The sequence below is a fragment of the Pseudomonas sp. NPDC008258 genome (assembly GCF_042956345.1).
Lineage (GTDB): Bacteria > Pseudomonadota > Gammaproteobacteria > Pseudomonadales > Pseudomonadaceae > Aquipseudomonas.
Window position 1 is genome coordinate 1 of sequence record NZ_JBIBGE010000002.1, and the last position, 56360, is coordinate 56360.

General features: G+C 63.0%; 48 protein-coding genes and 4 tRNA genes. 23 read left to right on the plus strand and 29 right to left on the minus strand.

All coding sequences use genetic code 11. The features are described 5' to 3' along the window. Positions 1-165: 165 nt before the first annotated feature. Positions 166-426, minus strand: coding sequence for a DUF2798 domain-containing protein (locus ACFY9W_RS01530; RefSeq protein WP_391124822.1), 261 nt, complete (start codon positions 424-426; stop codon positions 166-168). A 115-nt stretch (positions 427-541) separates the two neighbouring features. Between ACFY9W_RS01530 and ACFY9W_RS01535 the strand changes: the two genes are divergently transcribed. Next, positions 542-1471, plus strand: a complete 930-nt coding sequence (locus ACFY9W_RS01535) for a LysR substrate-binding domain-containing protein (protein WP_391124825.1) — start codon at positions 542-544, stop codon at positions 1469-1471. A 42-nt stretch (positions 1472-1513) separates the two neighbouring features. Here the strand turns inward: ACFY9W_RS01535 and ACFY9W_RS01540 are convergent, their stop codons facing one another. From ACFY9W_RS01540 to ACFY9W_RS01550, 3 genes are all read right to left on the minus strand, one after another. After that, complete coding sequence (locus tag ACFY9W_RS01540) at positions 1514-2803, minus strand: outer membrane protein transport protein (RefSeq protein WP_391124827.1); 1290 nt, start codon at positions 2801-2803, stop codon at positions 1514-1516. Between the two features lie 147 nt (positions 2804-2950). Further along, entirely contained in the window at positions 2951-3433 is a 483-nt protein-coding gene (locus ACFY9W_RS01545; protein ID WP_391124830.1) for a hypothetical protein, read from the minus strand. Between the two features lie 249 nt (positions 3434-3682). Continuing rightward, positions 3683-3907: a hypothetical protein gene (locus ACFY9W_RS01550; protein WP_264309910.1), complete on the minus strand. Its 225-nt coding sequence runs from the start codon at positions 3905-3907 to the stop codon at positions 3683-3685. A 947-nt stretch (positions 3908-4854) separates the two neighbouring features. Between ACFY9W_RS01550 and ACFY9W_RS01555 the strand changes: the two genes are divergently transcribed. Both ACFY9W_RS01555 and rmuC read left to right on the plus strand, forming a co-directional pair. Next, entirely contained in the window at positions 4855-5268 is a 414-nt protein-coding gene (locus tag ACFY9W_RS01555; protein ID WP_391124834.1) for a tetratricopeptide repeat protein, read from the plus strand. A 259-nt stretch (positions 5269-5527) separates the two neighbouring features. Continuing rightward, a complete protein-coding gene (rmuC, locus tag ACFY9W_RS01560) occupies positions 5528-6898 on the plus strand; it encodes a DNA recombination protein RmuC (protein ID WP_391125454.1) in 1371 nt (456 codons plus the stop codon). Here rmuC and ACFY9W_RS01565 read toward each other — a convergent pair. Continuing rightward, on the minus strand, positions 6870-10343 hold the full coding sequence (locus ACFY9W_RS01565) for a NahK/ErcS family hybrid sensor histidine kinase/response regulator (protein ID WP_391124837.1): 3474 nt from the start codon (positions 10341-10343) through the stop codon (positions 6870-6872). The two genes, rmuC and ACFY9W_RS01565, sit on opposite strands and share 29 nt — an antisense overlap. A 233-nt stretch (positions 10344-10576) precedes the next feature. Next, positions 10577-11755 carry an MFS transporter gene (locus ACFY9W_RS01570; RefSeq protein WP_391124839.1) on the minus strand — a complete coding sequence of 393 codons (1179 nt, stop codon included), beginning with the start codon at positions 11753-11755 and terminating at the stop codon, positions 10577-10579. A 250-nt stretch (positions 11756-12005) separates the two neighbouring features. Between ACFY9W_RS01570 and ACFY9W_RS01575 the strand changes: the two genes are divergently transcribed. The 4 genes from ACFY9W_RS01575 to ACFY9W_RS01590 all read left to right on the plus strand — a co-directional run bounded on the left by ACFY9W_RS01575 (position 12006) and on the right by ACFY9W_RS01590 (position 17065). Further along, positions 12006-12737 carry a UTRA domain-containing protein gene (locus ACFY9W_RS01575; protein ID WP_391124841.1) on the plus strand — a complete coding sequence of 244 codons (732 nt, stop codon included), beginning with the start codon at positions 12006-12008 and terminating at the stop codon, positions 12735-12737. Positions 12738-12830: 93 nt separating this feature from the next. After that, on the plus strand, positions 12831-14105 hold the full coding sequence (locus ACFY9W_RS01580) for an MFS transporter (RefSeq protein WP_391124843.1): 1275 nt from the start codon (positions 12831-12833) through the stop codon (positions 14103-14105). Positions 14106-14129: 24 nt separating this feature from the next. Continuing rightward, on the plus strand, positions 14130-14963 hold the full coding sequence (locus ACFY9W_RS01585; protein ID WP_391124845.1) for an amidohydrolase family protein: 834 nt from the start codon (positions 14130-14132) through the stop codon (positions 14961-14963). A 224-nt stretch (positions 14964-15187) separates the two neighbouring features. Continuing rightward, positions 15188-17065, plus strand: coding sequence for a 1-acyl-sn-glycerol-3-phosphate acyltransferase (locus tag ACFY9W_RS01590; protein WP_391124847.1), 1878 nt, complete (start codon positions 15188-15190; stop codon positions 17063-17065). 9 nt (positions 17066-17074) lie between these two features. On the opposite strand, the gene sugE is transcribed toward ACFY9W_RS01590, so the two are convergent. From sugE to rdgC, 3 genes are all read right to left on the minus strand, one after another. Further along, entirely contained in the window at positions 17075-17392 is a 318-nt protein-coding gene (gene sugE, locus ACFY9W_RS01595; protein ID WP_391124850.1) for a quaternary ammonium compound efflux SMR transporter SugE, read from the minus strand. A gap of 229 nt (positions 17393-17621) precedes the next feature. Beyond that, positions 17622-18587, minus strand: coding sequence for a bile acid:sodium symporter (locus ACFY9W_RS01600; RefSeq protein ID WP_391124853.1), 966 nt, complete (start codon positions 18585-18587; stop codon positions 17622-17624). A gap of 185 nt (positions 18588-18772) precedes the next feature. Continuing rightward, positions 18773-19693: a recombination-associated protein RdgC gene (gene rdgC, locus ACFY9W_RS01605; protein WP_110745610.1), complete on the minus strand. Its 921-nt coding sequence runs from the start codon at positions 19691-19693 to the stop codon at positions 18773-18775. Between the two features lie 215 nt (positions 19694-19908). Here rdgC and ACFY9W_RS01610 point away from each other — a divergent pair. The 4 genes from ACFY9W_RS01610 to ACFY9W_RS01625 all read left to right on the plus strand — a co-directional run bounded on the left by ACFY9W_RS01610 (position 19909) and on the right by ACFY9W_RS01625 (position 20410). Continuing rightward, positions 19909-19984: transfer RNA gene (locus tag ACFY9W_RS01610), tRNA-Val, on the plus strand. Between the two features lie 13 nt (positions 19985-19997). Next, positions 19998-20074, plus strand: a tRNA-Asp gene (locus ACFY9W_RS01615). A 170-nt stretch (positions 20075-20244) separates the two neighbouring features. After that, positions 20245-20320 (plus strand) — tRNA-Val (locus ACFY9W_RS01620). Positions 20321-20333: 13 nt separating this feature from the next. Further along, positions 20334-20410 (plus strand) — tRNA-Asp (locus ACFY9W_RS01625). 87 nt (positions 20411-20497) lie between these two features. Here ACFY9W_RS01625 and map read toward each other — a convergent pair. Further along, the gene (map, locus tag ACFY9W_RS01630; protein ID WP_391124857.1) at positions 20498-21289 is read right to left on the minus strand and encodes a type I methionyl aminopeptidase; all 792 of its coding nucleotides are present in this window, start codon (positions 21287-21289) and stop codon (positions 20498-20500) included. A gap of 318 nt (positions 21290-21607) precedes the next feature. Here map and ACFY9W_RS01635 point away from each other — a divergent pair, with 318 nt between their 5' ends. The 3 genes from ACFY9W_RS01635 to nirD all read left to right on the plus strand — a co-directional run bounded on the left by ACFY9W_RS01635 (position 21608) and on the right by nirD (position 28852). Next, positions 21608-25633 (plus strand): molybdopterin-dependent oxidoreductase, encoded by a 4026-nt coding sequence (locus ACFY9W_RS01635; RefSeq protein WP_391124860.1) that lies wholly within the window; start codon positions 21608-21610, stop codon positions 25631-25633. Positions 25634-25937: 304 nt separating this feature from the next. After that, a complete protein-coding gene (gene nirB / locus ACFY9W_RS01640) occupies positions 25938-28490 on the plus strand; it encodes a nitrite reductase large subunit NirB (RefSeq protein ID WP_391124863.1) in 2553 nt (850 codons plus the stop codon). Beyond that, positions 28490-28852, plus strand: a complete 363-nt coding sequence (gene nirD / locus ACFY9W_RS01645) for a nitrite reductase small subunit NirD (RefSeq protein ID WP_391124866.1) — start codon at positions 28490-28492, stop codon at positions 28850-28852. The genes nirB and nirD overlap by 1 nt, the downstream gene beginning before the upstream one ends. Positions 28853-28979: 127 nt before the next feature. Here nirD and ACFY9W_RS01650 read toward each other — a convergent pair whose 3' ends face one another. The 4 genes from ACFY9W_RS01650 to ACFY9W_RS01665 form a co-directional block, all read right to left on the minus strand. Continuing rightward, positions 28980-29930, minus strand: a complete 951-nt coding sequence (locus tag ACFY9W_RS01650; protein ID WP_391124869.1) for an NAD(P)-dependent oxidoreductase — start codon at positions 29928-29930, stop codon at positions 28980-28982. Positions 29931-29952: 22 nt separating this feature from the next. Next, entirely contained in the window at positions 29953-30711 is a 759-nt protein-coding gene (locus ACFY9W_RS01655) for an SDR family NAD(P)-dependent oxidoreductase (RefSeq protein ID WP_391124872.1), read from the minus strand. A gap of 18 nt (positions 30712-30729) precedes the next feature. Beyond that, on the minus strand, positions 30730-31440 hold the full coding sequence (locus tag ACFY9W_RS01660; protein WP_391124874.1) for a fumarylacetoacetate hydrolase family protein: 711 nt from the start codon (positions 31438-31440) through the stop codon (positions 30730-30732). 219 nt (positions 31441-31659) lie between these two features. Then, entirely contained in the window at positions 31660-33000 is a 1341-nt protein-coding gene (locus ACFY9W_RS01665; RefSeq protein WP_119371020.1) for an MFS transporter, read from the minus strand. Between the two features lie 284 nt (positions 33001-33284). On the opposite strand from ACFY9W_RS01665, the gene ACFY9W_RS01670 reads away from it, so the two are divergent. The 6 genes from ACFY9W_RS01670 (at position 33285) to ACFY9W_RS01695 (ending at position 37692) form a co-directional block, all read left to right on the plus strand. After that, positions 33285-34214, plus strand: coding sequence for a helix-turn-helix domain-containing protein (locus ACFY9W_RS01670; RefSeq protein ID WP_391124878.1), 930 nt, complete (start codon positions 33285-33287; stop codon positions 34212-34214). Positions 34215-34223: 9 nt separating this feature from the next. After that, the gene (gene pcaQ / locus ACFY9W_RS01675) at positions 34224-35156 is read left to right on the plus strand and encodes a pca operon transcription factor PcaQ (RefSeq protein WP_391124881.1); all 933 of its coding nucleotides are present in this window, start codon (positions 34224-34226) and stop codon (positions 35154-35156) included. Positions 35157-35386: 230 nt separating this feature from the next. After that, positions 35387-36151, plus strand: a complete 765-nt coding sequence (locus ACFY9W_RS01680) for an FKBP-type peptidyl-prolyl cis-trans isomerase (protein ID WP_391124884.1) — start codon at positions 35387-35389, stop codon at positions 36149-36151. A 288-nt stretch (positions 36152-36439) separates the two neighbouring features. Further along, positions 36440-36880 carry a DUF1232 domain-containing protein gene (locus tag ACFY9W_RS01685; RefSeq protein ID WP_391124887.1) on the plus strand — a complete coding sequence of 147 codons (441 nt, stop codon included), beginning with the start codon at positions 36440-36442 and terminating at the stop codon, positions 36878-36880. Positions 36881-36991: 111 nt separating this feature from the next. Next, positions 36992-37327 (plus strand): helix-turn-helix domain-containing protein, encoded by a 336-nt coding sequence (locus tag ACFY9W_RS01690; RefSeq protein WP_391124889.1) that lies wholly within the window; start codon positions 36992-36994, stop codon positions 37325-37327. Continuing rightward, positions 37324-37692: a hypothetical protein gene (locus ACFY9W_RS01695; protein ID WP_016501064.1), complete on the plus strand. Its 369-nt coding sequence runs from the start codon at positions 37324-37326 to the stop codon at positions 37690-37692. Before ACFY9W_RS01690 ends, ACFY9W_RS01695 begins: the two co-directional genes overlap by 4 nt. A 60-nt stretch (positions 37693-37752) precedes the next feature. On the opposite strand, the gene ACFY9W_RS01700 is transcribed toward ACFY9W_RS01695, so the two are convergent. Both ACFY9W_RS01700 and ACFY9W_RS01705 read right to left on the minus strand, forming a co-directional pair. Continuing rightward, entirely contained in the window at positions 37753-38721 is a 969-nt protein-coding gene (locus ACFY9W_RS01700; protein ID WP_391124893.1) for an EAL domain-containing protein, read from the minus strand. Between the two features lie 118 nt (positions 38722-38839). Beyond that, positions 38840-40921 carry a carboxy terminal-processing peptidase gene (locus tag ACFY9W_RS01705; protein ID WP_391124897.1) on the minus strand — a complete coding sequence of 694 codons (2082 nt, stop codon included), beginning with the start codon at positions 40919-40921 and terminating at the stop codon, positions 38840-38842. Between the two features lie 139 nt (positions 40922-41060). On the opposite strand from ACFY9W_RS01705, the gene ACFY9W_RS01710 reads away from it, so the two are divergent. Next, positions 41061-42023 (plus strand): zinc-binding dehydrogenase, encoded by a 963-nt coding sequence (locus ACFY9W_RS01710; RefSeq protein WP_391124899.1) that lies wholly within the window; start codon positions 41061-41063, stop codon positions 42021-42023. Between the two features lie 94 nt (positions 42024-42117). Here the strand turns inward: ACFY9W_RS01710 and ACFY9W_RS01715 are convergent, their stop codons facing one another. From ACFY9W_RS01715 to ACFY9W_RS01740, 6 genes are all read right to left on the minus strand, one after another. Beyond that, the gene (locus tag ACFY9W_RS01715; protein WP_391124902.1) at positions 42118-42771 is read right to left on the minus strand and encodes an HAD-IB family hydrolase; all 654 of its coding nucleotides are present in this window, start codon (positions 42769-42771) and stop codon (positions 42118-42120) included. Between the two features lie 14 nt (positions 42772-42785). Next, a complete protein-coding gene (locus ACFY9W_RS01720) occupies positions 42786-43775 on the minus strand; it encodes an ATP-binding cassette domain-containing protein (protein WP_391124904.1) in 990 nt (329 codons plus the stop codon). Position 43776: 1 nt separating this feature from the next. Beyond that, the gene (locus ACFY9W_RS01725) at positions 43777-44571 is read right to left on the minus strand and encodes an ABC transporter permease subunit (RefSeq protein ID WP_391124908.1); all 795 of its coding nucleotides are present in this window, start codon (positions 44569-44571) and stop codon (positions 43777-43779) included. After that, positions 44561-45409: an ABC transporter permease subunit gene (locus ACFY9W_RS01730; protein ID WP_391124911.1), complete on the minus strand. Its 849-nt coding sequence runs from the start codon at positions 45407-45409 to the stop codon at positions 44561-44563. The genes ACFY9W_RS01725 and ACFY9W_RS01730 overlap by 11 nt, the downstream gene beginning before the upstream one ends. Beyond that, positions 45388-46194 carry an alkaline phosphatase family protein gene (locus ACFY9W_RS01735; RefSeq protein WP_201204784.1) on the minus strand — a complete coding sequence of 269 codons (807 nt, stop codon included), beginning with the start codon at positions 46192-46194 and terminating at the stop codon, positions 45388-45390. The genes ACFY9W_RS01730 and ACFY9W_RS01735 overlap by 22 nt, the downstream gene beginning before the upstream one ends. A 147-nt stretch (positions 46195-46341) precedes the next feature. Continuing rightward, positions 46342-47400 (minus strand): ABC transporter substrate-binding protein, encoded by a 1059-nt coding sequence (locus ACFY9W_RS01740; protein WP_391124914.1) that lies wholly within the window; start codon positions 47398-47400, stop codon positions 46342-46344. Between the two features lie 340 nt (positions 47401-47740). Between ACFY9W_RS01740 and ACFY9W_RS01745 the strand changes: the two genes are divergently transcribed. Next, positions 47741-48454 carry a UTRA domain-containing protein gene (locus tag ACFY9W_RS01745; RefSeq protein WP_391124917.1) on the plus strand — a complete coding sequence of 238 codons (714 nt, stop codon included), beginning with the start codon at positions 47741-47743 and terminating at the stop codon, positions 48452-48454. Between the two features lie 100 nt (positions 48455-48554). Here the strand turns inward: ACFY9W_RS01745 and ACFY9W_RS01750 are convergent, their stop codons facing one another. The 7 genes from ACFY9W_RS01750 to minC form a co-directional block, all read right to left on the minus strand. Then, positions 48555-50708, minus strand: a complete 2154-nt coding sequence (locus ACFY9W_RS01750) for a mechanosensitive ion channel domain-containing protein (protein ID WP_391124920.1) — start codon at positions 50706-50708, stop codon at positions 48555-48557. Between the two features lie 44 nt (positions 50709-50752). Continuing rightward, positions 50753-50920 carry a hypothetical protein gene (locus ACFY9W_RS01755; protein ID WP_016501052.1) on the minus strand — a complete coding sequence of 56 codons (168 nt, stop codon included), beginning with the start codon at positions 50918-50920 and terminating at the stop codon, positions 50753-50755. 203 nt (positions 50921-51123) lie between these two features. Continuing rightward, positions 51124-52413 (minus strand): M18 family aminopeptidase, encoded by a 1290-nt coding sequence (locus ACFY9W_RS01760; protein ID WP_391124923.1) that lies wholly within the window; start codon positions 52411-52413, stop codon positions 51124-51126. 169 nt (positions 52414-52582) lie between these two features. Continuing rightward, complete coding sequence (locus ACFY9W_RS01765; protein ID WP_284355179.1) at positions 52583-53218, minus strand: RluA family pseudouridine synthase; 636 nt, start codon at positions 53216-53218, stop codon at positions 52583-52585. A 137-nt stretch (positions 53219-53355) separates the two neighbouring features. After that, positions 53356-53610, minus strand: a complete 255-nt coding sequence (gene minE, locus ACFY9W_RS01770) for a cell division topological specificity factor MinE (RefSeq protein WP_003252572.1) — start codon at positions 53608-53610, stop codon at positions 53356-53358. A gap of 3 nt (positions 53611-53613) precedes the next feature. Next, on the minus strand, positions 53614-54426 hold the full coding sequence (gene minD, locus ACFY9W_RS01775; protein WP_054893840.1) for a septum site-determining protein MinD: 813 nt from the start codon (positions 54424-54426) through the stop codon (positions 53614-53616). A 109-nt stretch (positions 54427-54535) separates the two neighbouring features. After that, positions 54536-55297 (minus strand): septum site-determining protein MinC, encoded by a 762-nt coding sequence (minC, locus tag ACFY9W_RS01780; protein ID WP_391124929.1) that lies wholly within the window; start codon positions 55295-55297, stop codon positions 54536-54538. A 111-nt stretch (positions 55298-55408) separates the two neighbouring features. On the opposite strand from minC, the gene ACFY9W_RS01785 reads away from it, so the two are divergent. Continuing rightward, complete coding sequence (locus ACFY9W_RS01785) at positions 55409-56344, plus strand: lipid A biosynthesis lauroyl acyltransferase (protein WP_391124931.1); 936 nt, start codon at positions 55409-55411, stop codon at positions 56342-56344. Positions 56345-56360 lie beyond the last annotated feature (16 nt).

Genomic DNA, 56360 nt, shown 5'->3' on the forward strand with positions numbered 1-56360 from the left:
CGTTCTTCGGAATAGAAAGGCATGACCATACTCTTGCCGCCCCCGGAATGCTTTTCAAAAAGCGGGGGACACGACAACTACCCTGACACCGGGGGTCAAGATCAAAAGCCACATCAAGATCAAAAGCCACATCAAGATCAAGGGCGGGAGGGGGCTGTTGTTAATTCACTTTGCATGCACCGTAATCGCCACTAACCGCACCACCACCGGCCTGACCATCAGCACGCATACAAACGCCACCGGCATCGCCAACTGGTAAGCCTTCAGCACATTACTCAGGTACTCCGGGTTGACCCCGGCATTCGCCGCCGTGATCACGAAGCACATTAACAGCGCCATGATCGACGACATGTAGAACGCGAATACGTAGGGTGTGGCGCCAGGGTGCAGTTTGCGTCGGCTGCGCGACTGGGACAGGTTGCTCATGCGAACTCCTGAAAGGTAAGTGGAGGCGCAGGTTAGCAAGCCGTTCGGCCGTAACTGTAGACCAGCCGTATTGAGTTCTCTATAAACAGATTCTTACGAATGCATGGGCTCACACATGGACCTGCTCAACGCCATCCGCAGTTTCATCAAGGTTGTCGAAGCCGGCAGCATTGCCGCTGGCGCGCGCAATCTGGGCCTCAGCCCGGCAGCCGTCAGCCAGAACCTGGCAAGGCTGGAAGGCCATTTACAAGTGCGCCTGCTCAGTCGCACTACACGCAGCATGGCGCTCACACCCGCTGGCACGCAGTATTACGAGCGCGTAAAGCACATAGAGCGCGACCTGGCTTTGGCCGAGCAGGCAGTGACTACACCCGAAAGTGAACCCCAAGGCCGGCTGTGCATTGCCTCGACTTCCGCCTTTGGTCGCCACGTTCTGGCGCCGCTGATACCCGCGTTCAGTGCCCGCTATCCACTACTTTCGATAGAATTGGTAACGACTGATCGCCGCGTCAACCATGCCCGCGAAGACGTCGACGTCAGCCTGCGTATTGCCCCGCAACTGGAGGACCAGTTACTGGCCCGGCACATCGCCCGAATACCGTTCATTTGCTGCGCCTCACCCGGCTACCTGCAAAGCGCTGGCGTGCCGGCCACGCCCGAGGCCCTGCGGGAGCACCGCTGCCTGGTATTCCGCTACCCCGTGGACGGGCGTTTTCTGCGCTGGGGCTTCATGCGCGACGGGCTGCGTTTCGAGGCAGAGTTTGGCAGCGTATTGATCAGTGATGACATCGATGCGCTAACCCAAATGGCCCTGCACGATGGCGGCATCACACGCCTGGCCGAATTCATCGTACGGCCACACCTTGCATCTGGCGCGCTGGTGCCGTTGTTCGAATACAGCGACAGTGGCCAGGCCTACGCCCAGACCGAGCCCATGGATATCTACCTGTGCCTGGCAGACCGCTTTGCCATGACCGCCAAGGTACGCGTGTTCATGGACTACCTGCGCGAGTGCCTGGGCGACGGCTGGCAGGTACAGGCATGAAAAAACCGCCACAAGGGCGGTTTTTTGTGCAGTGCGTACGAATCAGAAACGGTAGGTGAGGGATGCACCGATACCGTGAGCGCTGTTCTCGTACTTGGCCTGGTAGCTGCCTTTGGTTGCGCTGACATGGTTGACCTTGACATCCTCTTCCCACAGGTAGGAGTAAGCGACGTCGATTGTCATGTCGTCGCTCGGGCTCCAGCCTGCACCCAGGCTGAAGATCTTGCGATCGCCAGTCGGGATGCGGGGCGAACGGTCCTTGTTGTTGGTCGGCGACTGGTCAACAGTGAAGCCGGTACGCAGTACCCACTCCTTGTTGACCTTGTAAGACGCGCCAATGGCGTGAGCCCAAGTGTCATGCCAGTTCTGCTCTTCGCTGATAGTGCCGAAGTTCGCGCCGATGAGAGGGTTGCCGGCAAGCTGAGCAGGCAGTTCATTGTTGACGGTGATGTCTTTGAGGCGGCTCCAGCGGGTCCAGGTGCTACCTGCGTAGAGGGTCCACTGATCATCCAGCTCGTGAGTCACCGACAGATCCACCGATTCTGGCGTCTTGATCTTCAGCGTCGCGTCAAATTTGGCATCATTCAGATTGATGCCTGCCGGTGGTACTGAGTAGTTGACCTTGGTTTTGCCTTCCAGCTTGTAATCGACCATTGAATGGTAGGTCAGGCCGATGCGAGTGCGGTCGGTAGCCTGAACCAGTATGCCGACGTTGTAGCCGATGGCGACATCGTCGCCCTTGATCTTCACTTCGCCGTCATTTCGACCGGGAGAGAGCGGGTTGACTAGGTTCGAGCCCAGTTCGCCCTCGATGCGGTTGATGGTAGGGCCAAAGCCAATCGAGACCTTGTCGTTGAAGGCATAGCTGACGGTTGGCTGGAAGGTGACCACCTCGACGTGGCTTTTCTTGCCCCAGTAACGTGCGGCGTCATCGCTGCCGTAGTCGGTTACCAGGCCGAACGGTACGTAGACACCGAAGCCTACGCTCCAGTGGTCGTCGATCGGCTTCACGTAGTAACCCATGGGCACGCCCACGAACGGCACCATGTCACCATCGGTTTCCCCCCCGAGGTTGCTGCCTGGGCCCGAGATATCGGACTTGGCGATGACGGCGGCGCCGCCCACGGTGAACTGTTCGCGTTTGAGGCGGGACATGCCGGCCGGGTTGCCAAACACGGTGCTGGCATCTTCGGCAGAAGAAGAACGTCCCGCGAAACCTGTCCCCATGCTGCTGATGCTCTGTTCGTTCAGCGCAAAGCCGCTGGCGAGCAGTTGGCTGGAAGCAAGAGCAACGGCTATGCCGAGGGAGGTTTTGAGCATTACTTTTTTCATTATTAGAAAACTCCTTGGGATCTCCGGGGCGAAAAGCTACCAACAAATCACGCGCCGCGCTATAGCCTCAATCGCAGGAGTTAGAGCGGTTTTGTAGGACAATCCGACCAAAATTCCCTTTTTTCCGGTTTTATTGTAGGACGCGTCTCAAGATGCCTGTGGCAATCTCTGATCTATGCAGGTATGCCAGGCGTGGGTGAAGTCGCGCAGGCGACCCTGGGGGTTGAAAATCTGTCGCCAGATGCGCGCCAGCGCCAGTAAGTCGTCGGCAGCGGGCAGTGGCGTGGCCTGCTCTTCGACGAGCATCCAGGCAATGGCGGTGGAGTAGCGCAGGTTGACGGTAAGCTCCAGGTGCGGGCCGCCAAGGAAGGCGTGCTGGCTGGCGAGGCCGCGTACCAGGCTGGCCAGGTCGGGATCGCGGGCCAGGTAGTCATCCCAGAGTGCCTGGTGGCGATGTTCGCCAATGCGGTAAAGGCCGTGCCCACGTCGGTCATGCAGGGCTGAACCTAGTGCCGACTGGCTGGCGGCGATGCCCAGCAACAAAGCCTCGGCGCTGGCGCATTGACGGTTCAGGTAGACCAGAGTGGGTCGGATCACATACTGACACAATTCATTCGCCGCGATACCCATGATGCCCTCGAGCAGGTAAGGGCCGGACGGGCGCTGGAGCTTGGCAGCTTGTGAATGATCAGGCCCGCCGGAAGCGGCAAGCACCGCTCGAGTTGAAGTGTAGTGTGATAATCGTGGTGTAAAGAGCTGTTTTTAAATCGATTGCTGCCTGACGTACCGGGCTATATGCCCTAAGGCAATTACGCCAAGAACGTTCAGGCAGGCTCGCGACGGGATGATTCAGCGCTTGAATACCGCAGTATTCGCCGCTCACGCAGTGAGCGACTGGCGGGTCCGGGCGATGACCGCCTGCAGCGGTTCTTTGCGGCTGTACTGTTCAGGATACAGGCGCTCGGTGTGGCAGGCGACGCCGTGTTCGTCTACCAGGGTGAAGCTGAAGCTGCCCTTGCGTGGGGCAACGATAAGGCACTTCAACGGCGAGAAGGCCTGGGAGAGGGTGCCAATGGCAGCCTGAATCTGATGATGGGTTTGCATATTGTTGGAGGTTCCTGCTTTAAACACGGGGGTTATGATCCGTGCATGATAGAAACGTTCCAGTGACGCCTTTATTAAGGGACGAACGAACCTGACTGGAACAGGGCAGCCAGAGGGAGCGCAATCAAATGTGGGCGCTTGGGCTGACTGGTAGGTACTTCGGAAGGCAGGCAGCACACCGGGGCCAAGGTTCTAGGCCGTCGGGTGGAATCCTGATCAATCTGTCACGTGATTCGTGCTTGAACAGCGCGAGGCTGGCGAGGGAATCATCGAAGGGGCCGGTCCTGTTTTCAGCAGTGTCACTCTTGGGAGGAGCGGGTCTGCAAGGACGTTATGGCCAAAATTGACTTTCAGCTTGGTACTAACGAGGCGCACCTTACTGGAAATGCAAGCGTTTGGCAAGCACTGCGTTTGTTCAGGTGAGCCGCGCAGTATGGCGTGTATTCGCGTCGCTGTGAAGAGGGGCAAATCGCCCGTATCCAGGCTGATGTGCCCGATCCGTGCACCCTAATGGCGGTTTATGGTGCACTTGTTCACATTCGGGGCAGCGGTTGTAACAGGCCGGCAACACGCTTCGAAAGCCCTGCCAATGCCTTGACTGGGCGGTTAAGTCAATGAAAAAAAACACTATTTTTAGCTGGTGAAAAAATCGTCAGTTTGACACAAAGCCCCAATTCACGGGGCTTTGCGGGGTGTGTGAGGGGGTTGTCCACCGAGTTATCCACAGGAACTGTGGATTGTCCCAAGCGTTTGCTCTAGGGCGGGCGTGCCAGCATCGCGGTGAACTGTCCGACAATCGAAATGCTCCGACAGACCGGTTGGTCATCCCTTCGAAAACGTCAAGAAAAGATCATTTAAATTTTTTTCAATTCTCCAGAAATCGACAGGCCGGGGCGGAAAAAAAAGAGTAGAGTGGCGCGCCTTTCGAGTTGCCAAACCTGTTGCTCATGAAGTTCCGCAGTAAACACCTCGCCAGCACTGCTGCATCGACGCCTCCTCCAAAACGCTTTTCCTTGAAAGTCGCCTTGTGGCTGCTCGACAGCCCGCGCCTGGGCGACAAGCCCCAGGTCAAGCACTTGGCCGGGCGCCTGCTGAAGCAACCGGCACGCCAGGGCGTGGTGGTTGCACAAAGCCGCCTGGGGCAGATGCTGTGCCGCGATTGCGGCAATGCCCGTGACCGGCGTATTGGCCATGAACTGCTACGCCAGGCCGCCCGTGCCGGGGACCGCCGGGCGCAACTGGAGTACGCACGGCTGTGCCAGTACAGCGAGCCGGAGCAGGCGCGCTACTGGCTGGAGCTGGCAGCGGGGCAGGGCTCGCAGGAGGCGCGGCGGCTGTTGCGGCAGTGGTTTCCTGGCTGAGCCCGCTCCTGCAGGCGTCGTGCGTTTTCTGGATTAGGCGCAATACCTGTGGGAGCGGGCATGCCCGCGAAGAGGCCAGCACAGGCAACACACCAGCCAGGCTGATAAGCTGCACTCAATTTGCAACAGAGCGATCGGGGTAAGCATGACAGTGGATCTGGCCAGCATTCTGCTGGGCTTGGTGGCAGGTGCATTGCCCTGCCTGGGGTGGGTCATGCAGGTGCAACGCCGCCAGGGCGCACGACAAGGCGAGCAGGCCTTGCTCGAAGAGCGCCTCAACGCAGCACAGCTGGCCCAGGCTGGCTTGCAGGCGCAGATGGAGGCGAGTCGCGATGAAGTCAGCGACCTCAGCGAAGCCAACGCCGCCAAGCAGGCCCAGCTAGCCGCCCAAGGCCGCGAACTGGAGCTGCTGCAGATCGACCGCGACAACGCCCGTGACGCTGCGCATGCCTGGAGCCTGGAGCGCGCCAACCGTGAAGCCGAGCTGCGCCGTCTGGAGGCGCAGGCCGCACGCCTTGAGGCCGAGCTGCGCGAGCAGCAGGAAAGCCACCAGCAACGCCTGGATGACCTGCAGGAAGCCCGCGACACGCTACGTGCCCAGTTCGCCGACATGGCCACCAAGATCTTCGACGAGCGCGAGCAGCGCTTCGCCCAGACCAGCCAGCAGCACTTGGGCCAGTTGCTCGACCCACTCAAGGAGCGTATCCAGTCCTTCGAAAAACGCGTTGAAGAAAGCTACCAGCAGGAAGCTCGCGAACGCTTTTCCCTGGGCAAGGAGCTGGAGCGCCTGCAACAGCTCAACCTGCGCCTCTCCGATGAGGCGACCAACCTCACCCAGGCCCTGAAGGGCCAGAAAACCCAGGGCAACTGGGGCGAGCTGATTCTCGAGCGGGTGCTGGAACATGCCGGCCTGGAAAAGGGCCGCGAGTACCAGACCCAGGTGAGCCTGAAAAGCGCCGACGGCGAACGTTTCCAGCCCGATGTGCTGATCATGCTGCCCGGCGACAAGCAGGTGGTGGTGGATGCCAAGGTCAGCCTCACGGCGTACCAGCAGTATGTCGCTGGCAATGACGAGGTTGCACTCAAGCAGCACGTGCAGTCGCTGCGCAGCCACGTCAAAGGCCTGTCGAGCAAGGACTACAACCGCCTCGAAGGCCTGCACAGCCTGGATTTCGTGCTGCTGTTCGTGCCCATCGAGGCAGCCTTTTCCGCGGCCCTTCAGGCCGAGCCGAACCTGTTCCAGGAAGCTTTCGACCGGCAGATCGTCATCGTCAGCCCCACAACCTTGCTGGCTACCTTGCGGGTGATCGACAGCCTGTGGAAGCAGGAGCGCCAAGGCCAGAACGCCCGGGAAATTGCCGAGCGCGCCGGCTGGCTGTACGACAAGTTCGTGCTGTTTATCCAGGACCTGGACGAGCTGGGCAGCCGCCTGCAGCAAGTGGACAAGGCCTACGCGGCTGCCCGCAACAAGCTGTGCGAAGGGCGCGGCAACCTGGTCAGCCGCAGCGAACAGCTGAAGCTGCTGGGCGCCCGCGCCAGCAAGAGCCTGCCGGCAGACTTGCTGGAGCGGGCACTCTCCGACGAGGTGCCGGACGCAGCGCTTACTGAACCTGGCTCAGATGGCGATTGAGCAAGGCACGCAAGGCCGCGGGTTTGACCGGCTTGGCCAGGTAGTCCAGCCCGGACGCATGTACCGTGGCGAGGGTTTCCTTGCTGCCGTCGGCGCTGATCACCACACCTGGCACCGGTTCACCCAGGCGCGCACGTAGCCAGCCCATCAGCCCGGTGCCGGTCTCGCCATCATCCAGGTGGTAATCCACCAGCGCCAGGTGCGGGCGCATGCCCTTGGCCAGCAAGGCCTCGCATTCGGCCTGGTTGCGTGCAGTCCATACCTGGCAACCCCAGCGGCTGAGCAGGCTGTTCATGCCGATCAGGATGCTGTCTTCGTTGTCCACGCATAGCACTTGCAGGCCGGCCAGCGGCTGGCCACCCTGCTCAACCGGGGCACTTGGCGCTGGGGCAGCCTGACGCGCAATCGGCACGCTGACACGGAACACCGTGCCCTTGCCCGGCCACGATCGCACTTCCAGCGGGTGCCCCAGCACCCGGCACAAGCCGTCGGCAATCGCCAGCCCCAGGCCCAGGCCTTTTTCGGCGCGGGTCTGGTGGCTGTCCAGGCGTTTGAACTCCTGGAAGATCACCTGCAGCTTGTCGTCGGCGATACCGGGGCCGCGATCCCACACCTCAAGCCACAGGCGCTCGCCCTGGCGCCGTGCGCCCAGCAGGATCGGGCTCTTGCCGTAGCGCAGGGCATTGGTGAGGAAGTTCTGCAGTACCCTGCGTAGCAGCTTCATGTCGCTGTCCACCCGCAAACGGCTGCCACGCAGGCGGAACTCCAGGCCTTTTTCGGCTGCCAGTACCTTGAATTCTGCCCCCAGGGTGTCGAACAGTTCGTTGAGGGCGAAGGGCTTGGCATCCGGGGTGATCTTGCCGTTTTCCAGGCGCGAGATGTCCAGCAGGTCGCTGATCAGCTCTTCGGCCGAGCGCAGCGAGCTGTCCATGTGCTGCACCAGTTGCCGGGCCTCTTCGTTCATGCCCTCGGCCTGCTGCGACAAGGCGGCGGAGAACAGCCGGGCCGCGTTCAACGGTTGCATCAGGTCATGGCTGACAGCCGCCAGGAAGCGGGTTTTGGACTTGCTCACCGCTTCGGCCTGGCTCTTGGCTTCGGACAGTGCCTGGTTCAACTGCGACAGTTCGTGGGTGCGCTCTGCCACCCGTTGCTCCAGGCCTTCGTTGGAATCACGCAGGGCCTGCTCTGCCTCGCGGAACGGGGTGATGTCGGTAAAGCTCATGACGAAGCCGCCGCCTGGCATCGGGTTGCCGATCAGCTCGATCACCCGGCCATTGGGGAACAGCCGTTCGGAGGAATGCGCCCGGCCCTGGCGCATCCAGTGCAGGCGCCGTGCCACATGCACCTGCGCCTCGCCAGGGCCGCACAGGCCGCGCTCGGCGTTGTAGCGGATGATGTCGGCAATCGGCCGGCCTACGCTGATCAGCCCGTCAGGGTAGTTGAACAGCTCCAGATAGCGCCGGTTCCAGGCCACCAGGTGCAGGTTCTGGTCGACCACGCTGATGCCCTGGTTGATGTTCTCGATGGCGCCTTGCAGCAGGGCGCGGTTGAACTGCAGCACCTCACTGGCTTCGTCGGCGATGCGCACCACGTCTTCCAGCTGCATGTCGCGGCCTTCGATGGCGGCTTTGACCACGGCGCGGGTCGAGGAGGTGCCCAGCACCCCGGCCAGCAGGCGTTCGGTGTGCTCGATCCAGTCGCCATCGGCATTCTGGTTGGGGTTGAATCCCTTGCCCTGGCGGTAGGCGAAGCGGATGAAGCTCTGGCGCGCGCGCTCTTCGCCAACAAAGCGCGAGGCCAGGGTCAGCAGGTCGTCGATCTGCACCGCCAGCAGCGGCTTGCTGCTGGGGCGCGCGGTTTGCTGGCCAATGAAGCGGCCGGCCTGCCAGTGCTCGGAAACCCGTGTGCGCGACAGGACCGAGACCCAGGCAAACAGGGTGAAGTTGCCCGCCAGTGACAGCACCACGCCTTGGGTCAGCGGGCTGATCGGCAGGTTCAGCGGGTTGCCGTGCAGCCACGCAAGCCCCGGGAACAGTTGCAGCGACCAGCCCAGGCTATGCGCGGCAATCGGCAGCACCAGGGTGTAGAACCACAGGAAGATACCTGCGGCCAGGCCGGCGAACACGCCGCGCCGGTTGGCCTGCTTCCAGTACAGCGCCCCGAGCATGGCCGGGGTGAGCTGGGTGACGGCGGCGAAGGCGATCTGGCCGATGGTCGCAAGGCTTGCGGTGGAGCCCAGCAGGCGGTAGCTGACATACGCCAGCAGCAGGATAACCACGATGGTTACCCGGCGCACCGACAGCATCCAGTGGCGGAACGCTTCAAACGGCCGCTCGGCGTTGTTGCGGCGCAGCAGCCAGGGCAGCAGCATGTCGTTGGACACCATGGTCGACAGCGCCACGGCCTCGACGATGACCATGCCGGTGGCTGCCGAGGCGCCGCCAATGAACGCCAGCAGGGCCAGGCTCGGGTGCGCCTCGGCCAGTGGCAGGCTGATGACGAACGAGTCGGAAATCACCGTGCCCGGCAGCAGCATCTGCCCGGCCAGGGCAATCGGCACCACGAACAGCGCCGCCAGTGCCAGGTACATCGGGAACACCCAGCGCGCCAGGCGCATGTCCTGGGGTTCGATGTTCTCCACCACGGTGACATGGAACTGCCGCGGCAGGCAGATGATCGCCATCATCGCCACGGCGGTTTGCACCACCATCGACGGCCAGTTGATGGTTTCTTGCCAATAGTCCTGCAAGTGGATCGACTGGCGGGCCTGGCTGAACAGGTCGTCGAAACCGTCATACAGGTTGAAGACCACGAAAATGCCCACGGCCAGGAATGCCAGCAGCTTGATCAGGGACTCGAAGGCAATTGCCAGCACCATGCCGCGGTGGTGCTCGGTCACGTCCAGGCTGCGGGTACCGAACACGATGGCGAACAGCGCCAGCACCAGCGATACCACCAGCGCGGTGTCCTGCACGCGTGTGCCGGTGGCGTCGGCGTTGGCGCCGATCAGCAGGTTCACGCCCAGCACGATGCCTTTGAGCTGCAAGGCAATGTACGGCAGCACGCCGATCAGGCAGATCAGCGCCACCACCACCGCCAGGGTTTGCGATTTGCCGTAGCGCGCAGCAATGAAGTCGGCGATCGAGGTGATGTTCTGCTGCTTGCTGATCAGCACCATCTTCTGCAGCACCCAGGGCGCGAAGACCAGCAGCAACACCGGGCCCAGGTAGATCGGCAGGAACGCCCAGAGCTGTTCGGCGGCCTGGCCGACCGCGCCGAAGAACGTCCAGCTGGTGCAGTACACGGCCAGCGACAGGCTGTACACCCAGGCACGCAGCTTCGGCGGCAACGGCGTGCTGCGGCGGTCGCCATAGAAGGCGATGGCGAACATGACGGCCATATAGGCCAGGGCGACCACGGCGATCAGCCCGCTGGACAACGACATGAAGACTCCGAAGCAAAAAAGGTAACGCGGTCCCGATCAATCAGTCTGGCACGCAGGCGCCGCTTCGTCAGCGCAGACGATAGTCGCAGCGGCAGGTGGTCGCAGGGTTCATCTTCCGCCTTTACGGGCCTCTTCGCGGGCATGCCCGCTCCCACAGGTTCAGTGCAAGTCTTGAGGCCCGTGATAACCCTGTGGGAGCGGGCGTGCCCGCGAAGAGGCCATTACAGCCAACATCAACCCCTGCGGGTACCCAGCCCGTAAAACACCCCCGCCAGTATCACCGACAACACCAGCAGGTAGAAGATCGCCCCCGGCCACATATGCGCCAGGGCAAACCCCACCATCACCGGCCCCAGCGCCGCCCCTAGGTTGGACAGGTTCTGCGCACCGTAATACACCCCGCGCAGATGCTCCGGTGCAATCAGGTCGATGAACATGTACTCGGCCGGAATCACAATGATCTCGCCCAGCGTGAACACCAGCATCGCCAGGCACCACGCCAGCACCGAGCCCGCCAGTGAAAACCCCAGCAGCCCGGCAATGAACAGGCCCATGCCCGCCAGCAACCAGGGCATCAGGCGCTGACGGCTGATACGCCGGCCGATCAGGTACTGCAAGGCAATCACCGTGACTGCGTTGGTGGTGACCAGATAGCCCACCAGCCGTGCGGCCTCGGCCGGGCTGGTGGTCATGACCAGGTACTGCGACAGGTAGGCAGTGAACTGGCCGAACACCACAGCGCTCAGCACGCCGCCCAGGGTGAAGCACACCAGCCGCCGGTCCCGGGCCAGCTCCATGACCACCTGGCCGAAACCGGCACCGGGTTTGTCGGCTACGCCGGCTTCCAGGCTGCGGTCGCCAAGGCGCCAGTAGGCCAGGCACATAGCCAGGCCAAGCAGGGCCGAGGCAATGAACGGCATGTGGTCGTCCAGCTCCAGCATGGCCACGCCCAGCAACGGGCCTGCGGCGTAGCCGACGTTGCTGAGGGTGTACTTGATGGCGAACACCTCAGCCCGTTCCTCCACCGGCAGCAAGGCGCAAAAGCCCGCCTTGGCGGCGATGTCGACCACCGCCAGGGCCAGGTTGATCAGCACCAGGCACAAGAAGAACAGCAACGCTGAACGGCTGGCGACAGCGCCGACGAAGGCCAGGGCGAACAGCAGGGTGCTGGCGCTGACCAGCGTGTGGTTGCGCAAGGTGTCGACCAGATGGCCGCCATACAGGCTCAGCAGCGAGGCGATGATCAGCGCGCCGCCGATCAGCAGGCCGATCTGGCTGATCGGCAGCTGGAAATTGTCGGCCAGGTACACCACCAGATACGGCAGGGTGAGGGCACGGGCGACGGTGAGGGTGAAGGTGGTGGTGAGCAGCAGGCGAACGGTGTGCGGGTAGCGTTTGATGGCGGCGAGCATTGCCACGTCCTTGTTGTTCTGGTTTGCCGGGCTCAAGCATATGCCAACAGCGGCCTGCTGCGCAGGCCATTCGCGGGCATGCCCGCTCCCACAGTTAGTGCGCCGATGCGAAGACTGTGGGAGCGGGCGCGCCCGCGAAGAATCCCACGCGGAGTTCTCGACAGGCGGAGGATTGACAGCCCGCCAGCCACGCGGAATACTCTGGCAAAATTCATATATATGTTTATATAACAAGACGAGAGCGAGACCCATGCACCCATTGACCGGTGATGCTCGACTGCCCCGCTACCAACAACTGCGCGACCACATGGTCGAGCAGATCGCCAATAACCGCTGGCGCCCGGGTGAGGCGATCCCGACCGAAGCTGCCCTGGCTACCGAGTTCGACATGTCGGTCGGTACCGTACGCAAGGCCGTCGATGTGCTGGTGGCCGAAGGCGTGCTGGAGCGTCAGCAGGGCCGCGGTACCTTCATTCGCCGCCCGCAGTTCCAGTCCTCGCTGTTCCGCTTCTTCCGCTTCGAGGCCGCCAATGGCGAGCGTGTAGTGCCGCAAAGCCGCATCCTCTCCATCGAGCCGCTGGTGGCGCCATCGGCCGTGGCCGAGGCCCTGGGCCTGGCGGTGGAAGCCGAAGTGATCCGCATTGTCCGTACCCGACTGCTCGGCGCTCAGCCTGTGCTGGCCGAAGAAATCTGGCTGCCGCGCCACACCTTCCAGCCGTTGCTGGACGTGGACCTGAACAGTAAGGGCCCGTTGCTGTACCCGATCTACGAGGAACTGTGCGGCCAGGTAGTGGCCTATGCCGAAGAAACCCTCACCGCCGAAGCGGTCGACGCGGTGCATGGCCGTTTGTTGCAACTGCCGGCTGACAGCCCGGTGGTGGTGATCGAGCGTCTGGCCCGGGACTACGCTGGCAAGCCGCTTGAATGGCGCCGCTCGCGCGGCCATGCGCAGCACTTCCGCTACCGCATCGACATCCGCTAAGCCGGCCGCGTCACCCTTGTACCTGCCTGCGCCGTGCTGCCACGGCGCAGTGGCTTCGCCTGCCCGTTACACACAACTAGAAGGATAAAAATCATGTTCAGCTGGTATCGCCAGATCACCTCACGGGAACGCAAGACGTTCTGGGCCTGTTTCGGCGGCTGGTCACTCGATGCCCTGGAAGTGCAGATGTTCGGCCTGGCCATCCCCGCGCTGATCGCTGCGTTCTCGCTGACCAAGGGCGACGCCGGCCTGATCAGTGGCCTGACCCTGGTAACGTCGGCGATCGGCGGCTGGCTGGGCGGCACCTTGTCCGACCGTTATGGTCGCGTGCGCACCCTGCAATGGATGATTCTCTGGTTTTCCTTCTTCACCTTCCTTTCGGCGTTCGTCACCGGCTTTTATCCGCTGTTGTTCGTCAAGGCCATGCAAGGCTTTGGCATTGGTGGCGAATGGGCTGCGGGCGCGGTGCTGATGGCCGAAACCATCAACCCGAAATACCGCGGCAAGGTCATGGGCACGGTGCAGAGCGCCTGGGCCGTGGGTTGGGGCCTGGCGGTGGCGCTGTTCACGCTGATCTACTCGCTGGTGCCACAGGAGTTTGCCTGGCGGGTGATGTTCTTTGTCGGCCTGCTGCCGTCGCTGCTGATCATCTGGGTACGCCGCAACGTGCCCGAGCCAGACAGCTTCCAGCGCCTGCAGAAGGAAAACGCCATCCCGGTCAGCTTCCTCACGTCCATGGCCGGCATCTTCCGCCCGGAACTGCTACGCGTGACCCTGCTTGGCGGTTTGCTCGGCCTGGGTGCCCATGGTGGTTACCACGCGGTGATGACCTGGTTGCCGACCTTCCTCAAGACCGAACGCAACCTCTCGGTGCTGAACTCCGGTGGCTACCTGGCGGTGATCATCCTGGCATTCTGGTGTGGTTGCGTGGTCAGCGGCCTGCTGATCGACCGCATCGGTCGGCGCAAGAACATCCTGCTGTTCGCGCTGTGTTGCGTGCTGACCGTTCAGGCCTACGTATTCTTCCCGCTGACCAATACGCAGATGCTGTTCCTCGGCTTCCCGCTGGGCTTCTTCGCCGCCGGCATCCCTGCCAGCCTGGGCGCATTCTTCAATGAGCTTTACCCGGCCGATGTGCGCGGCGCCGGGGTGGGCTTCTGCTACAACTTCGGCCGTGTGCTGTCGGCGGTGTTCCCGTTCCTGGTGGGCCACATGAGCGAGTCGATGTCGCTGGGCAGTGCCATCGGCATCGACGCCGGCATTGCCTACGGCGTAGCGGTTATCGCCGCGCTGTGCTTGCCGGAAACCCGTGGCCGTAACCTTGAATCTGCACCTGTGCCTGAAGTGGCCGGTGCTGTCGCCAAGTAACCTTGCCTTGTTTGTATGAGAACCATGCCCGACGCTCCTGCTTTACACCTGACCGCCATCGATAGCCATGCCCACGTGTTCAGCCGTGGGCTGAACCTGGCCAGTGCGCGGCGTTACGCGCCCAGCTACGACGCACCGCTGGGCGACTACCTGGGCCAGCTGCTGGTCCATGGTTTCAGCCATGGCGTGCTGGTTCAGCCCAGCTTCCTGGGCACCGATAACCGCTACCTGCTCAGTGCCCTGCAAACGGCGCCGGGGCAGTTGCGCGGGGTGGTGATGCTGGAGCAGGACGTCGAGCGCGAGACGCTGGACGAGATGGCCCGGCTAGGCGTAAGGGGCGTGCGCCTTAACCTCATGGGCCAGGCGTTGCCCGACCTTGCCGGCGCCGAGTGGCGGCCCTTGCTGGAGCGTATTGGCGAGCAGGGCTGGCACCTGGAGTTGCACCGCCATGTGGCGGACATTCCGGCGCTGGTACGGGCGCTAGAGCCTTATGGCCTGGACATTGTCATCGATCATTTCGGCCGGCCTGATGCCCGCCGTGGCCTGGGCCAGCCAGGCTTTGCCGAACTGCTGACCCTGGGTGGTCGGGGCAGGGTATGGGTAAAGGTCTCAGGCATCTACAGGCTGGAAGGTTCGCCGCAAGAGAACCTGGTCTTTGCCCGCCAGGCGTTGTGTGCGCTGGAAGCCCATTACGGGGCCGAGCGGTTGATGTGGGGCAGTGACTGGCCCCATACACAGCACGAGTCGGCGGTGAGTTTCGGTGCCGTGGTCGAGCAGTTCGAGGCGCTGGGCTGTACGGCGCAGTTGCGCCAGGCGTTGTTGGTGGATACTGCCCGGGCACTGTTCGGTTTCGAATGATGTAACGCCTGTTCCGGCCTCTTCGCGGGCAAGCCCGCTCCCACAGTTACTGCACAATCCCTGAGACTTGTGCAGTAACTGTGGGAGCGGGCTTGCCCGCGAAGAGGCCAGTACAGGCCGGCACCTGAGTCGCCATGCTTGCCAGCCAAGGCATTTTGCATGCAGATTTGTGGCTTGACGCCCCCGGCGCGCCTCCAATTGAAAAGCCCTCAGGACCAAGGACGATGAGTCACTCCTCGCAATTCACCTTGCTCGGCAAGCGGCGTTTCCTGCCGTTTTTCATCACCCAGTCGCTGGGTGCCTTCAACGACAACCTGTTCAAGCAGTCGCTGATCCTGGCGATCCTGTTCAAGCTCAGCCTGGGCGACGGTGACCGTTCCATCTGGGTCAACCTGTGCGCCTTGCTGTTCATCCTGCCGTTCTTTCTGTTCTCGGCGCTGGGCGGGCAGTTTGGCGAGAAGTTCGCCAAGGACGCGCTGATCCGTGCAATCAAACTGGCCGAGATCGTCATCATGGCCATCGGTGCACTGGGCTTTATCACCAACCACCTGGCGCTGATGCTGGTGGCGCTGTTCGGCATGGGTACCCATTCGGCGTTGTTCGGCCCGGTGAAGTATTCGATCCTGCCGCAGGCGCTGCGCGAAGAAGAGCTGGTCGGCGGTAACGGGTTGGTGGAAACAGGCACCTTCCTGGCCATCCTTGCCGGCACCATCGGTGCCGGGGTGATGATGTCGGCCGATAGCTACGCCACGGTGGTGGCCGGCGGCGTGGTGGGCACTGCGGTGCTCGGTTACCTGGCCAGCCGCTGGATACCGCGGGCCGCTGCCGCTTCGCCGCACATGCCGCTGGACTGGAATATCTTCAAGCAGTCGTGGGCCATCCTGCGCATGGGGTTGGGCCAGACACCAGCGGTATCGCGCTCGATTGTCGGCAACTCGTGGTTCTGGTTCGTCGGTGCCATCTACCTTACGCAGATCCCGGCTTACGCCAAAGACTGGCTGCACGGCGATGGCACGGTGGTGACCCTGGTGCTGACACTGTTCTCGGTGGGCATTGCCCTGGGGTCGCTGCTGTGCGAACGGCTTAGCGGGCGCAAGGTGGAGATCGGCCTGGTGCCGTTCGGCTCGTTCGGCCTGACCCTGTTCGGCCTGCTGTGGTGGTGGCATTCCGGCGATGTGCCGGCTGCATCGGCCCCGCACGACTGGTTGACGCTGCTGGGCATGGGCCAGGCCTGGTGGATCCTGCTGTCAATCGTCGGCCTTGGGGTGTTCGGTGGCTTCTATATCGTGCCGCTGTACGCACTGATCCAGGCCCGCACGGCCGAAGACCAGCGCGCCCGGGTGATCGCCGCCAACAACATCCTCAATGCCTTGTTCATGGTGGTGTCGGCGGTGCTCACCATCATCCTGCTGGGGCTGGCAGGTTTCACTATCCCGCAGCTGTTTCTGGTGGTGTCGCTGCTGAACATCGCGGTCAACGCCTACATCTTCAGGATCGTGCCTGAGTTCACCATGCGTTTCCTGATCTGGCTGCTCAGCCATTCAATGTACCGTGTGCAGCATCGCGACCTGGAGCGTATCCCCGATGAAGGCGCGGCGCTGCTGGTGTGCAACCACGTTTCATTCGTCGATGCCCTGCTGCTGGGCGGGGCGATCCGCCGGCCGATCCGCTTTGTCATGTACTACAAGATCTACAACCTGCCGGTGCTCAACTTCGTGTTCCGCACGGCTGGCGCCATCCCGATTGCCGGGCGCAATGAGGACCTCGCCATCTACGAACGCGCTTTCGCACGCATTGCCCAGTACCTGGCCGATGGCGAGTTGGTGTGCATTTTCCCGGAGGGCAAGCTGACCGGCGACGGCGAGATCGATGTGTTCAAGGGCGGCGTCAACCGTATCCTTGAGGAAACGCCGGTGCCGGTGATCCCATTGGCGTTGCAGGGGCTGTGGGGGAGTTTCTTCAGCCGTGACCCGGCCAAGGGCTTCTTCAAGCGGCTGTGGTCGAGGGTAACCATCGTGGCGGGCGCCGCCATTCCCGTGGAGGCGGCGCAGCCAGAATTGTTGCGCGAGCAGGTCAGCCGCCTGCGCGGTGACCTGCGCTAGGGGGAGTGGTCAGCTGGCGCTGACTTTCAGGCCGACAAGGCCGCAGACGATCAGCGCCACACTGACCAGCCGTATCAGCGCCATGGACTCGCCGAACAGGATGATGCCGGCGATGACCGTGCCAACTGCGCCAACGCCAGTCCAGATGGCATAAGCGGTGCCCAGCGGCAGCTCTTTCATGGCCAGGCCCAGCAGGCCAAGGCTGATGACCATGGCACCGACAGTAAGCACGGTAGGAATCGGCTTGCTGAAGCCGTCGGTGTACTTCAGGCCAACGGCCCAGCCGACCTCGAACAGGCCGGCGAAGAACAGGATGATCCAGGACATAGGTGTGTCTCCATCGTTTGAATGATGGGGCCGTCCCCTGAGTGGTCACGCGGTGCGTCGTGAGGTCGTCCTCACAGTGGGCAATATAGTGCCCAGCTGGAAGGTTCTGGGCAAGCCTGTAAGGGCCTCTTCGCGGGCACGCCCGCTCCCACAGGATTCCCACAGGGCTGAACATTGTGCGATCCCTGTGGGAGCGGGCGTGCCCGCGAAGAGGCCGGCAAAGCCTGCATCAATGCCTGGCTGGCTCCACCTGTTCAGCTTCAACCCCAGCCTCACCCATCCGCCGGAACCAGGTCGACAGCAGCGCCCCGGAAATATTGTGCCAAACACTGAACAACGCACTCGGCACTGCCGCCAGCGGCGAAAAGTGTGCCGCCGCCAATGCTGCCCCCAGCCCGGAATTCTGCATGCCCACCTCCAGCGCCAGCGACTTGCGCTGGGCCAGCGGCAGCTTGCACAGCTTGCCGGTCAGGTACCCCAGCAAATAGCCGAAGCTGTTGTGCAGCATTACCACCGCCATGATCAGCAGCCCTGACTCGGCGATCTTCGCCTGGCTGGCCGCGACCACTGCGCACACGATCATCACGATGCTCACCACCGACACCAGCGGTAGCACCTGCACCGCCGCCTGCACCCGGGCGCCGAGCAAGCGCTGGGCCACGACGCCGAGCACGATCGGCAGCATCACCAGCTGCAGGATCGACCAGAACATGTCCATGAAGGACACCGGCAACCAGGCCGAGGCCAGGAACCAGATCAGCGCCGGGGTCAGCAGCGGGGCCAGCAGGGTGGTGACCGCAGCGATTGCCACTGCCAGCGCCAGGTCCCCGCGGGACAGCCATACCATCACGTTCGACGCCGTGCCGCTCGGGCAGCAGCCAACCAGGATCACGCCCACGGCAATTTCCGGTGGCAGGTGGAACAGTTGGCACAGCAGCCAGGCCATGCCCGGCATGATCACGAAGTGCGCGACCACCCCCAGCATCACCCGCCAGGGCTGGCGGGCGAGGGCGGCGAAGTCGTCCAGTTTGAGGGTGAGGCCCATGCCGAACATCACCAGGCCCAGCAGCGGCACGATGGCGACCTTGAGCGCGATGAACCATTGCGGTTGCAGGAAGGCGAGCACGGCAAATACCAGCACCCACAGGGCAAAGGTATTGCCGACGAAGCGGCTGAGGGCGGCGAGGGCACGCATGGGGCAATTCCTTTTCTATTTATAGGCTCAAGAGTTTCACTGGCCTCTTCGCGGGCAAGCCCGCTCCCACAGGTATTGCACAGTCTTCAGATTCTGTGGGGAGCCTGTGGGAGCGGGCTTGCCCGCGAAGAGGCCGGTACTGGCGAAAACTCACTCTCAGGCCAGCACCGGCATTTCAAGACACCTCAGACCCCTTGCGGAATCTCCTCCCCGCCCAGCGCCTCGAACAGCACTGGCAGGAACTCGGCAAAGGTCATCATCATCAACTGGAAGCTGGCATCGAACTGCTGCGCCGCCTCATCACCACCGTCCTGCTCGGCCTGCTCTTGCAGCAGCTCTTCGAACTTCAGGCGCTTGATCACCATCTTGTCGTCCAGGATGAACGACAGCTTGTCCTGCCAGGCCAGGGCCAGCTGGGTCACCACCTTGCCAGTGCTCAGGTGCAGCTGGATTTCCTCGCTGGTCAGGTCCTGGCGCTTGCAGCGCACGATGCCGCCGTCTTCGGCAGTGTCGCGCAGCTCGCACTCGTCCAGCACATAGAAGCCTTCGGCGGCCTGCTGCGACTTGACCCAGTCGGTCATGGTGGCAACCGGTGCAATTTTCACCGTGGCCGGGCGCACGGGCAGCGAGCCCATCACTTCTCGCAGGGTCGACAGCAGGTCTTCGGCACGCTTGGCGCTGGCCGAGTTCACCAGGATCACACCCTGGCGTGGGGCGATGGCGGCAAAGATCATCGAGCGGCGGATGAACGCGCGCGGCAGGAAGGCCTGGATGATCTCGTCCTTGATCTGGTCGCGCTCCTTCTTGTAGACCTTGCGCATCTGCTCGGTCTCGATCTCCTCGACCTTTTCCTTGACCGCGTCGTTGACCACGCTGCTCGGCAGGATGCGTTCTTCCTTGCGTGCGGCAATCAGCAGGTACTCACCGCTGACATGCACCAGAGGAGCGTCTTCGCCTTTGCCGAACGGCGCGACGAAACCATAGGTGGTCAGCTCCTGGCTGGCGCAGGGGCGGGCCGGCTTGCTGGCCAGGGCGGCCTCCAGCGCTTCAGGCTCGAACGGGACTTCCTGGGTCAGGCGGTAGGTCAGCAGGTTCTTGAACCACATGAGGGGCAACTCTCCTTAATGCATAAGGCGGGCATTATTCTCCGTGTAGTGATCTGAGGCCAGCCCTGTCAGAGGGCCAGCAGCGGCTTAACCCTCACTTAAACACCCGGCAACGCTAGGTCTTTGAAAGGCATGAGGTTTTTTTTGAAAAAAGTTTAAAAAGTGCTTGCCAGGGTGCAGGGCCGTCCGTAGAATGCGCGCCACACCGAGACGAAGGGTGATTAGCTCAGCCGGGAGAGCATCTGCCTTACAAGCAGAGGGTCGGCGGTTCGATCCCGTCATCACCCACCACTCGATGTATAGCGCAGCGGTAGTTCAGTCGGTTAGAATACCGGCCTGTCACGCCGGGGGTCGCGGGTTCGAGTCCCGTCCGCTGCGCCATATTCCACTTCCAGGGCCCACTGAACACCCGGAAGTAACAGAGAAAGCGACCTTAGGGTCGCTTTTTTTGTGCCTGAAATTTGCGGGCTGATTTATTTTTGCCAAATCTTCGATAAGTGCTTGCCAGAGCGCCAAGTCGCCCGTAGAATGCGCGCCACACCGAGAGACATGGGTGATTAGCTCAGCCGGGAGAGCATCTGCCTTACAAGCAGAGGGTCGGCGGTTCGATCCCGTCATCACCCACCACTCGATGTATAGCGCAGCGGTAGTTCAGTCGGTTAGAATACCGGCCTGTCACGCCGGGGGTCGCGGGTTCGAGTCCCGTCCGCTGCGCCATATTCCACTTCCAGGGCCTACTGAACACCCGGAAGTAACAAACAAAGCGACCTTAGGGTCGCTTTTTTTGTGGCTGCGATTTCAGCTTCAGCGCTCTTCCTCGCGCAACGTCAGCACCTCAAACCCGTCCTCAGTCACTGCCACCGTGTGTTCCCACTGCGCCGACAGGCAGTGGTCTCGGGTAATCACCGTCCAGCCATCTTTCAACGTGCGCGTGCCACGCCCACCCTGGTTGATCATCGGCTCGATGGTAAACACCATTCCCGGCTTCAGCTTCATGCCCATGCCGCGCTGGCCGATGTGCAGCACCTCCGGCCCTTCATGCATCTGCTGGCCGATACCATGCCCGCAATACTCGCGCACCACGCTGTAGCCCGCGGCCTCGGCATGGGTTTGCACGGCATGGCCGATATCGCCCAGCGTGGCCCCTGGGCGTACCTGTTCGATGCCTTCCCACAGCGCGTCATAGGTGGTGTCCACCAGGCGCCGGGCCTCGTGGCTGACTGGCCCGATGCAGTACATCTTTGACGAGTCGGCGATATAACCGCCTTGCTCCAGCGTGATGTCGACGTTGATGATCGAGCCCTCTTTCAGCACCTCATCGACCCTGGGTATGCCGTGGCACACAACGTGGTCCACCGAGGTATTGAGTGAGTAGGGGAAACCGTACTGGCCTTTGCTCGCTGGCCGCGACTTGAGTGTGTTGACGATGAATGCATCGGCGTGGTCGTTGATTTGCATCGTCGTGATGCCGGGGCGGATGAAGCTGTCGAGCTCGGCGAACACCTGCGCCAGCAGCTGGCCGGCGCGGCGCATCAGGTCGAGTTGGGCGGGGGTCTTGAGGATCACCTGGGACATAAGGAGAGTGCAGTTGCTCATGCTGGAATGTGCCCCAGCATAGCGCCAGCGGATGTGAGGTTGCCACCGCATGGTGCGTAGCCTGTGCCGGCCTCTTCGCGGGCTTGCCCGCTCCCACAGGTACAGCACCGGCCTCAGGCACAGTGATATCCCTGTGGGAGCGGGCAAGCCCGCGAAAGGGCCGGTACAGCTGGCCCATTAATTGCTGACTTACGCTTCATCCAGGGCCATCAACGTCGACAGCCCACAAAACCTCACGACAAAGGCGCCGTGTTGCCCCGCTTGCTCAGCAAGCCGGGGCAGCCGGCGCCTTTTTGCGTTTCCAACAGGAGCCCGCCCATGGCCAACAGCGAAGTACGCAGCGTCTGCCCCTATTGTGGCGTCGGCTGCGGCATCGTCATGAGCGTTGCCGATGGCAAGGTCAGCAAGGTCAGCGGTGACAAGCAGCACCCCAGCAACTTCGGCCGCCTCTGCACCAAAGGCCTTACCGCACACCTGCCGCTGACCGCCGCCGGGCGCATGGAGGACGCCTATGTGCGCCAGCAGCGTAACCAGCAGCCGGTGCGCTCCGGCATCGACCAGGCCATCGCCGAAACAGCCACTCGCTTGCGCGGCATCATCGACCAGCACGGCCCCGACGCGGTTGCGCTGTATGTGTCCGGGCAGATGTCGCTGGAGGCCCAGTACCTGGCCAACAAGCTGGCCAAGGGCTTTATCCGCACCCGCCATATCGAGTCCAACTCACGCCTGTGCATGGCCAGTGCCGGCAGCGGCTACAAATTGTCGCTCGGTGCAGACGGCCCCCCCGGGAGCTATCAGGACTTCGAGCACGCCGATGTGTTCCTGGTCATCGGTGCCAACATGGCCGACTGTCACCCGATCCTGTTCCTGCGCCTGCTCGACCGGGTCAAGGCCGGCGCCAAGCTGATCGTCGTCGACCCACGCCGCAGTGCCACCGCCGACAAGGCCGACCTGTTCCTGCAGGTGCGCCCCGGCAGTGACATGGCCTTGCTTAACGGCCTGTTGCACCTGCTGCACCGCAACGGCCACACCAACCCCGCCTTCATCGCCCGCTACACCGAAGGTTGGGACGAACTGCCAGCCTTTCTCGACGACTACACCCCCGAGCGCGTGGCCGCCATCACCGGGCTGGCCGAGGCCGACATCCTGAAGGCCGCGGAATGGATCGGCGGCGCCAGCAACTGGATGAGCTGCTGGACCATGGGCCTGAACCAGAGCATCCACGGTACCTGGCACAGCAATGCGATCTGCAACCTGCACCTGGCCACGGGCGCAATCTGCCAGCCCGGTAGCGGGCCGTTTTCGCTGACCGGCCAACCCAATGCGATGGGCGGTCGCGAGATGGGCTACATGGGCCCCGGCCTGCCGGGCCAGCGCTCGGCACTGGTGGCGGCTGACCGCGCTTTTGTCGAGCAGCAGTGGCAACTGGCATCGGGCAGCCTGCGCAGCGAAGGCGGCGAGGGTACGGTGGCGTTGTTCGAACAGCTGAAAGCCGGTGAAGTGAAAGCCTGCTGGATCATCTGCAGCAACCCGGTGGCCAGTGTCGCCAACCGCCAGCAAGTGATAGACGGCCTGCATCAGGCCGAACTGGTGATTACCCAGGACGCTTTCCTCGACACCGAAACCAACCGCTACGCCGATATCCTGCTGCCTGCCGCGCTGTGGGCCGAAGGCGAGGGCGTGATGATCAACAGCGAACGCAACCTCACCTTGATGCCGCGGGCCGTCGAACCGCCAGGGCAGAGCCTGCCCGACTGGCAGATCATCGCCCGGGTAGCCTGCGCCATGGGTTATCGCGAAGCCTTTGACTACCCCGATGCCGAGGCGGTGTATGAGGAAATCCGCCGCTTCCACAACCCTGCCACCGGCTACGATCTGCGTGGCATCGGTTATGCCGAACTGCGCCAGCATCCGCACCAGTGGCCTTGCGCGCCTGGCCGTGCCAGCGACCGCAGCCCCTTGCGCTACCTGAACGACGGCAGCAGCCAGGTGCTGTTCCACGATAGTGAGGGCGAGCGCCCGGCGCTGGCCTTTCCCACCGCCAGCGGCAAGGCCCGCTTCTTCGCCCGGCCTTGGTTGCCGGCACCCGAGTTGCCGGATCACGACTATCCCATGGTGTTGAATACCGGCCGTGTGCAGCACCAGTGGCACACCCTGACCAAGACCGGCAAGGTGCCGTCGCTGAACAAGCTGGAGCCCGGCCCCTTCGTTGAAATCCACCCCGAAGATGCCGCCCGGCTGGGCGTTGCTGAAAAAGACCAGGTGGCCATTCGCTCTCGTCGCGGCCGGGCCGTGCTGCCGGCACGCCTCAGCGACCGGGTCATGCCCGGCAACTGCTTTGCCCCGTTCCACTGGAACGACCTGATCGGCGAGCAACTGGCAATCAATGCCGTTACCTGCGATGCGGTCGACCCGTTGTCGCTGCAGCCCGCCTTCAAACACTGCGCCGTGGTCCTGGAGCGGGTCGCAGGCGAGCGTATCGAAGCCCTTGAACTGAATACTGCCATTGCGGAGCCAGCCCGTATGCCGACTGCCACCCTGTCTCGTCTGCTTGGCCTGCACACCCTGCCAGCCCCGGTGCTGGCCGAGGAAGAGCGTCATTACCTGCAAGGTTTCCTGCTGGGCCTGGAGCAGAGCCGTGCCGATGGCCTGCCCAGCCTGCCGGCCAGTGCACCGTTGGCAGCCAGCCGCCGGTTGTTCGTCGACGGCTTGCTGGCCGGTCTGTTTGCCCAGCCCGCGGCGTTGCCCGCTGCGGCGTTGTCGGCGCCACGGCATCAAGTGCTGTGGGCCTCGCAGACGGGTAACGGCGAGCTGTTGGCCGAGCGCTGTGCTGAACGCTTGCGCGGTGCCGGCCTGGACGTGCAGCTTAGTTGCATGGAGGCGGTCAGCCCGCGCCAGCTACAAGGCGCCGCCAGCGTGCTGCTGATCGCCAGCACGTTTGGCGATGGTGACGCGCCCGACAGCGCCGGGGCATTCTGGCAGGCGTTGCAGGGCGAGGAGGGCGCCCACTGCGCCGAGCTGCCCTATGCCGTGCTGGCCCTGGGCGACTCCACTTACGACCAGTTCTGCGGTTTTGGCCGCAAACTCGACCAGCGCCTGGCCGAGCTGGGTGGGCGGCGCTTGCTGCAACGGGTGGACTGCGAGCCCGACTTTGACGAAGCGTTCGCTGGCTGGCTCGAAGCGCTGCTGCCCTCGCTGGGTACTGCTGCCGAGCCACAACCGGTCAATGAGCCTGCACCGGTAGCGACCTATGGCAAGCAGCAACCCTGGGCCGCCACCTTGCTGGAAAACCGCCTGCTCAACGGGCCGGGTGCAAGCAAGGAAACCCGCCAACTGGTGTTTGACCTGAGCGGCAGCGGCTTCAGCTATTCAGCCGGTGATGCGCTGGGCGTGTGGCCGCGCAATTGCCCCGCCCTGGTGGGCGAACTGCTGGCGCTGATGCAGCTCGATGGCCAAGCCATGGTCGAGCTGAAGGGCCGGCCTGCCATGCCGCTGGCCGAAGCCCTGCAAGACCATCTGGAAATCGCCAAGGTCACCGCCCAGCAACTGCAGGCCTTCGCGGGTGCGGCCCCGGAGCTACAACGCCTGTTGCAGCCCGAATGCAAAGCCCAACTGCAGGACTGGCTGTGGGGCCGGCAGCTGGTCGATGTGTTGCGTGCGTTCCCCCAACAACTGCCGCTGGCCAGCTGGCTCGACCTGCTCAAGCCGTTGCAGCCGCGGCTTTACTCGATCAGCTCCAGCCCATTGGCGCATCCGGACCAGGTGCACCTGACCGTTTCCACCGTGCGCTACGGCGAGCGCAAAGGTGTGTGTTCAAGCTTCCTTGCCGACCGCGCCCAGGCGCTGAAGGTGGCCATCTTTCCGCAGTTGTCGAAGCACTTCCGGCTGCCCGAGGACGACAGCGTGCCGGTGATCATGGTTGGCCCGGGTACCGGCATTGCGCCGTTCCGTGCGTTTCTGGAAGAACGGGAAGCGCGGGGGGCGACAGGGGGAAATTGGCTGTTCTTTGGCGAGCAGTGCGCCGCTACCGACTTCTATTACCGGGAACAGTTACACGCCTGGCAGGCAAGCGGCCACCTACGGTTGGATACGGCGTTTTCACGCGATCAGCCTGAGAAGATCTATGTGCAGCAGCGCATGCGTGAGCAGGGCGCGCAGCTGTGGCAGTGGCTGGAGGCCGGTGCGTATTTTTATGTGTGCGGGGATGCCCAGCGCATGGCCAAGGATGTGGATGCGGCGTTGCGCGCGATCGTGGCTGAGCATAGCGGGATGGAAGCGGCGGCTGCTGCTGCCTACGTCGAAGGTTTGAACAAGGCCAAACGTTATCGGCGCGATGTGTACTGAGTGCACCGGGATGGGGAGTGATGCACTTGGAATGTGCACTTGCTGTGCTGGCCCTATCGCTGGCAAGCCAGCTCCCACAGGTATTCAACAAACCTGGAAACCTGTGGCGGCCCTTGTGGGAGCTGGCTTGCCAGCGATAGGGCCAGTACAGGAAAGAGGATTGGCACACTCCCTGCTAAACCCCAGATACAACAAAGCCCACTGATCAACGGCGATCAATCCGGGCCCCCTACCGTGATGAATACAGGCAAAGGCGCCTGGAGCTTCGGCTCCAGGCGCTTTTTTTTTGATCGAGGATCGGCTTATGAAGGCAACAGCGAGCAGCGGGCAACGAGAGCGACTGGTCATCGTCGGCAACGGCATGGTCGGCCACCACTGTGTCGAGCAACTGGTCAGCCGTGGCGCCTTGCAGCGCTTCGAGGTGCGGGTGTTCGGCGAAGAGCGCCAGCGCGCCTACGACCGCGTGCACCTGTCCGAGTACTTCGGCGGCAGCTGTGCCGAAACCCTGGCCCTGTGCGAGCACGACTTCTACACCGCCAATGGCGTGCACCTGCACCTCGGCGAGGCCGTGCTGACGATCGACCGCGAGCGCTGCGAGGTGGTTACCGCCGAAGGCCGCTATGGCTACGATCAGTTGGTGCTGGCCACCGGTTCCTACCCCTTCGTGCCGCCGATCGAAGGCTCCAGCGGCAACGCGTGTCTTGTCTACCGCACCCTCGACGACCTTGACGGCATCCGCGCCGCCGCTGTCAGTGCCCGCCGTGGCGTGGTGGTCGGCGGTGGCCTGCTCGGCCTGGAGGCCGCCAACGCGCTCAAGTCGCTGGGCCTGGAAGCCCATGTGGTGGAGTTCGCCCCACGCTTGATGCCGGTACAGCTGGACGGCGAGGGCGGTGCCGCGCTTAAGGCGCAGATCGAGGCGCTGGGCGTGGGCGTGCACCTGTCACGTGCCACCCAGTCGATCAGTGCGGGTGAAGCTTACCGCTACCGCATGAACTTCGACGGCGGTGAGCACCTGGAAACCGACCTGGTCGTGTTCTCTGCCGGTATTCGCCCGCAGGATGCCTTGGGCCGAGCCTGTGGCCTGGACATCGCCACGCGTGGCGGGGTCGTGATCGACAACCATTGCCGCAGCAGCGACCCACGCATCTTTGCCATTGGCGAGTGCGCTTCGTGGAACGGCAGCGTGTTCGGCCTGGTCGCCCCGGGCTACAGCATGGCGCGCAACCTGGCCGCGTTGCTGATGGGGGAAGCGGCGGTTGCGTTCACCGGCGCCGACATGTCCACCAAGCTCAAGTTGCTGGGCGTGGATGTCGGCTCGATTGGCGATGCCCATGGCGCCACGCCAGGTGCGCGCAGCTACCGCTTTATCGACGAAGCCAACAGCGCCTACCGCCGGCTGGTGGTGGATGCCAGCGGCAAGCATGTGCTCGGTGCGGTGCTGGTGGGTGACAACAGCTACTACGACACCCTGCTGCAATACGCCCAGAACGGCATCGCCCTGCCGGCCGACCCAGCCGCGCTGATTCTGCCGCAAGGGGGTGGCGCGCCGGCGTTGGGCGCCGATGCACTGCCAGACAGCGCAACCATCTGCTCCTGCCACAACGTCAGCAAAGGCGCGGTTTGCGCTGCCATCGACAGCGGGTGCAGCGACCTTGCTGCGGTCAAGGGCTGCACCAAGGCCGCCACCGGTTGCGGGGGGTGTGCGGCACTGCTGAAGCAGGTGTTCGAGCACGAACTGACCGCCCGTGGTGTTGCGGTAGACAAGAGCCTGTGCGAACACTTCGGCTACACCCGCCAGGAACTGTACGGGCTGGTGCGCGTGGAAGGTATCCGTACCTTCAGCGAACTGCTCGAACGGCACGGCAAGGGCCACGTAGGCTGTGACATCTGCAAGCCGGCCGTGGGCAACATCCTCGCCTCGTGCTGGAACCAGCCGATCATGGACCCGGCATTGGTGCCCCTGCAGGACACCAACGACACCTTCATGGCCAACATGCAGAAGAACGGCACCTACTCGGTGGTGCCGCGTATCCCCGGCGGTGAAATCACCCCCGACAAGCTCATCGTCATCGGCCAGGTGGCGAAGAAGTACGACCTGTATACCAAGATCACCGGGGGCCAGCGCATCGACCTGTTTGGCGCCCAGTTGCACGAACTGCCACTGATCTGGGGCGAGCTGATCGAGGCTGGCTTCGAAACCGGCCACGCCTACGGCAAGTCGACCCGCACGGTAAAGTCGTGCGTCGGCAGCACCTGGTGCCGCTACGGTGTGCAGGACAGTGTCGGCATGGCCCTGCGCCTGGAAGACCGCTACAAGGGCCTGCGCAGCCCGCACAAGCTCAAGTTCGCCGTTTCGGGCTGCACCCGTGAATGCGCCGAAGCGCAGAGCAAGGACATTGGCGTGATCGCCACCGACAAGGGCTGGAACCTGTATGTGTGCGGCAACGGCGGCATGCGCCCGCGCCATGCCGAACTGTTCGCCACCGACCTGGACGACGAGACGCTGGTACGCCTGATCGACCGCGTGCTGATGTTCTACATCCGCACGGCCGACAAGCTGCAACGCACCTCGGTGTGGCGCGAGAACCTGGAAGGTGGGTTGGACTATCTGAAACAGGTGGTCATCGACGACAGCCTGGGCCTGGCCAGCGAGCTGGAGGCGCAGATGCAGCATGTGGTCGACCAGTACGAGTGCGAATGGGCCAACGCCCTCAACGACCCGGAAAAACTCAAGCGCTTCCGCACGTTCGTCAATGATCGGCGTGCCGACCCGGACGTGCACTTCGTGCGCGAACGCGAACAACGCCGGCCCGCTGCACCGCTGCACCTGATCCCTACTGTCGAGGAGGCTGTCTGATGAACCTGTCCAATGCTGCTGTGAAAACCCGTGAAAACTGGCAGCCCGTGTGCCAGGCGCAAGACCTGGTTGCCGATTCCGGCGTGGTGGTGTGGCTGGACGGGGCCCAGGTGGCGCTGTTCTACCTGCCGGGGCAGGCCCAGCCGCTGTACGCGGTAGACAACCGCGATCCGCGTTCTGGCGCCAACATCATTGGCCGCGGGCTGGTGGGCAGTGTGCAGGGCGAGCTGGTGGTGGCGGCGCCGCTGTACAAGCAGCATTTCAGCCTGCAGAGCGGGGCGTGCCTGGAGGATGCCGGGCAGCGGTTGCGGGTGTGGCCGGTGCGGTTGAATGATGGGGCGGTGGAGTTGGCAGTCGCCTGACATTCATCTGCTGCCTGTCCCGGCCCTTTCGCGGGCTTGCCCGCTCCCACAGGAACCGCACAGAATTCCAATCCTGTGCAGTACCTGTGGGAGCGGGCAAGCCCGCGAAGAGGCCGGCACGGGCGGCTCAGATAACCAACCCCTGCGGCGTGCGCCCGGCAAACACATCCACCAGGCTGGCTACCACCATCTCGCCCATGCGCGTGCGCGTCTGCACCGTGGCACTGGCCCGGTGGGGCTGCAGCACTACATCCTCACGCTCGAACAGTGCCTCTGGCGCACGCGGCTCATCGGCAAACACATCCAGCGCCGCGCCTGCGATCTCGCTGGCCTCCAGTGCCGCGATCAACGCTGGCTCATCCACCAGCTTGCCGCGCGCGATGTTGATCAGATACCCCTCGGCGCCCAACGCTCGCAGCACCTCGCGATTGATCAGCGCCTCGCCCTTGTCCGCCGCTGCCGCGAGGATCAATGCATCGCTGTCCTTGGCCAACTGCAGCAGGTCTGCCTCGAATCCGTAGGGCACATCCAGCGCCTGCAGATCGGTGTAGCGAATCGGGCACCCAAACGCCGCCGCCCGCTGTGCCACCGCGCGACCCACCCGGCCCATGCCGACGATGCCCACACGCATGCCCGAAACCTGCCGGGCCAGAGGCAACGGTGCCAGCGGCGTGGCACTGGTGGCCCAATGGCCGGCGCGGACGAAGCGGTCACCGGTGCAAATCCCCCGGCACAAGCCGATCAACAGGCCCATGGCGAGGTCCGCGACGTCCTCGGTGAGGGCACCGATGGTCGCCGTCACCTGAATGCCGCGGTCGCGGGCATAGGCCAGGTCTACCGCGTCGGTGCCAACGCCATTGACCGCGATCACTTCGAGGTTGGGCAAGCGTGCCATCAGCGCCTGGCTGATGCCGGTGTGACCACCGGTGATCACGCCGCGAATGTTGCCGGCGTGTTGGCTGACATAGGCATCCTTGTCGGCCTGTTCGTAGTAGCGGTGTACGGTGAACAGCTGCTCCAGGCGCTCACGGATTTGCGGGATGAGGATCGGGCTAAGTTGCAGGACTTCTGGTTTCATGGGGCACTCCATCAGGAACAGGTCAGCCACGGCCAACGAACGGCATGTTGCTGGCCATCACGGTCATGTTCAGTACGTTGGCGTCCAGCGGCAGCGCGGCGATGTAGCGCACAGCGTCGGCCACATGGCGCACGTCGAGCATCGGTTCGGCGGCGATTTCGCCATTGGCCTGGCGTACGCCACGGGTCATCCGCTCGGAAAGTTCGGTCAGGGCATTGCCGATGTCTACCTGGCTGCAGACGATGTTGTAAGGCCGCCCATCCAGCGCCAGGGCTTTGGTCAAGCCCAGCACCGCATGTTTGCTGGCGGTGTAGGGCGCCGTGAACGGGCGCGGGGTGTGTGCCGAGATCGAGCCGTTGTTGATGATCCGCCCGCCTTGCGGTTGTTGGCGTCGCATCAGGCCGAAAGCGGCGCGGGCGCAAAGAAACACACCATCCACGTTGGTAGCGATCACGTTGCGCCAGTTCTCCAGCGGCAGTTCGTCGACCGGCACGGCGGGGGCATTGATGCCGGCATTGTTGAAGATGATGTCGAGGCGGCCATGTACCTCCTCGATGGTGGCAAACAGCTGCGCGACGCTCTGTTCGTCGCGTACGTCAGTGGCTACGGCCAGGGCTTCACCGCCCGCTGCCTGTGCCTGTTCGACCACCGCTTGCAGCGGCTCCAGACGGCGCCCGGCAAGGACCAGGCTGAAGCCGTCTTCCAGCAGGGCGAGGGCAACGGCGCGGCCGATGCCACTGCCTGCGCCGGTGACCAAGGCGATTTTCTTGTTCTGGTTCATCGTGTTACTCCAAGGGGATCAGGCAGCGTTGGCGGCTTGTGCGGCAGGCTTGGGGCCGACGTGCAAGTGCATTTCGCCGATACCATCGATGCCGGCGTGAAGGGTGTCGCCCGGGTTCAGCGGCGCCACGCCGGGCGGGCTGCCGGTCATGATCAGGTCGCCCGGGCGTAGCGGCAGCTGGCGTGACAGCCGGCTGATGACTTCGGCCAATGCCCAGGTCTGCTGGCTCAGGTGTGCACGCTGGCGCTCATGGCCATTGACTTGCAGCCACAACGCCGCATCCAGCGGCCATGCGCATTCGCTGGCGGGAACGATGGCGGTCATCGGTGCCGATGCTTCGAATACCTTGGCAGCTTCCCACGGCAGCCCTTCGGCCTTGGCCTTGCGCTGGTGATCGCGGCGGGTCAGGTCAAGCCCGGCGGCAAAGCCGAACACGTGCTCCAGGGCCTGTTCCGGGGCAATGTCGGCACCACCCTTGGCGATGGCCGCGACCAGTTCGATCTCGTGGCAGAACTCGTCGGTCTGCGGCGGGAAGGGCAGTTCGCCCGTTGCCTCGACCACGTTGCTTGCCGGTTTCATGAAGAACACCGGTTCGCAGGGGGCAGGGCCGTAGGTTTCAGGCCAGGGATAGTTGCGGCCCAGGCAGAACACGCGGCCAACCGGGAAGCGCATGTCGCTGCCGCGGATGGGCAGGCTGACGATGGCCGGTGGGCTGAACAGGTAACTCATGGGGTGACTCCTTCGTGCTGGAGTGGCCAGCCTAGCCAGAGGCTGGCTGGCAAAGTTGGACAAAAGCGGGGTTGGGTTGGACTATCCAAGTAACCTGCACCGGCCCTATCGCCGGCAAGCCAGCTCCCACAGGTGCACCACAGGTCTGGGCAACTGTGCAGTCCCTGTGGGAGCGGGCGTGCCCGCGAAGAGGCCGGTACTGACTATGCATCTCTCGGCTCAGGCAGCAGTCTTCAGCTCAATGCGATACAGCTTGCCCAGCAGCAGCGAATACGAAAGGGTGCCCATCAGGGCCACGCCACCGATGAACCAGAACGCCATGGCGAACGAGCCACTGGCATGCACGATTGCGCCAATCACGATCGGCGTGACGATGCCGCCGATGTTTGCCGCCAGGCTGGTGACCCCGCCGGTCAGGCCGATCAGTTGCCTGGGCGCCACTTCCGAGACCGCCGCCCACGAAGACGAGGCGATGCCCTGGGCAAAGAACGCCAGGGTGAGAATGGCGATGCACAGCACGTTGGAGTCGGTGAAGTTCACCAGCACGATCGACATGCCCAGCATCGAGCCCACCACCAGCGGCAGCTTGCGTGCAAACGACAGCGAGTAGCCCTTGCGGATAAGCAGGTCAGAGACGATGCCCGCCAGCAGGATGCCGACCGTTGCGCCAATGAACGGCATCACGGCGAAGATGCCGACCTTGATCAAGGTGAGCTGGCGTTCTTCGATCAGGTAAGTAGGGAACCAGGTGAGGAAGAAATACAGCGCCGAGGTGCTTGCGAACTTGCCCAGGCAGATGGCCCATACCTGGCGGTAGCGGAACAGTTCGGCCACCTGGCGCCAGTCGAAGCGGGTACGTTCCTGGCTGCTTTTGACCAGGCCACCGCCGCTCTCGATATAGGCCAGTTCTTCCTTGCTGACCTTCTTGCAGTTCAGCGGGTCACGGTAAAGGAACAGCCACACCACGCCGAACAGGATGCCGACCACGCCGGTGCTGTAGAACACGTGCCGCCAGTCGTAGGTGGTTGCCAGCCACAACAGGGCACCGGTGAACAGTGCAGTGCCCAGGTATTGGCCGCACACGTAGATGCTGCTGGCCATGCCGCGTTCACGCGCCGGGAACCATACCGTCACCGCACGGCTGTTGGCGGGGAAGGCCGGGGCCTCCATGGCACCGACGGCAAGGCGCAAACCGAACAGCGAGGTAAAACCACTGGCCAGGCCCTGAGCCACGGTCACCGCCGACCAGCTGATCAGCGACACGCCATAGGTCAGGCGCGAGCCGAAGCGGTCGGCGATGAAGCCGGCCGGTACCAGCGCCAGGGCGTAGGTCCAGGCAAAGGCAGAGAAAATCAGCCCCATCTCCACTTTGTCCAGGCCCAGGTCCTTGGCCATGAAGGGGGCGGCGATCGAGATATTCACCCGGTCGACGTAGTTGATGATGGTCGCCACCAGCAGCAGCGACAGCATGAACCAGCGGCGCCGGGTGGGCAGGCGCTGGGCAGGGGCCGCGTCCAGCGCGTACGACGACGCTGCGCGGGGGGTAGGCGTGCTCGACATGAGTCGACCTCGTTTGTTGTTGTTGGTTGAGGTTGGGCTGCAGTCCCGTGACTAGGGTGGTCGTACAACGGTTTGAACGCAATGCGGGGGTTAGACCGTTTTTGCACCGGATGGAGGGGGATGCGTGCGCTGTCCAAAAGAACCCGGGCACAGGGTTTTGTCTTGAATACTTGCTGTGTATCGCGTTTTCAGTGGGCTGTGACGAATTGCGGTTGCGTCTTTTTTTGGAGTCGCGTTTAAATTAAGACATCGTACAACTGGCTGTCTGTTTACCGGAGTTTGCCATGCCACCCAAGCGCGAGGTCCCGACCTACGTCATGCAGCAGCGCAGCGAGCTGATGGATTTCCACATCCGCGACCAGCGCGGGCGACCGGCCGAAACCGCGCCGCACCGTCACGAGTACTTCCAGGTCCAGATCAACCTGGGCGGGGACACGGTGCAGCACATCGGCAGCGTGCAACGCCCTTTCAAGCGCAACACGCTGGCCTTCATCCTGCCGCATCGGGTGCATGTGATCCCGCATCCGGCCGACAGCGATTTCGTGGTGATCAATTTTTCCCAGACATTCCTGTTGCCACACCTGGATTGCGACCCGATGGACCTGGAAGAGGTCTCGGTCCTGCAAGCCCCGGAGCTGTCACCGTTCCGCTTTCAGGAGCACCTGGATTTTTGCCTGGAAGACGCCGATTTCGCCGAGGTGTTGCAACTGCTCGAGCGCATGCGTGCACTGGACGCCAACCGCCGCTTCGGCAGCCGGGAGGTGCTCAAGGGCCTGCTGTTGCAGCTGATTGGCCAGGTGTGCGGCTTGTATGCCGAACCGTTGCGCATCCTGGCAGATGGCAACGCTGCGCAACTGAGCCGCCGGGCCGCGTTGAACCGCATGAGCGAGTACTTGCGCCGGCACATCGACGACCCCGACCTGAACCTGCAGAAAGTGGCCGCCGCCACCTACCTGTCCCCCACTTACCTGACCCACTGGCTGCGCAAGGAGATCGGCAAGACGTTCAGTGAGCTGGTGCTGGAGCGACGCATGCATACCGCACGCAACTACCTGCTCAATGGCAGCCGGCCGGTAGGTGAGGTGGCGCGTTTGTGCGGGTTTGCCGACGAGGCTTATTTCTCGCGGCGCTTCCGTCAGATTCATGGCCTGCCGCCAGGGCAGTTCCGCCGCCAGCAACGCGACCCGGATACGCCGCAGGTAGCGATGCGTTAAGCTTGGCGCATGAACCTCGACACCCGCATCAAGTACCGCCACCTGCTGTGCTTCCTGGAGATTGCCCGGCAGGGCAGCCTGGCCAGGGCTGCCGACGTGCTCGCCATCAGCCAGCCGGCCATTTCCAAAACCCTTAAAGAACTCGAAGACCTGCTGGAAACGCGCCTGTTCGCCCGTAGCCGCCAGGGCGTCGAGTTGACCCCGGCCGGCACGCGTTTCATGCGCTATGCCGGGCCCAGCGTGCAGGCCCTGCGCGATGGCGTCAGCAGCTTGCGCGGCGAGGCGCGGGCGCCGTCGCAGGTGCGCATAGGTGTGCTGTCCACGGTCGAAGGCCTGCTCATGCCCGAGGTGCTGTGCCGCCTGCACCAGCGCCATGAAGCGCTGGTGATCAGCGTGGTCACCGGCATCAGCGCACAGCTGCTTGGCCAACTGCGCCTGGGCGAACTGGAGCTGGTGGTCGGTCGAATGACCGACAGCCCACAGATCCAGGGCCTGTCGTTCGAGCATTTGTACAGCGAGTCGATGAGCCTGGTGGTGCGCCCGGGCCACCCGTTGCTGGCCGCCACGCCGGTCGAGCGAGCCCAGGTGGGCCGTTACCCGTTGGTGTTGCCACCGGCAGGCACCACCATCCGCCAGCATGCCGACAGCCTGTTCGTGCAATGCGGCATCCAGATGCCAGCGCAGCGCCTGGAAACCCTGTCGCTGGCGTTGAGCCGGCGCTACCTGCTAGGCAGCGATGCGCTGTGGGTGGCGCCCCGCGATGCGGTGCTGCTCGACCTGCGCCGTGGCGAACTGGTCGAGCTCGACCTGGGCGTGCGCGAGCCGGGCGGCTCGGTTGGTATCTGTCGCAATGCCGCTTTGCCGCAAAGCCTGCCGGGGCAGTGGGTGTGCGAGGTGCTGCGCGAGGTAGCGGGGCAGTACCGTGAAGGTCACTACCCTTGATGGCTGGCCTTTCAGAAGCCAACGAAATAAATCCCCCGCAAAACCGGGCAAAAGCGGCACAACGGGTCAATACTGGCCAATGGCTGCAAACGCTCGGATGAATATCCGTTCAAGTACTGAACTTACTTACCAAAACCTGCTCTTATGCCGGTAGCCATGGGTTGGGGACGCCTGATAAGCTCGCGGCTTCTACCCTGATTGCCCTTATGGCGCATGAACAAGGAAATTACATGAAACAGCATCGTTTGGCGGCTGCGGTTGCCCTGGTTGGCCTGGTACTGGCTGGCTGTGATCAACAGGCCAGCAGCCCCGAGCTGAAGACTCCGTCGCAGAAAGCCTCCTACGGCATCGGCCTGAACATGGGCAAGAGCCTGGCTCAGGAAGGCATGGAAGACCTTGATTCCAAAGCCGTTGCCCTCGGCATCGAAGACGCCGTTGGTAAAAAGGAACAGCGCATCAAGGACGAAGAGCTGGTAGAGGCCTTTACCGCGTTGCAGAAGCGTGCCGAAGAACGCCTGGCCAAGGCCAGCGAAGAAGCCGCCTCCGCCGGCAAGAAGTTCCTCGAAGAAAACGCCAAGAAGCCAGGCGTGGTCACCACTGCCTCGGGCCTGCAGTACGAAGTGGTGAAGAAGGCCGACGGCCCGCAGCCCAAGCCAACCGACGTGGTCACTGTCCACTACGAAGGCAAGCTGATCGATGGCAAGGTGTTCGACAGCTCCGTCGAGCGCGGCAGCCCGATCGACCTGCCGGTCAGCGGCGTGATCCCGGGTTGGGTCGAAGGCCTGCAGCTGATGCACGTTGGCGAGAAGTACAAGTTGTTCATCCCGGCTGAACTGGCCTATGGCGCACAGAGCCCAAGCCCGCTGATCCCGGCCAACTCGGTTCTGGTGTTTGACCTGGAACTGATCGCCATCAAGGATCCGGCCCAGCTGCAAGGCGCCGAGCCTGAAGCCGAGGCCCCGGCCGAAGCACCTGCTGAAGCCCCTGCCAAGTAACACTGGCTGGTACTCGCAAAACGCCCCGTCCTGACGGGGCGTTTTCATTTGTGGCGATTGGACGAACCTGAAACAGCTGATACTGTCCGAGGAAATGCAGCTTGCAGGTGTAGGATGTTTCTGGCGCAAATCGTTTGCGGCCAGGTACCCTCGGCTTGAAACGGCTGTGTAAAAAACGCCCGATCTGACCGGGGCCCTTGCCTGGCAGGCACCGGAGGTCAGAAACGTGGCCCTGTTCACAAGGTTATCCACAATAAATGTGGATAACCTGTTCCGCCTGGAGGCTCCATGAGCGCACCTTGGAATTTTGCCCGCTTCCTGCCCTTGGCCGAGCGTTTGCTCAGCCGTGGTCGGCTGCCGGCCCTGTTGTTTGCAGTGGCGCGCAAAGGCCCGCGTATCGGCCAACTGCGCGAGGATGTGAAACTGCTGCAGTCGTTGTGCCTGGCGTGGTGGCGCGGCGAATACCGCGCCATCAGCCCCAAGGCCTTGGTCACCATCGTGGCCGGCCTGTTGTATTTCGTCAGCCCGATCGATGCCATCCCTGACTGGTTGCTGGGCGTGGGCTTCCTTGATGACATTGCGGTGCTTGGCTGGGTGCTGAAGACCGTGGCCGACGAACTGGCACGCTTCAAGGCTTGGCGCGACAGCCAGGCGCCAGAACGGCTACGCGTGGTAGAGCGCCTGCCTGCCAGCCAGGAAGTGCTGCAACTGGAGCGTAATACCCATTGAAAACAGCCTGAACCGCAGCTCAACCGGACAGACCCCGGAGTTGGTAATATAATTGGCATAAGGGTTATGCCTACGGATTACATGCTGTAATCCTTTTTAAAGGGGTTTGTAATGGGTATTCAGGTCATCAGCCGGGACGGTCAACCCGAGTACGCAGTCGTTCCCTGGGAGCAGTACCAGGCTCTGCTCAAGGCCGCAGGGCAGGCGCCTGCCGAGGCAGCTGTCAGCGAACAGGCCGCCGCCGCCGTTGCGCCGTTACCGGCGTTCAGTGAAGTTGCACAGATTCGCCAGGCCAAGGGCATTGCGCCTGAGCAACTGGCGCGTAATGTCGGGGTGAGCCCGGCTTATCTGGCCATGATCGAGTCAGGCGAGCGCCAGCCGGATGCAGCCATCCGCCGCGCCCTGGCCTGGCACCTGGGGGTGGCTGGCTGGAGCGAGCCATCATGAGCCAGGTCAGGATCAGCCGTCAGCACTGGGATAACCTGCTGGGCGAGCTTGACCTGGCCCGTCGTCAACGTCACTTGCTGACCTACCGAGCGCTGATCGAGCGTTTGCAGCTGCCCAGCCCGGCCATGCAGACGCTGACCGCCGCGCTGGAATACCTGGCGGTGCTGGATGCCCGTGCCGAGCAGCCGTTGCGCAGCTCGCTGGTGATCAGCCAAGGCGCCAGCCGCTTGCCGCGTACCGGCTTTTTTGAATGTGTCGAACGGCTGGGGCGGTTTGCCGGGCCGGTGGATGGCATGGAGGCCGCGTCGTGGCATGCTTCCGAGGTGGTTCGGGTGTTCGAGTACAGCTACCCCGAAACAGCCTGATGGGTTGCTTGTTCCGGCCCTATCGCCGGCAAGCCAGCTCCCACAGGTACCGCACAAAGCTCAAGATGTGTGGTGATCCTGTGGGAGCTGGCTTGCCGGCGATAGGGCCAGCACAGGCAACGCATCCCTGTGAATCAAGCCACAAACCCTGCCATCCACATCCCGCACCTCCAATGCATCCAGGTGCTGATACCGGCCAAACAATTCCAGCAACTGCCCGATCGTGGCATCAAGCCGCACCGTTGGCTGTTCAGCCGGCGGCACGTTCATCAGCGCCGGTAACTGCCGGCTCTGATGCACCCCCAACTCCTGCGGCCGCCCCAGCAAGTAGCCCTGCACCAGGTCCACCCCCATCTCCCTCAGCACCAGCAGCTCGTCTGCCAACTCGATCCCTTCGGCAATCACCTGCGCCTTCGACGCGCGGGCAATCTGCAAAATCGAACCCACGAACTCGCGCTTGAGCGGGTCGCGGTGAATGCCGTCGATGAAGTGCCGATCGATTTTCACGTATTCGGGGCGTAGTTCCGACCACAGGCGCAAGCTGGAATAACCCGCCCCCAAGTCATCGATGGCAATCGAAAAGCCCATGTCGCGATAGTGGTGCAGGGCGTTTGAAAGCAACTGGAAGTCGTCGGTTGGGGTGTGTTCGGTCAGCTCGATCACCACCCGGCTAGGCGGCAGGCCGACCTGTTCCAGCAGTTTCAGGGTCTGGCCGGAGGGGTAGTGGGGCTCCAGCAGCGATTCAGGCGAGATGTTGAGAAACAGCTTGCCCTGCAACTGCTGCTCGCTGAAGCGCCGGCAGGCGCTTTCCCGGCAGGCGGCTTCCAGTTCGGTCAGGCGGCCGGCCTGGCGGGCGATGGTAAACAGGTTCAGTGGCGCGTGCAGCGGGCTGTTTGACGGGCCACGGCTCAGCGCCTCATGGCCGAATACCCGCTGCTCGCTCAGGCACATGATCGGCTGGAACAGACTGTGAATGCTACGTTGAGCCAGAATGGCACTCAAGGCGCTGAGCTGTTCGGCAACGGTCATGACGTATTCCTGAAAATGAAAGGGCCGGGCATCTGCATGCCCGGCCCCCGTATTTCACGACAGCGCGATGACTGTTTGATGACAGGTCACATTATTCTGCCATCACTGCTGCAACACGTTACTTCTTGGCTACCTTGGTGCTGGCGCTGAGGTAGTCGATCAGGATGCGACCGGTTTCGGACAGGTAGGCGTCGTCTTCCGGCTTGGTGTTTTCATCCTCGGCTGGCAGTGCGTCTTCGTCTTCTTTCTTCAGCTCTTTGAGCGGCTCTTCACCCTTGGCCTTGCGGCGGATGTTTTCCAGGGCCAGTTGCTTGGCCTCGATATCATCGTGACGTGCGCGGCGCTCCTGCTCGTTGAGGCTGACGGTTTTTTCGTTCATCAGCTTCTGGGTCAGGGCCAGGCGGTCGCGAATGTAGGTGAACTCCGCATCCTTGTCGCTGCGCGCTTCGTGTTGTGCCTTGAGCTGGGCCAGGAACGGCTTGAACGGGTCAGCCGCAGGCTTGACCACCGGGCGGATGGTGTCCCATGGCATGGCCTCGGGCAGGGCGCTCTCGCCGATTTCCTTGGTATCGATGATCGACGGGTAGTCGATGTCCGGCAGCACGCCCTGGTGCTGGGTGCTCTGCCCGGAAACGCGATAGAACTTGGCCAGGGTCAGCTTCAGCTCGCCATGGTTGAGTGGCTGGATGGTCTGCACGGTGCCTTTGCCGAAGGTCTGGCCACCGATGATCAGCGCACGGTGGTAGTCCTGCATGGCGCCGGCGAAAATCTCCGAGGCCGAGGCAGACAGGCGGTTCACCAGCAGCGCCAGTGGGCCTTTGTAGAAGGCACCCGGGTTTTCGTCTTCCAGCACGTCGACGCGGCCGTCGCTGTTGCGTACCAGCACGGTCGGGCCTTTCTCGATGAACAGGCTGGTCAGCTCGGTGGCTTCCTGCAGCGAGCCGCCGCCGTTGTTGCGCAGGTCGATGACCACGCCGTCGACTTTCTCTTTCTGCAACTCGGTGAGCAGTTTCTTCACGTCGCGCGTGGTGCTCTTGTACTCCGGGTCACCGGCGCGGTACGCCTTGAAGTCCAGGTAGAACGCCGGGATCTCGATGATGCCCAGCTTGTAGTCACGCCCGTCCTGTTTCAGCTTGAGCACCGATTTCTTGGCGGCCTGTTCTTCAAGCTTCACCGCTTCACGGGTGATCGACACGATCTTGCTGGTCTGGTCGCTAGGCGCATTGCTTGCCGGGATGATTTCCAGGCGCACCACCGAACCTTTCGGGCCGCGGATCAGCTTGACCACTTCGTCCAGGCGCCAGCCGACCACGTCGACCATTTCCTTGTTGCCCTGGGCTACGCCGATGATCTTGTCGGCCGGGGCCACCTGTTTGGTCTTGGCTGCCGGGCCTGCCGGCACCAGGCGCACGATCTTGACCTGGTCGTTGTCGCTTTGCAGCACCGCACCGATGCCTTCGAGCGACAGGCTCATGTTGATGTCGAAGTTTTCGGCGTTGTCCGGCGACAGGTAGTTGGTGTGCGGGTCGTAGGACTGGGCGAAGGTGTTGATGTAAGCCTGGAAAATATCTTCGGCACGGGTCTGGTCCAGGCGCGCCAGCTGGTTCTTGTAGCGCTTGGTCAGGGTTTCCTGGATCTGCTTGGGCTCTTTGCCGGCGATTTTCTGGCGCAGCACTTCGTCCTTGACGCGTTTGCGCCACAAGTCGTCGAGCTCGGCCTGGTCCTTCAGCCACGGAGCGTCCTTGCGGTCGATCAGCAAGGTTTCCTTGGTGGTGAAGTCGAGCTTGTCCACGCCCTTGTTCAGCTCGGCCAGGGCGAAGTCCAGGCGTTGCTTGACGCGGTCGAGGTAGCGTTTGTAGATGGTGAAGCCCGGGTCCAGGTTACCGCTCTTGAGGAAATCGTCGAATTGCGTTTTCCACTTGTCGAACTCGGCAATGTCGGCGGCGGTGAAGTAGCTGCGCGCCGGGTCCAGCAGCTTGATGTAGCTGTCGTAGATGATGACCGAGCGGGCGTCATCCAGCGGCGGCTTGCTGTAGTGGTGGCGCTTGAGCAATTCCACCACGTTGAGGCTGGCGACGATCTCGTCGCGGTCCGGCTGCAGGCTGTCCCACTTGTTGGCGGCCGCCGCATTGCCGCCGAGCGTGAGGCTACCCAGGCCGATCATGACGGCGAGGGCGGTGCTTGGGAGGAAATGCTTCATGCTGATTCGACGTGGAGGCAATTGATCACGCATAGTAGGCCGTCTTTTCCGTTGCCGGTTCCATGGAGCCGGGCAAATACTGCAAAAAGCCTGAGGTAAGCAACCTCAGGCCCAGTCATGATTCAACTATGGAGGCACTGTGAAGGCATTGCAAGGCGTTGACGGACATGTGGAGTGGGTTGAGGCCGAGCGCCCGGCCTGTGACGCGGGCCAAGTGCGCATTCGCGTGGCTGCTGCGGGCCTGAACCGCGCCGACCTGCTGCAGATGAAAGGTTTGTACCCGCCACCGCCAGGTGCCAGCCCGTACATGGGCCTGGAGTGCGCCGGGGTGGTTGAAGAAGTGGGCCCCGGGGCCGACTGGCGCGTAGGTGACCGCGTTTGCGCGCTGCTGGCCAGCGGCGCCATGGCCGAGGAGGTAGTGGTCGATGCGCGCCACGTGCTGCCGGTGCCTGAGGGCCTGAGCCTGCACGAAGCAGCGGCGTTACCGGAGGTGTATGCCACCGCCTGGTTGAACATTTTCCAGCTGGGCGCCTTGAAGGCTGGCGAGAAGGTGCTGGTGCATGCCGGCGCCAGTGGCGTGGGCTCGGCCGCCATCCAGCTGTGCAAGGCGTTTGGCAGCCCGGTGTGGGTCAGTGTCGGTTCGCCGGATCGCCTGGCCTACTGTGAAGCGCTGGGCGCTGCGGGTGGTGTGGTACGTAACGAGAACCTGGATGCACTGGAAGGTCATGGCCCGTTCGACGTGATTCTCGATCCGGTGGGCGCCAGCTACGGCGAACTCAACCTCAAGCTGCTGGCCCGCGACGGGCGCTGGGTGATCATCGGCCTGATGGGCGGGCGCAAGTTCGAGCTGGACCTGGCCCAGGTGCTGGGCAAGCGTCTGGAAATTACCGGCTCCACGCTGCGCAACCGCGATGACGGCTTCAAGGCCGAGCTGTTGCGTGAGTTGCAACAGCAGGTGTGGCCGCTGTTTGCGGAAGGGCGCTTGTCGCCCCAGCTGGTGGATACTTATCCGGTGGAGTTTGCCCAGGCGGCGTATGCCGAACTGGAGAGCAACCAGGTGTCGGGCAAGCTGGTGATGGTGATCGACCCAAGCCTGGTGTAAGCAGGCCAGGCCTCTTCGCGGGCACGCCCGCTCCCACAGGGATCACCGTACCCTGTGGGAGCGGGCGTGCCCGCGAAGAAGCCCACACAAATGTTCAGGACCAACTCAGAATCGGCCAGCCATTGGTCTGGGCATGCTCACGCAACACTGCATCCGGGTTCACCACATACGGGTGATCCACCTTCAGCAGCAACGGCAAGTCATTGCGCGAATCGGAATAGAAACTCGCCCCCTCCAGGTTCTCCTGCTCCTGATCCAGCCACTCCAGCAGCCGGGTGATCTTGCCTTCGCGATACGTCAGCACCCCATGGGTTCTGCCGGTATACACCCCGTTCACCGCCTCCAGTTCGATTGCCAGGTACTCGTCCACCCCGAGGCGTGCAGCAATCGGCCCGACCAGGTGCGTGCCTGAAGCCGAAATGATCAGAATGCGGTCCCCGCGCTTGCGGTGTTCGGCAATGCAGCGGCAGGCGTCGCCAAAGATGATCGGTTCGATCACGTCCTCGACCCACGGCTCGACCAGGTGCTCGACTTCTTCCAGGGTGCGCCCGGCAATCGGCTCCAGGCTGAAGGCCATGTAGTCTTCCATCTGCAAATGGCCCTTGCCGTAGGCCTCCATCAGTTCATGGTCGCGGCGCAGGAATTCCTTGCCGTCAACCCAGCCCAGCCGGGCCATTTGCTCGCTCCACAGCGACGCACAGTCGCCGTGGATCAGGGTTTCGTCCAGATCGAAAATTGCCAGTGCCATTGTGGTGAATCTCCTTAGGCCACTTCCCGCAGCGCCGTGGGGTCGATCGACAAGCTTACCCGTTTTCCGTCCGCGTGCAGGTCGGCCGGCGAGCGGTTGAGCACGTCGACCACCAATTCCACCTCGCGTACTTTTACGCGGTAGCGAATCACATTGCCCAGCAGGCTGTGGCTGCGCACTTCTGCATCCAGTTCGCCATTGACCCCCAGGGTGATCGACTCTGGGCGGATTGCCAGGCGGTTGGCCACCGGGCGTTGCAGCAGGCGGCTGGCGCTGTCGGCGTCGAGCAGGTTGTAGTTGCCGATGAAGCCGGCGGCAAACAGGTCCACCGGCGCGGTATACAGGGTTTCGGCATCGCCGCTCTGCACGATGCGCCCCTGGTTCATCAGGAAGATGCGGTCCGACATCGTCAGCGCTTCTTCCTGGTCGTGGGTGACAAAGATGGTGGTCAGCCCCAGCTCACGCTGGATGGCACGAATCTGCTCACGCAGGTGCTTGCGGATACGTGCATCCAGTGCCGACAGCGGCTCGTCCAGCAGCAACAGGCGCGGGCGGGTAACCAGCGAGCGGGCCAGGGCCACGCGCTGGCACTGGCCGCCGGACAACTGGTGCGGGTAGCGCCCGGCGAACGTGCCCAGCTCCACCAGGTCCAGCGCTTCGCGTACCCGCACCTGGCTCTCATCGGCCTTGACCTTCTGCATGCGCAGGCCAAAGGCCACGTTCTGTTCCACGGTCATGTTGGGGAACAGCGCGTAGCTCTGGAACACCATGCCGATGCCACGCTTTTGCGGGCTCACGGGCACGATGTCGTGGCCGTCGAGGAGGATCTGCCCGCTGTCCACCGGGGTCAGCCCGGCGATGCAGCGCAGCAGGGTGGACTTGCCGCAACCGGACGGGCCAAGCAGGGTAACGAACTCGCCACGTTCGATGTGGCAGTCGATGTTCTCGAACACCGGGCTGCCGGCGTAGCTTTTCTGCAGTTTCTGTACGCTGACGAAGCTCATGTCAGGTCTTGTCCTTGTTCAGGCGGTTGGCGACCCAGGTCAGTACCAGCACGAAGGCAAAATAGGAGATCACCAGCGCGCTATTGAAGTGCCCGCTGCTGTTGCGCATGTTGTTCAGGTACACCTGCAGGGTTTCGTAGCGGGTGCCGACCAGCAGGTTGGCGAATACGAACTCGCCGAACAGGAACGAGAACGACAACAGCAGCGCCACCATCAGGCCCTTGCGCAGGTTCGGCAGCACCACCAGCAGCGCGGCTTGCCAGGTGCTGGCGCCGAGCAGTTGGGCGGCATCCATCAGGTCGCGCAGGTTGATGGCTTGCAGGTTGTTGGTAATGGCGCGGTACATGAACGGCAAGGCGATGGTGAAGTAGCAGCCGATCAGGATCCACGGCGTGCCAACCATGGCCATCGGGCCGCTGCCATACAGTTGCAACAGCCCAACCGAAGACACCACTGGCGGCACCGCGAACGGCAGCAGGATCAGGATGTTCATCAGCGCGTCGAGCCGCGGGAAGTGGTAATGCACCACGAACAGCAGCGGCAGGATCAGCACCACCGACAGCAGCAGCGCACCCACGCACACCAGCAGCGACTGGCCGAAGGCCGCCAGGAAGCGTGGCTCGCTCCACAGCGCCACGTACCACTTCAGGGTCAGCCCGCTGGGCAGCAGGCTGGCCGACCAACTGGTGGCCAGCGAGTAGAGCAGGGTGCCGGCCAGCGGCAGCAGCAGGATCAGGAACAGCAGGTAGACCACGGCGCGGTGGTACCAGCCGCCGGAACGGGCTTCAGCGCGCATGGTAGCTCCTCTTCAACAGCCATTGATGCACCACCGTGACCAGCGTCATCAAGCCCACCAGCACCATCGCCAGGGCGCTGGCCAGGTTGGGGTCGAGGCTGATATCACCGGCCACCAGGCCTGCGATGCGGATCGGCAATACGTTGAAATTGCCGGTGGTCAACGCGTACACAGTGGCGTAGGCACCGAGTGCGTTGGCCAGCAGGATGACGAAGGTGCCCAGCAGTGCCGGGGTCAGCACGGGCAGGCCGATGTGCCGCCAGAATTGCCAGTGGCTGGCACCCAGCAGCGCGGCCGACTCGCGCCAGTCTTCACGCAGCGCGTCGAAGGCGGGGTAGAGCAGCAACACACCCAGCGGGATCTGGAAGTAGGTGTACACCAGGATCAGCCCGCTCTTGGAGTAGATGCTGAAGTCTTCCAGCAGGCCGATCTGCTTCAGCAGCAGGGTCAGCGCCCCGTTGAAACCGAGCAGGATGATGAAGGCGAAGGCCAGCGGCACCCCGGCAAAGTTGCTGGTCATGTTGGCAAAGGCGCTGACGAAGTCACGCAGCCTTGAGTCCACCTGGCGCAGCGAATAGGCGCCAAGGGTGGCGATGATGATGCCGAACAGGCTCGACCAGAAGCTGATCTCCAGGCTGCGTTGCAGGGCCTGCAGGTAGAACCTGGAGCTGAATACCTTGCTGAAGTTTTCCACGCCCCAGCCGGCTTCTGATTGCACGCTGTTGATCGCTACCCAGGCCAACGGGGCGATCTGGAAGACGACGAAGAACACGGCAAACGGCAGCAGGCAGAGCAGGGCCAGGTAGCGCCCACGGTTCACTTGAGCAACTCCCGGCATACCGTCTTGTCGTGGGCCGCGCCCAGCAGCTCGCAAATGGTGCCGCACAGCTCGGTCTGTAGCGGCTTGGCCGCCGGGTCCAGGCTGAAGGCGTCACCGAACACGAACAGCGGTACTTCGCGCTCTTCGGCCAGCAGGCCGTTGTGCGAGCGGTCGTTGTTCATGCCGTGGTCGGCGGTGACCAGTACCTGATAACCCTCTTCAAGCCAGCCTGGCAGGTAGTCGGCCAGCAGGATATCGACGCTGCGTGCGGCGTTGCGGTACTGGCTGCTGTCCAGGCCGTGGCGGTGGCCGACATCGTCGATGCTCATCGGGTGCACCAGCAGGAAGTTGGGGGCGTGGCGGCGGCGCAGGTACTCGCCATCGGCCAGCAGGTGCGAGTCGGGGTAGCGGTCGTCCCAGTAGAACAGCCCGTGCTGGATCGGCAGCTTTGGTGCGTGGGTATGGCGGTCGCGCTGCGGGTCGAAGGGCGAGCGGTTGTACAGCTCGCTCATCCAGTGATAGGCCGCCGCTGCGGTGCCCAGGTTGGCTTCACGGGCGTAGTGGAACACGCTGCGCTGGTTGGACAGGCGGTTGACGTTGTTGTGCACGATGCCGCTGTCGATGGGCGGCACGCCGGTGAGGATGCATTCGTACAGTGGCCGCGACAGCGACGGCAGTTCGCATTCCACGCGGTACAGCGCGGCGCGGTCGGCCTCGACATAGGCGTGCAGGTGGCCCATGGCGTGGTGGGCGACCTGGTAGTTGAGGCCGTCTAGCAGGACCAGGATGACGTTGTGTTGCATGTTTGCTCCAGTCAGAAACCGCGTTGGCTTCTTCGCGGGCATGCCCGCTCCCACAGGGTTCTGCGCAACCTTTGAGGGCTGCGCGGTCTTTGTGGGAGCGGGCGTGCCCGCGAAAGGGCCTGTTCAGACGCTAAAGAAGCTGGCCCTTTACTCCATCTCGATAATCACCTGCTCCTGCCACATCTGCGGCAGTTTCTTCGAGGTGGCTTCCCACGCCTCGGCATTCTTGATCGGTTGCGCAGCACCGTACTGCTCGTTCGGCAGCAATTTGGCCTGCACATCCGCTGGCAGCTTCAGGTGTTCGGCACGGATCGGCCGGGCGTGCCCCTTGGCCAGGTTGATCTGCCCGGCATCGCTGAAGATGTACTCACGGGTGAGCTTCGCCGCGTTCGGGTGCTTGGCGTACTTGTTGATCACAGTGGTATAGCCGGAAATCACCGAGCCATCCGACGGGATCAGCACTTCAAACCGCTTGGGGTCGATCTGTTCGCGGTAGCTCAGGCCATTGAAGTCCCACACCACGCCCACTTCCACCTCGCCCTTTTCCAGGGTCTGGATGGTCGGGTTGGCCAGCGACAGGCGCTTCTGCTGGGCCAGCTTGGTAAACAATTGCAGGCCCGGCGCCACGTTGCTCTCGTCACCCTTGTAGGCGATGGCCGCAGCCAGCACACCGTTGGCGGCCTGGGCGGCGGTGCCGACGTCGCCGATGGCAACCTTGTACTTGCCTTTTTCCAGGTCATGCCAGGAAGTCGGGCGTTCGCCTTCCTTCACCAGGTCCTTGTTGATGATGAAGGCAATGGTGCCGGTATAGGCCAGCGCCCAGTGGCCGTCCTTGTCCTTGGCCCAATCCGGTACCTGGTCCCAGGTGCTTGGCTTGTACGGCTGGCTCACGCCTTTGGTGACGGCGATCGGGCCGAAGGCGGCACCCACGTCGCCGATGTCGGCGCTGGCGTTGTCCTTCTCGGCTTCGAACTTGGCAATTTCCTGGGCCGAGCTCATGTCGGTGTCGGTGTGCTTGAGGCCATACTTGCTGGCCAGGTCTTCCCAGGTGCCTTTCCAGTTGGCCCAGGCATCGGGCATGCCCACGCTGTTGACGGTGCCTTCCTTGCGGGCGGCGTCTTCCAGGGCCTTGAGGTCCGCGGCCATGGCCGAGGTGCAGAACGCGATGGCCGAACCGAGCAGTGACGCCATGAACAACTTTTTCATCCGTAGCTCCTTGGGTGGGTGCCTTTTACCGATCGTTATTGTTTCGGTGTGGGCGAGTGAAGCCGTTGCCTGGAACCTTTGGTCTAGGTCAGCAAACCTTGAGCCAAGGTAGGCCGCTTGCGTGACAGTTTGATGTAGGGAGGGGCCCGCACAGGTAGTTGCAGGCTCCTGGCAATACAGCGTAGACCATGGCGTACCCCCGAATTTGCTGGGCTGGCCCGATTCTGGCAACAGCACGGTTGCGGCTTTGTCACGGGATGTTCATCAGCCCTGCCTAGGCTTGCACTATTCTCCAAGTGCCCTGTTCTGGGGCTGGACTAGTCCAGATAGGTAACCTTTGATGCAGCCGATGCCACCGCGTGCGGTAACAGCCATCTGCCACGCCTTGCAGGAGCAGATCGAGCACGGCCTGCTGGCGCCGGGGGGCAAGCTGCCGGCCGAGCGCAAACTGAGCGAGGTGTTCGACACCACGCGCATTACCCTGCGCGAGGCGCTGGCGCAGCTGGAGGCCCAGGGCCTGATCTACCGCGAAGAACGCCGCGGCTGGTTTGTCGCGCCCCAGCGGCTGACCTACGACCTGATCGAGCGCAGCCACTTTCATGCCATGGTGCGCGACCAGGGGCGGGTGGCCAGTACCGAGTTGTTGTCGGCACGGCTGCAGCCGGCCTCGGCGGCCATCTGTGCGCGCTTGCAGTTGCCGGCGTTATCCAGCGTGGTGCGTATCTGCCGGTTGCGGCGGATTGACGGGCGAGCGGTGTTGTATGCCGAGCATTACCTCAACCCACGGTACTTTCCGGGGATTCTCGAGCAGGACCTGGCGCAGTCACTGACCGAGATTTATGGGCGGGTGTATGGCATCGAGTATGGGCAGGTGTGCTTCGAGATCTTGCCGACGGCGTTGCCGGTTGAGGCGGCGGGGGCTTTGAAGGTGTCGGTGGGCAGCCCGGGGTTGCACATTACCCGGGTCAACAGCGATCAGCATGGTCACCTGATCGACTGTGACCTGGAGTATTGGCGGCATGATGCCATTCGCATTCGTGCCCAGGCGGGATGAGGTGTTGGCTGCTTCGCGGGCTTGCCCGCTCCCACAGGTACTGCACAGGCCTTGAACACTGTGATGACCCTGTGGGAGCGGGTAAGCCCGCGAAGAGGCCCTAACTGGAAGAACCGGTCTCCGCCATTCCCCCACCGCCGGCCGTCACCACCTGCACCGACAACCGCGGCGTCGCCAGGTCCAGCCCGGCCTCATCCATTTGCCGCTTCAAGGCCAGGTTGAACGCCCGCGACACCTCCCACTGCTTGATCGGCGCGGTCTTGAACCGTGCCCGTAACACCGCCGAGCCCGACTCGAAGCTCTCCACCCCCTGCAACTCCAGCGGCGACCAGATATTGCGGCGCATCAGCGGGTCATTGCGCAGCTTTTGCCCCACCTCGCGAACCAGCGAGATGGCTTTGTCGATGTGCATGTTGTGCGGAATGGCCACACGGAAGATGGCATAGCCGAACTCCCGCGAGTAGTTCTTGATGCTCTTGATCTCGCTGAACGGGATGGTGTGCACGATGCCGTCGATGTCCCGCAGCCGCACGGTACGGATGGTCAGGCCTTCCACCGTGCCCAGGTGCCCGCCCACGTCCACGTAGTCATCGATGGCCAGCGAGTCTTCGATGATGATGAACAACCCGGTGATCAGGTCGGCCACCAGCGATTGCGCGCCAAAGCCGATGGCCAGGCCGATCACACCGGCACCGGCCAGCAGCGGGGTGACGTTCATGCCCATGTTGGCCAGGGCGACGATTACCGCGATGATGAAAATGACCACGAACATCACGTTGCGGATCAACGGCATCATGGTTTGTGCACGGGCGTTGGCCAGGCCCCGGCGCGAACGTACCAGGGCGTGGTGCACGGCGGTGTCGGCAAGGATCCACACCAGCCAGGCGACAATCAGCGTACCGGCCAGGCCCAGCAGGCGCAGGCTTACCTCGTGGCCGTCACCCTCGGCAAAGCGGATCATCGACAAGCCCCACACGCGCAGGCCCAGTTCGATGAACACCAGCCAGATGAACAGGTGCACCAGCAGGTAGCCGAAGTTGCGCAGGCGCTCGGCATACACCGCCTGGCGCTTGCCGGCGCGTTTGGGGTTGGCGGCGTGGCGGCGTACCAGGCCGTTGAGCACCATGCACACCACCACGAGGACCGTGCACATCAGCGACTGGCGCAGGGCGGTGCTGGTGTCGCCGGCCGAGACGAAGGTGGCGAACAGCGAGATGGCCACCAGGATCAGTGCCGGGATGAACCAGAAGCTGCCGAGAATTTCGATGGTGTCGCTGAGGGTGCGCCGGGTCAGTCGCCGTGACAGTGGCTGGTTGCGGATCAGGTGGGCGATGGGGCGGCGAAAGCGCAGGATGAACAGCCCGGTGCACAGTGCGGCGATGACGTTTGCCAGGGTCGCCAGGGCGTGGGCCAGGTGGGTGCCGAGGGCGACCAGCATGCGCGGGTCGCTCATGGCCTCGCCAAAGGCTGCGAAGCTGCCGATCAGCCACAGCGGGCGGAATGCCTGGTGCCGCAGGATGTGCAGGGCGCGGTGGCGGTGTGGGCCGTCCAGCAGCGAGAAGGCGATGACGCAGATGGCCGAGAAGCAAGTGCCCACCACCAGCGCGTAGGCCAGCACCATGGCCAGGGACTTGCCCAGCGAGGGTGGCAGCACGAAGCTCAGGTAAACGGTGCCCACCAGCGCCACCAGCCACGGGCCGAGCTTGCGCAAGGCAAAGCGCACCAGGTCCCAGGTGCGCGGGTGTTGGGGCAGTTCCTCACTCAGGCCAAAGCGCAGGCGTATGCGGTGGCCGACCCAGTTGAAGGCATACGCCAGCATGCTCCACACGGCGATGACGGCGGCAAAGCCGAACAGGATCGCCGGCCACTGGTGCACCGGTACCATGAGTTCGGTCAGCTCGGCCTGGGCTTGTTCTATTTCCGTGGCCCAGCGCAGGAACGGGCTGGCATCGCCGCTGAACTGTTTTTCAAAGTCATGCAGAGCGCCGCCAATCAGGCCGAGCACGCCCTGTTCCACGCTGGGCTGTGATTGCTTGGTGGCGTCGCGCAGTTTTTTCAGGTCGGCCAGCAGCTTGGCCCGCTGCTGGTCGTTTTCGAGGTTCTTGATGACTTCGTCCAGCGACTTGCCCAGCGGCTCGGTGGCCTCCGGTTGTGCGGGCGCGCTGCCACCCAGCAGGCTGGGCAGGCCCGCCGCCTGTACCGGTGTGATGAACAGCAAGAGCAGCAGGAACAGGTAACGCAGGAGGGCAGGCACTGGCAAATCTACCTCAGGTCAAACGATTGACCGAGTGTAGAGGTTTATGTCGGCAGTTTCTCGAGGATCTTCCAGCAGGTGAGGCCGAAGATGCCCAAGGTACCGATCCACATCATCAGCACACCGATATTGCGCTCACGCATGCTGAAGCCGATGGTCAACAGCATCAGGAACAGGAACACCGGCACGAACAGGGACAGGAACGGGGACATGGACAGCAATCCTTTTGCAGTGGGGCCATATCACAAGCATAGCGCTTGGCAGGTGAAGCGGGATTGACCTTGAGCAGGTGCAAGCAGGCCCGGCCTCTTCGCGGGCTTGCCCGCTCCCACAGGTACTGCGCAGCCCTTGAGAGCGGTGCGGTCCCTGTGGGAGCGGGCAAGCCCGCGAAGAGGCCGGGCCTGCCTACAACAAATCAGGGCAGTTCGCGACTACGGTAGAAGGCGGTCAGCACCTTAACCAGGTGCGCCAGGTCATGGCTGCCGCACAGTTCACGAATCGAATGCATGGCAAAGGTCGGCAAGCCGATATCTACCGTGCGCACACCCAGGTGGCTGGCTGCAATCGGCCCGATGGTCGAACCACAACCCATGTCGCTGCGTACCACAAAGCTTTGCACCGGCACTTCTTCGGCCATGCACAGGTGACGGAAGAACCCGGCGGTTTCGCTGTTGGTGGCGTAGCGCTGGTTGTTGTTCACCTTGATCACCGGCCCGGCATTCAGCTTGGGCCCGTGGTTGCCATCATGCTTGTCGGCGTAGTTGGGGTGCACGCCGTGGGCGTTGTCGGCCGATATCATCAGCGAGCGCTGGATGGTGCGCACGTAGGCGTCGCCGTCCGGCAGCAGGCGCTGCAAGGTCTGCTCGAGCATCGGGCCGTCGGCGCCGCAGGCCGAGCTGCTGCCGACTTCTTCGTGGTCGTTGCACACCAGCACGCAGGTTTCATCGCTGTCGGCGGCCAGCAGTGCCTGCAGGCCGGCGTAGCACGACAGCAGGTTGTCCAGACGGGCGCCGGCGATGAAGTCGCCGTTCAGGCCGACCAGTGCGGCGTCCTGGGTGTCGTAGAAGCTCAGCTCATAGTCCAGCACCACATCGGCGATCAGCTCGTGCTCGCGGGCCAGTTGTTCGGTGAGCAGGGCGCGGAAGTCGATGCGCTCGTCACCGGCCACCTGGGCCAGGATTGGCGGCAGCTCGTTCTGCGGGTTGATCGCCCAGCCTTCATTGGCGGTGCGGTTCAGGTGGATGGCCAGGTTGGGGATGATCGCGATCGGCAGCCTGAAATTGATCAGCTGGCTTTCGACCTTGCCGTCACGGCGGTAGGTAACGCGGCCGGCCAGCGACAGGTCACGGTCGAACCACGGTGCCAGCAGGGCGCCGCCATACACTTCCACACCCAGTTGCAAGAAACCTTGGCGCTGCAGCTCTGGCTGCGGCTTGACCCGCAGGCACGGGCTGTCGGTGTGTGCGCCGACCATGCGGATGCCGTTCAGCAACGGCGCCTGCTTGCCCAGCTTGATGGCGATGATCGAGGAGTCGTTACGGGTGACGTAGTAGCGGCCGCCAGGCACGGTGGCCCAGCTGTCGCGCTCGTCCAGGCGCTGGTAACCGGCCGCTTCCAGGCGCTGTGCCAGGCTGGCGGTGGCGTGGAAGGGCGTGGGGGAGGCCTTGAGGAAATCGATAAGGCCAGAATTCAGTACGTCGCGCATAGCTCACTCCAGACAGCAGTGGCGCGAGTTTAACGTATTAAGTCGACAATTTGTGTCTGCCTCTTCGCGGCTAAAGCCGCTCCCACAGGGGTATCACCACATTCGAAACCTGTGGAGTACCTGTGGGAGCGGGCAAGCCCGCGAAGAGGCCGGTACAGGCCATGCAAATTCAGAACGGTGCAGGGCACTCGAACTTCAACCGCTCCCCCGATACCGGGTGGGTAAAGCTCAGCATCGAGGCATGCAGGCACAGCCGCTCATGCGCTGCCAGCGCCTCGGGGTTGGCATACAGCCGGTCACCCAGCAGCGGGTGACCGATCGACAGCATGTGCACGCGCAACTGGTGAGAACGCCCGGTAATCGGCGTCAGTTCCACCCGGCAGTAATCGCCACAGCGCTCGACGATGCGCCAGAACGTCAGCGCGTGCTTGCCCTGCTCGTGGTCCACCACATGCCGTGGCTTGGTTGGCGGGTCGTAGCGCAGTGGCAGGTCGATGCTGCCGCTGTCCAGCACCGGTTGGCCCCAGCACAATGCGGTGTAGGCCTTTTCGGTTTCGCGATCGTGAAACTGGCGCGACAGCTCGCGGTGGCTATCCGCATCGCGGGCCAGCAGGATGATGCCGGAGGTCTCCCAGTCCAGGCGGTGCACGATCAGCGCATCGGGGTAGCCGTTTTCTTGCAGGCGGGTGATCAGGCAGTCCTTGTTGTCCTCGGCGCGGCCGGGCACCGACAGCAGCAGGGTCGGCTTGTTGATTACCAGGATGGCGGCGTCTTCGTGCAGGATCTGGATGTTGGACAGCGGCATTACGGGGTCTCTTTTGAGCAATTGGGGCCGCTTTGCGGCCCTTCGCGGGCACGCCCGCTCCCACAGGTATATCGCGCATCCTGTGGGAGCGGGCGTGCCCGCGAAGGGCTGCAAAGCAGCCCCAGCTTTCAGCCAGATCAGCGATCTGGCAAGGTGATGTTCAGCTCCAGAATCGAGCAGCTGCCCTGGTTTTCCAGCTCGATATGCACGTCATCGTTGCCGATGTTCACATACTTGCGGATCACTTCCAGAAGTTCTTTCTGCAGCGCCGGCAAATAGTCCGGTTCGCTGCGTTGGCCGCGCTCGTGCGCCACGATGATCTGTAGACGCTCTTTCGCTACCGACGCGCTGGTCTGTTTCTGTCTGCCACGAAAGAAGTCAAAAAGGTTCATGGTTTACTTGCCTCCAAACAGGCGCGCGAAGAATCCTTGCTTCGGCACTTCGATGAACCGCAGGGGTTTTTCTTTGCCCAGCAGACGGTCGACGGTATCGCTGTAGGCCTGGCCGGCATCGCTCTGGTCGTCGAGGATGACCGGGATACCCTGGTTGGAAGCCTTGAGCACGGCCTGGGACTCGGGGATAACGCCCTTGAGCTTGATTGCCAGGATTTCTTCGACGTCGGCGATGCTCAGCATTTCGCCCTTTTCCACACGCTCTGGGTGGTAGCGGGTGATCAGCAGGTGTTCCTTGATCGGCTCTTCGCCGTTTTCCGAGCGGCGCGACTTGCTCGACAGGATGCCCAGCATGCGGTCGGAGTCGCGTACCGAGGAAACCTCAGGGTTGGTCACCACGATGGCTTCGTCAGCGAAGTACATGGCCAGGTGCGCGCCTTTCTCGATACCGGCTGGCGAATCGCAGATCACGTAATCGAACTGTTCTTTCAGTTCCATCAGGACCTTTTCCACGCCTTCCTGGGTCAGCGCGTCTTTGTCGCGGGTCTGGCTGGCGGCCAGCACGAACAGGTTTTCCAGGCGCTTGTCCTTGATCAGCGCCTGCTGCAGGTTGGCTTCGCCGTTGACCACGTTGACGAAGTCGTACACCACGCGGCGTTCGCAGCCCATGATCAGGTCGAGGTTACGCAGGCCCACGTCGAAGTCGACAATGACGGTCTTGTGGCCACGCAGTGCGAGGCCGGTACCAATGGCGGCGCTGGTGGTGGTCTTGCCCACACCCCCCTTGCCGGAAGTAACCACGAGAATCTTGGCCAAGGTGTTTCACCCCTAAAATGATCGGGACACGAGTCCCTGCAAATAACTGAAATAGCGTAAATAACGGCAACGGTAAAAAAGTTGCTCTAAAAATGCTGGCAAGTATCCGTTAAAGACGGGTGATGTTCAACACGTCACCAGACAAGCTGACTTGCACACCGAAACCCCACAGCGGGTCGCGGCGCAGGTCTTCGCAGACCTTGTACTGGCCGGCGATGGAGACCATTTCGGCGGTCATCTGCTGGCAGAAGATACGGGCCTTGGTGTTGCCTTTGATGCCGGCCAGCGCCCGGCCGCGCATGGCGCCGTACACATGGATGTTGCCATCGGCCAGAAGTTCCGCACCCGGGCTGACCGAGGCGGTGACGATCAGGTCGCCACCCTGGGCGTAGATCTGCTGGCCGCCCCGTACCGGCGAGGTAATGATGCGGGTCGGGCGTACCTCGGGCTCGGGGGCCGGTGCTGGCGCAGGGGCTGGCTCGGGCTTTTTGACCACCTCGGGTTCAGGGTCAAGTGGCCGTTCGCGTGCGCCGGACGGTGGCAGCACTGGCAGGTCGATGGCGATGGCGGCAGCGATGTCCTCGATGCGGTTGGCGCGGATGGCCAGGGTACGCAGGCCATGGTGGCGGCAGATCCGCATCAAGCCGGGCAGGTCGATCGCCCCTTCGTCGGCCGGCAGCTTGTCCAGCGCCAGCACCAGCGGCGTGTTGCTGAAGAAGTTGGGCGCCTGGGCGACTTTGGCCGCCAGCTGGCGGTCAAGGGCTTCAAGGTCATTGCGCGCCAGTTCCAGTACTGTAATGGCGAGCATGCTGCCCTTGAGCTGGAACACGGAGGCGGTGTCGGGTGTGTGGTTTGGGCTCATGGTCTGCATAGACGGCTTGTTGCGAAAAAAGTGCCCTGACTTATAACGAGAACACCGGTTGCCCGCAACATACGCTGATCCGTTGTAGAATGCGCAGCCTTTGTCTTTCCGGAAGCTTCAATGGAACGCCCGCGTTTTCGTCCCTATTACCTTCACCCCAAGTTCTGGGGCCTGTGGCTGGGCCTGGGCCTGCTGTGGCTGGTGGTCCAGTTGCCGTATCGGGTGCTGTTGAAAGTCGGTGCCGCGCTGGGGGCGGTGATGTACCGCTTTGCCGGCGAGCGGCGGCGCATTGCCGCGCGCAACCTGGAGCTGTGCTTCCCGGAGCTGTCGGTCGACGAGCGGCAGCGTTTGCTCAAGGCCAACTTCGCCTCCACCGGCATTGCCTTCTTCGAAATGGCCATGAGCTGGTGGTGGCCCAAGGCCAGGCTGGCGCGCCTGGCCCATATCGAGGGGCTGGAGCACTTGCAGGCCGCCCAGCAGGCGGGGCAGGGCGCCATCCTTATGGCGGTGCACTTCACCACGCTGGAAATCGGCGCTGCATTGCTTGGCCAGCAGCACACCATCGACGGCATGTACCGTGAGCATGGTAACGCACTGTTCGACTTCATCCAGCGTAGCGGCCGTGAGCGCCATAACCTCGATTCGTTGGCGGTGGAGCGTGAAGACGTGCGCGGCATGCTCAAGCTGCTGCGTTCGGGCCGCGCGATCTGGTACGCACCGGATCAGGACTACGGCGCCAAACAGAGCATTTTCGTACCGCTGTTCGGCATCCAGGCGGCGACGGTAACCGCCACTACCAAGTTTGCCCGGCTGGGCAAGGCACAGGTGATTCCGTTTACCCAGAAGCGCCTGGAGGATGGCAGCGGCTATCGTCTGGTTATCCACCCGCCATTGGCGGACTTCCCGGGCGAAAGCGAAGAGGCCGATTGCCTGCGCATCAACCAGTGGGTGGAAGGCGTGTTACGCGAGTGCCCCGAGCAGTATCTGTGGGCGCACCGCCGGTTCAAGTCGCGGCCCGAAGGGGCGCCGCGGCTGTATGAGAAAAAAAAGCGCTGAACTGATTTTGCCTGTG

Excerpts from the sequence above, each read along its gene's own strand:
- rdgC (WP_110745610.1), bottom strand. The coding sequence starts at position 19,693 with ATGTGGTTCAAGAACCTGCTGACCTACCGCCTGACCCAGGAAGTCCCG.
- ACFY9W_RS01745 (WP_391124917.1), top strand. The coding sequence starts at position 47,741 with ATGCAGCCGATGCCACCGCGTGCGGTAACAGCCATCTGCCACGCCTTG.
- ACFY9W_RS01720 (WP_391124904.1), bottom strand. The coding sequence starts at position 43,775 with ATGAGCTTCGTCAGCGTACAGAAACTGCAGAAAAGCTACGCCGGCAGC.
- ACFY9W_RS01545 (WP_391124830.1), bottom strand. The coding sequence starts at position 3,433 with ATGGGTATCGCGGCGAATGAATTGTGTCAGTATGTGATCCGACCCACT.
- ACFY9W_RS01765 (WP_284355179.1), bottom strand. The coding sequence starts at position 53,218 with ATGCCGCTGTCCAACATCCAGATCCTGCACGAAGACGCCGCCATCCTG.
- ACFY9W_RS01755 (WP_016501052.1), bottom strand. The coding sequence starts at position 50,920 with ATGTCCCCGTTCCTGTCCCTGTTCGTGCCGGTGTTCCTGTTCCTGATG.
- sugE (WP_391124850.1), bottom strand. The coding sequence starts at position 17,392 with ATGTCCTGGATCATCCTGTTCTTCGCCGGCCTGTTCGAGGTCGGCTGG.
- ACFY9W_RS01700 (WP_391124893.1), bottom strand. The coding sequence starts at position 38,721 with ATGACCGTTGCCGAACAGCTCAGCGCCTTGAGTGCCATTCTGGCTCAA.
- ACFY9W_RS01635 (WP_391124860.1), top strand. The coding sequence starts at position 21,608 with ATGGCCAACAGCGAAGTACGCAGCGTCTGCCCCTATTGTGGCGTCGGC.
- ACFY9W_RS01540 (WP_391124827.1), bottom strand. The coding sequence starts at position 2,803 with ATGAAAAAAGTAATGCTCAAAACCTCCCTCGGCATAGCCGTTGCTCTT.
- ACFY9W_RS01590 (WP_391124847.1), top strand. The coding sequence starts at position 15,188 with ATGAGTCACTCCTCGCAATTCACCTTGCTCGGCAAGCGGCGTTTCCTG.
- ACFY9W_RS01575 (WP_391124841.1), top strand. The coding sequence starts at position 12,006 with ATGCACCCATTGACCGGTGATGCTCGACTGCCCCGCTACCAACAACTG.
- ACFY9W_RS01760 (WP_391124923.1), bottom strand. The coding sequence starts at position 52,413 with ATGCGCGACGTACTGAATTCTGGCCTTATCGATTTCCTCAAGGCCTCC.
- ACFY9W_RS01530 (WP_391124822.1), bottom strand. The coding sequence starts at position 426 with ATGAGCAACCTGTCCCAGTCGCGCAGCCGACGCAAACTGCACCCTGGC.
- ACFY9W_RS01690 (WP_391124889.1), top strand. The coding sequence starts at position 36,992 with ATGGGTATTCAGGTCATCAGCCGGGACGGTCAACCCGAGTACGCAGTC.
- nirD (WP_391124866.1), top strand. The coding sequence starts at position 28,490 with ATGAACCTGTCCAATGCTGCTGTGAAAACCCGTGAAAACTGGCAGCCC.
- ACFY9W_RS01535 (WP_391124825.1), top strand. The coding sequence starts at position 542 with ATGGACCTGCTCAACGCCATCCGCAGTTTCATCAAGGTTGTCGAAGCC.
- ACFY9W_RS01650 (WP_391124869.1), bottom strand. The coding sequence starts at position 29,930 with ATGAAACCAGAAGTCCTGCAACTTAGCCCGATCCTCATCCCGCAAATC.
- ACFY9W_RS01740 (WP_391124914.1), bottom strand. The coding sequence starts at position 47,400 with ATGAAAAAGTTGTTCATGGCGTCACTGCTCGGTTCGGCCATCGCGTTC.
- ACFY9W_RS01655 (WP_391124872.1), bottom strand. The coding sequence starts at position 30,711 with ATGAACCAGAACAAGAAAATCGCCTTGGTCACCGGCGCAGGCAGTGGC.
- ACFY9W_RS01680 (WP_391124884.1), top strand. The coding sequence starts at position 35,387 with ATGAAACAGCATCGTTTGGCGGCTGCGGTTGCCCTGGTTGGCCTGGTA.
- pcaQ (WP_391124881.1), top strand. The coding sequence starts at position 34,224 with ATGAACCTCGACACCCGCATCAAGTACCGCCACCTGCTGTGCTTCCTG.
- ACFY9W_RS01685 (WP_391124887.1), top strand. The coding sequence starts at position 36,440 with ATGAGCGCACCTTGGAATTTTGCCCGCTTCCTGCCCTTGGCCGAGCGT.
- ACFY9W_RS01665 (WP_119371020.1), bottom strand. The coding sequence starts at position 33,000 with ATGTCGAGCACGCCTACCCCCCGCGCAGCGTCGTCGTACGCGCTGGAC.
- ACFY9W_RS01715 (WP_391124902.1), bottom strand. The coding sequence starts at position 42,771 with ATGGCACTGGCAATTTTCGATCTGGACGAAACCCTGATCCACGGCGAC.
- minC (WP_391124929.1), bottom strand. The coding sequence starts at position 55,297 with ATGCAGACCATGAGCCCAAACCACACACCCGACACCGCCTCCGTGTTC.
- ACFY9W_RS01565 (WP_391124837.1), bottom strand. The coding sequence starts at position 10,343 with ATGTCGTTGTCCAGCGGGCTGATCGCCGTGGTCGCCCTGGCCTATATG.
- map (WP_391124857.1), bottom strand. The coding sequence starts at position 21,289 with ATGAGCAACTGCACTCTCCTTATGTCCCAGGTGATCCTCAAGACCCCC.
- ACFY9W_RS01600 (WP_391124853.1), bottom strand. The coding sequence starts at position 18,587 with ATGCGTGCCCTCGCCGCCCTCAGCCGCTTCGTCGGCAATACCTTTGCC.
- ACFY9W_RS01670 (WP_391124878.1), top strand. The coding sequence starts at position 33,285 with ATGCCACCCAAGCGCGAGGTCCCGACCTACGTCATGCAGCAGCGCAGC.
- ACFY9W_RS01735 (WP_201204784.1), bottom strand. The coding sequence starts at position 46,194 with ATGCAACACAACGTCATCCTGGTCCTGCTAGACGGCCTCAACTACCAG.
- ACFY9W_RS01785 (WP_391124931.1), top strand. The coding sequence starts at position 55,409 with ATGGAACGCCCGCGTTTTCGTCCCTATTACCTTCACCCCAAGTTCTGG.
- ACFY9W_RS01585 (WP_391124845.1), top strand. The coding sequence starts at position 14,130 with ATGCCCGACGCTCCTGCTTTACACCTGACCGCCATCGATAGCCATGCC.
- ACFY9W_RS01550 (WP_264309910.1), bottom strand. The coding sequence starts at position 3,907 with ATGCAAACCCATCATCAGATTCAGGCTGCCATTGGCACCCTCTCCCAG.
- ACFY9W_RS01570 (WP_391124839.1), bottom strand. The coding sequence starts at position 11,755 with ATGCTCGCCGCCATCAAACGCTACCCGCACACCGTTCGCCTGCTGCTC.
- ACFY9W_RS01695 (WP_016501064.1), top strand. The coding sequence starts at position 37,324 with ATGAGCCAGGTCAGGATCAGCCGTCAGCACTGGGATAACCTGCTGGGC.
- ACFY9W_RS01580 (WP_391124843.1), top strand. The coding sequence starts at position 12,831 with ATGTTCAGCTGGTATCGCCAGATCACCTCACGGGAACGCAAGACGTTC.
- nirB (WP_391124863.1), top strand. The coding sequence starts at position 25,938 with ATGAAGGCAACAGCGAGCAGCGGGCAACGAGAGCGACTGGTCATCGTC.
- ACFY9W_RS01660 (WP_391124874.1), bottom strand. The coding sequence starts at position 31,440 with ATGAGTTACCTGTTCAGCCCACCGGCCATCGTCAGCCTGCCCATCCGC.
- ACFY9W_RS01730 (WP_391124911.1), bottom strand. The coding sequence starts at position 45,409 with ATGCCGGGAGTTGCTCAAGTGAACCGTGGGCGCTACCTGGCCCTGCTC.
- ACFY9W_RS01705 (WP_391124897.1), bottom strand. The coding sequence starts at position 40,921 with ATGAAGCATTTCCTCCCAAGCACCGCCCTCGCCGTCATGATCGGCCTG.
- ACFY9W_RS01555 (WP_391124834.1), top strand. The coding sequence starts at position 4,855 with ATGAAGTTCCGCAGTAAACACCTCGCCAGCACTGCTGCATCGACGCCT.
- minE (WP_003252572.1), bottom strand. The coding sequence starts at position 53,610 with ATGAACCTTTTTGACTTCTTTCGTGGCAGACAGAAACAGACCAGCGCG.
- ACFY9W_RS01725 (WP_391124908.1), bottom strand. The coding sequence starts at position 44,571 with ATGCGCGCTGAAGCCCGTTCCGGCGGCTGGTACCACCGCGCCGTGGTC.